Consider the following 57,274-nt stretch of genomic DNA (forward strand, 5'->3'; position numbering starts at 1 on the left):
TCGATGGCTTCCGCGCCGCGCTCGTCGCCAACCGCGCCCAGTTCTACGTCGATGTTCCGACCGGCCCGTTCTATGGCTTCAACCGCGAGGGCGCGAAGGTCTCGCAAGGCGTCATCGACAACTGGTGGCGGCAGGGCATGATGGGCGGCGCCAAGGCGCATTACGACTGCATCAAGGCCTTCTCGGAAACCGATTTCACCGAGGATCTCAAGGCGATCCAGGTGCCGGTGCTGGTGATGCATGGCGACGACGACCAGATCGTCCCCTATGCCGACTCCGCCCCGCTCGCGGTCAAGCTGCTCAAGAACGGCACGCTGAAGACCTATGCCGGTTTCCCGCACGGCATGTGCACCACCCATCCGGACGTGATCAACGCGGACCTGCTCGCCTTCATCAAGGGCTGACGCGACCGATGAGACTGCCGGCACCCCGCTGCTGCGGCCTGCCGGCAGTTTTTTTGCGCGGGACTCGGGTAGCGTGCGGCGAACGGGCTGGCGATGGCGCAGCGGAGCGCTTAACGGGTCTTCGGTCGCAATTCCGAAGTTCGCCTCATGACCTCCCGTACCGCCACCGCGACCGGATTCGTCGCCATCCTACTCTGGTCGACGCTGGCGCTGTTCACCGCCATGTCCGGGCGGGTGCCGCCGTTCCAGCTCGTCGGCATGACCTTCGTCATCGGGGGCATCTTCGTGCTGGCGATCGCGGCGGCGCGGGGGCGCCTGCATCTGGCGAGGCCAACGCCAGCCTCCTTCCTGCTCGGGCTCTATGGTCCGTTCGGCGACACGGCGCTGTACTACGCTGCAGTCAAGACGGCGCCGGCGGCCGAGGCCAACCTGATCCATTATCTCTGGCCCCTGCTGATCGTGCTGTTCGCGGCGCTGCTGCCGGGTGGAGGGCTCAAGGCTCGCCATCTCATCGGAGCACTGATCGGCCTTGTCGCGACGGCGATGCTGATCTCCGGCAGCCTCGGCTCGGGCGGCGCGGGCATCCAGCTCGGCCATGTGCTGGCGGCGCTCGGCGCCTTTGTCTGGGCAAGCTATTCGGTGCTGTCGCGGCGCTTTTCGAGCGTGCCGTCGGAGAGCCTCGGCGTCACCATGCTCGGCTGCGCCGTCCTCGCCTTTGCCTGCCATCTCGCTTTCGAGACGACCTTGTGGGCACCGAGCTTTGTCGAGTGGGGCGGTGTCCTCGGCCTCGGCCTCGGTTCGATCGGGCTTGCCTTCATCTGCTGGGATGTCGGCATGAAGCAGGGCGATGTCGCCTTGCTCGGCGTCGCCTCCTATGCGGCGCCGGTGCTCTCGACGGTGGTCCTGGTCATCGCGGGCTATGCGCCGGCGAGCTGGCTCCTCGCCATTTCCTGCGTGCTGATCGTCGTCGGCGCGCTGGTCGCGAGCTTCGGTCCGGCGGCGAAAGCCGCTGCGCCGAAGGCCGTCGGAGGCTAGGACTCAGACGTCGAGAATACGCGTCTCGTAGGCGTAGACCGTGCGGAAGCCGAGCCTGCGATACATCTCAAGGGCGAGGCCGTTGCTCTGGTCGACCTGGAGATAGGCTTGGGCACAGCCCTGCGCCGCCGCCCAGCCCATCAGCCCCAGCATCATCCGCTTGCCGAGTCCCTTGCCGCGCAAGGCTTCGTCGACGATGACCGCACCGATCTCGGCCATGCCGCGCTCTGCGACGCTCATGGCGTAGGCCGCCGGACGGCCTTCATGCATCAGCGTGGCGAAGGCAGCGGGCAGGCGCACGCCGGAGACGATCGCGGACAGGTGGTCGCGGTTGCGCTTGTTGCCGGTCTGATGGCCGCAGACGCCGTCGATCCAGGCATCGTCTGCCTGTGCGGTCGTGATCATGCCGGGGACTGGCGGGTGCAGGTTTGGATCGAGCTCTGCGACCATGCCGAAGGAGGCGGTCTCGACCCGGTAGCCGCGCTCGGCGAAGCGCCTACGGGCCTCCTCGGCGACCAGCGGGGTGAAGCGGATGCGCGGCGGCAGGCCGACCTGGCGATAGAGGTTCTCGACGAAGGTAAGCGTCGCCTCGTCCATGTCGCCGCCCTCGCGCAGCGAGGAGGCCGAGTTGGCCCGGCCGGAATAGCCATTGGCGAAGCGCACGACCCATTGGTCGACGACGAGCGTCGTCGGCGCCGGCCAGGCATTGACGATACGGGTCTCGCAGGCGCCGACCAGCGCCATATCGGTGACGGGCTTGTCCATAATCAGCCTCCGGCGGGCCTTGGCGTCGGCCGCCAGTCTGGCGGCGCCATCTCGAAGCCGGAGAAGGCAAAGCCCGGCGCGACCGTGCAGCCGACCAGCGTCCAGGCGCCGAGCGAGGTCGCGCTCTGCCAATGCCCGGTCGGCACGACGATCTGCGGCCGCTGGCCGGCGGCGAGGTCCTTGCCGAGATGATGGGCCGAGGCGTCATGCCCGTTCGGCGAGAGCGTGATCACCAGCGGCGCGCCGGCATAATGGTGCCAGATCTCGGCGGCGTCGACGCGATGCCATTCCGAGGTCTCGCCGACATCGAGGAGATAGTAGATCGCGGTCGAAAAACCGCGCCCCTCCGGTCCGGCGGGATCGCGGAAGGTCTCGCGATAATGCCCGCCCTCGGGATGCGGCTTCAGCTCGAGCAGGCGGATGACCTCGGCGGCGCTGAGGCCGTTCAACGTGCTCATCGCGGATCAGAACCTGTTCTTGGCCTCGCGCAGTGCCGTAAAGACCTCGCCCGCCGGCTTACCGACGATGCCGAGCGTCGCGGCGAGCGCCGGTTCGCCAGCGCGGAAGAAGGGATTGGTCGCCTTCTCCTCGGCGACGGTGGTCAGCGCCCAGAAGCGACCTTCAGCTTTTGCGGCCTCGGCCTCGGCGAGGCGGGCGGCGACGGCTGGGTTGCTCGGGTCCATCGCCGCGGCGAAGCGTGCGTTCGACAAGGTGTAATCGTGGCCGGTGATCAGCGTGGTCGCGCCCGGCAGCGCCATGACCCGCGACAGCGAGGTCCACATCGCTTCCATCCGGCCAGGCATCACCCGGCCGCAGCCCATGACGAAGACGACATCGCCGACCAGCGCGAGCTTCGCCTTCTGGCTGACCAGGCTGACATGACCATCGGCATGGCCGGGCGTCGCCCAGGTCTCGAACTCGTAGCCGCCCACAGCGACGCGGTCGCCTTCGCCGAGGACGACGTCGACGGGTGCGCCGGCGCGCGCGGCTTCCGGAGCGAACACCTTGGCGCCGGTCGCCTGCTTCAGCGCAGCGATGCCCTGGACATGGTCGGCATGCTCATGCGTCACCAGCACCTGGCTGATCGTCCAGCCCTTGGCCTTGGCGGCGGCAAGCACCTCGTCTGCATCGGGAACGTCGACGGTGGCGCAGGCACCGGTACCGGGGTCGCGCAGCAGCGCGCCGGCATTGTCGCTGAGCGTGCGGAAGACATGGATGTCGAGCGGCATGGGAAGCTCCGGCAATCAGCAGTCGAGACGCCTGCTTGAAGCAAGCCCGCGCCGGGAGCAAGCCGATCGTGCCATCAAGGGCGGCTCTTGCACTCGCGCTGCGGCTGCGCCATCTCCGTGGGCATGGCCTTGGACGTCGTCGACCTGCGCACCTTCTATGCCAGCCCGCTCGGGCATGTGGCGCGCCGTGTCGTCGGCAAGGTGATGCTGAAGCTCTGGCCCGATTGCCGGCGCCAGCGCCTGCTGGGCCTGGGCTTTGCGACGCCCTATCTGCCGCTGCTCGGCGGCGAGGCGGAGCGGGTTATCGCCTTCATGCCGGCGGCGCAGGGCGTGGTGAACTGGCCTTCTCCCGGGCTTTCCGCGTCGGCCCTGGTCGAGCCGACCTTGCTGCCGCTGCCGACCGCCTCGATCGACCGCGTGCTGATGGTGCACGCGCTGGAGGAGACCGAGAGCCCAGAAGATCTGCTCGAGGAGATTTCGCGGGTGCTCAGCCCCGGCGGGCGCCTGATCGTCGTGGTGCCGAACCGGCGCGGCCTGTGGGCGCGGATGGATACGACGCCCTTCGGCCATGGCAGGCCGTTCAGCCGTTCGCAGATCGAAGCACTGATGCGCCGCGCCATGTTCTCGCCCGAGCATTGGGCCGAGGCACTTTATGTGCCGCCGCTGCGCCGGCGCCTGTTCATGAGCTCGGCGATGGCCTGGGAGAAGGTCGGTGCGGGCTTGTCGCTGCCTTTCGCCGGCGTTCATGTCATCGACGCGACCAAGCAGTTCTACCGGCGCGCGCCCCTGCGCGCGACACGGCGCAGCATCGCCTTCCGGCCGGTGCTGCTGCCGCAGGCACACTCCTCCTCGCACCTGCCGCGGCAGGATGAGGGCAAGCTGCCAGCGGGTTGACAATTTCGCCGGGGCGCGGCCAAGGTCCGCCGCCTTTTTTGACCGTTCCGTCGTCGCGCCCCATGCGCGCGTTTTTCCCCGGGGAAGCGGGACCAGATCTGGATGTCGATGCGAAGCTATCTCGATTTCGAAAAGCCGGTTGCCGAACTCGAGGCGAAGGCGGATGAACTGCGCGCGCTCGACGGCAAGGGCGACGGCTACTCGCTCGCCGAGGAGGTCGGCAAGCTCGAGGCCAAGGCCTCGCAGGCGCTGAGGGACCTCTACGGCACGCTCACGCCCTGGCAGAAGACGCTGGTGGCACGCCATCCGCAGCGCCCGCATTTCCTCGACTACTGCGCGGCGCTGATCGACGAGTTCACGCCGCTCGCCGGCGACCGCACCTTCGGCGAGGACGAGGCGATCGTCGGCGGCTTCGGCCGCTTCCGCGGCGAGCCGGTCTGCGTCATCGGCCAGGAAAAGGGCAACTCGACCGAGACCCGCATCAAGCACAATTTCGGCATGCCCAAGCCGGAGGGCTACCGCAAGGCGGTGCGCCTGATGGAACTGGCCGACCGTTTCGGCCTGCCGGTGCTGAGTTTCATCGACACCGCCGGCGCCTATCCCGGCATCGAGGCCGAGGAGCGTGGCCAGGCCGAGGCGATCGCGCGCTCGACCGAGACCTGCCTTGGGCTACGCACGCCGAGCGTCGCGCTGGTGATCGGCGAGGGCGGTTCGGGCGGGGCGATCGCCATCGCCGCCGCCAGCAAGGTGCTGATGCTGGAGCACGCGATCTATTCGGTGATCTCGCCGGAAGGCGCGGCCTCGATCCTGTGGCGCGACACGGCTCGCGCCCAGGATGCCGCGACCGGCATGAAGATCACCGCCCAGGACCTGCTGCGCTTTGGCGTGATCGACCGTATCGTCACCGAGCCGACCGGCGGCGCCCATCGCGACCCCCAGGCCGCGATCGAGCGAGCGGGCGCCGCGATCGAGGCGGCGCTCTCGGATCTCGCGGGCCTCAGCGCCGACGAGATCGTCGATCGGCGGGCGCAGAAGTATCTGGCGATCGGCCGGACTCTCTAGCCGGACGATTTGTGCGCAACCGTGCATTTGGTCAGGCGGAGGCTTTACCGCGGCTTCACCATATGGCCATCTGCAGCCCCTCTGTGGTAAGGAACGGTCAAGGCTAACGGTCCTACAACCGGGCAACGGGCATAATTTGGCCTTGTTGCGCGGTGAATTGTCGGCTTGACGCGTCCGCGCGAGATGGGATTGACGACGTGGCTGTGAGACATTTCGCGCTGGCGGCGCTCCTCGGCCTCACTTTGGCAGCCTGCGAAGAGGAGCGTTCTCGCGGCTCCGCGCGCCACAACATTCCGATTCCGTCGGCGACCTACACGCTGATGTCCGAGAAGGGCATGAGCAAGAGCCAGCCGATCGTGATTCGCTCCTACAAGAAGGAGTCGGAGCTCGAGGTCTGGAAGAAGCGCGCCGACGGCAAGTACGCCCTGCTCAAGAGCTTCCCGATGTGCCGCTGGTCCGGCCAGCTCGGCCCGAAGGTGCGCGAGGGCGACCGCATGGCGCCGGAGGGCTTCTACGCCATCAGCCCGGCGCAGATGAACCCGAACTCGTCGTTCTACGTCTCGTTCAACATGGGCTATCCGAATGCCTATGACCGGGCGCATGGCCGCACGGGCGCGCATCTGATGGTGCATGGCGCCTGCTCCTCGGCCGGCTGCTATTCGATGACCGACGACCAGATCGGCGAGATCTACGCGCTGGTGCGCGAAGCCCAGAATGGCGGGCAGCGCGCCGTGCAGATGCAGGCTTATCCGTTCCGGATGACGGCGGAGAATCTCGCCAAGCACCGGCTCGACCCGAACATCGCCTTCTGGAAGAACCTGAAGGAAGGTTCGGACTTCTTCGAAGTGGCCAAGGACGAGCCCTCGGTTTCGGTCGCCGGCGGGCGCTATGCCTTCAACCGCGACGGCGCTCAGATCGACCCGTCGGTGACGCAGGCGATCGCGCAGAAGCGCCAGCAGGACGAGATCCAGGTCGCGGCGCTGGTCTCGAAGGGCACGCCGGCGGTCAAGCTGATCTATGATGACGGCGACCAGCATTCCTCGTTCAAGCGCCAGCTGGCCCAGTCCGGCGCCGATTCGATGAACAGGTCGGTGGCCTGGGGTTCACGCGATGTCGGCATCAGCCGCGTCGATTCGCTGATCGGTCCGCGCGTCGTCGTGCTCGACGACAAGGGTCGCACCAAGGCGACCGTCCGGGCCGAATCGGCCGAGAACGACGCCGTACTCGCCGCCGTCAGCAGCGCGCAGGCGGAGGAGGCCAAGCCGGTTGTCGCCGCCGCCCCCGCCAAGCCTGCGGCTGCCCAGCCCGCCGCCAAGCCGGCGAGCGATGCGGCGACGCAGGTCGCCAAGGCGACGGCCGGAGCCGCGACGCCCGCACCGATCCAGACGGCCGCGGCCGAGCCGGCGCAGCCTTCTTTCTACCAGCGGGCGCTGAGCTTCGTGCCGCTGCTCGGCGGCTCGTCCGAGCCGAAGGAGCAGGCCCCGGTCGCCTCGATCGTGCCGGAGACCCCGCAGACGGTGACAGCGCCGCTGCCGCCGCGCCGGGCCTCGACCCTGCGGACCTCGCAGCTGCAGCAGCCCGACGCGGCCTATGCGAGCCAGCCGACGGCACGCTGAACGCCCCGCCATTAGTTGATGCAAGAATATCACGCCCGCGGCCAGCAATGGCCGCGGGCGCTTTTCTAGGCGCGAAACCCGCGAAAATCGGTGCCTTTGCCCAATGGTGCGGCAGGCTGCCAAAAAGCTCATCTTGCCGATTTTGCGGCTGCGAAGGCTTCATCGTGACGAAGGCATGACGCGGTCATGCGGACCTACGATGGAGTTCGTAATGGCTTTCAAGATTTCGGGTTTGCTGGCGGGCCTCGCGCTGTCGACGGCATTCGCGGCCTCGGCGCTCGCCTCCGACCTGCCGAGCCGCAAGGGCGCGCCGCCGGCGCCGGTGGCGCCGAGCATCACCTGGTTCGACATCGCCGTCAGCGTAAAGGGGATGACGGACTATAATTTCCGCGGCATTTCGCAGACCGACCGCAAGCCGGCGATCCAGGGCGGCGCCGAGCTGCAGTTCTACGACAACCTGGTCTATGCCGGCGTCTACGCCTCGAACGTGGATCTGGCGACCAGCCCGCCGGCCGAGATCGACTTCTACGCCGGTATCCGGCCGAAGTTCGGTCCGATCACCGTCGATGTCGGCGTCTGGCAGTACTATTATCCGGGCGAGAAGGCCTATATCGACACCGCCGGCGTGTTCTGGACGCCGAAGAACACCGATTTCACCGAGGTCTACGGCAAGGTCAGCTACAATTTCGAGGACAAGCTGATCCTCGGCGCCAACGTCTTCTACGCCTGGGACTGGCTCGGCACCGGCGCCTCCGGCACCTATGCCGCGGTTACGGCGAAGTACAACCTGCCGTTCCTGGAAGGCCTGTCGGTCTCCGGCGAGTTCGGTCATTACTGGCTCGGCACGACCAATCTCGCGATCTGGTCGACCGTGCCGCCGACCAATCTGCCGGACTACGCCTACTGGAACGCCGGCGTCTCCTATACCTGGAAGAACCTGACGGCGGATCTGCGCTACCACGACACCAACCTGTCGAAGGGCGATTGCTTCCTGCTGACCGCCGATCCGCGCGGCATCACCTCGGGTTCGGGCCGCTCGAAGTGGTGCAACCCGACCGTGGTGGCGACGCTCTCCTTCGACATCACCGCCAGCAGCATCGGTATCTTCGCGCCGAAGTAAGCGCTGCGATCGTACGGATTGTTTTGGGGGCCGCTCGCGAGGGCGGCCCTTTTCCGTTGCCTCGACGATGCGAGAGCAAGCTAACGCGCCAGCGAGGCCCTCATGTAATTGCGCGGCGCTGTGCCCAGCCGCCGTCTGAACATGGTGGTGAACGCCGCGACATTGTCATAGCCCGCGAGCATGGCGACCTGCGTGACCGGCAGGCCTTCCGCCAGCCGGGGAAGGCAGGCGAACAGGCTGGCCTGCTGGCGCCAGGCGACGAAGCTGAGGCCGGTCTCGCGCTGGAAAAGCCGTGTGAAGGTCCGCCGGCTCATCGCCAGCTTCGCGGCCCAGTCGTCGAGGCGCTCGGTGACCGATGGTGCGGCCATATAGGCGCGGCAGAGGGCGGAAAGCCGCCTGTCGGCGGGAAAGGGCAGGCCGAGCGGCTGGATCGGCAGCTCGGCGATCTCGGCCGTCAGCAGTTCCAGGACGAGCTCGAGCTTGCGGGTGCCGGGCGGGGTGTCGCGCAGGCGGATCGCCTCGGCGATCAGCGCATGGGCGAGATCGGTGACGCCGAGCACCTGCAGCATGCGCTCCGCCAGGGCATCATGGCCGGTCAGGAGATAGACCGACTTGATGCTGACATCGCTCAGCATCTCCACCGAATGCTGCAGCCGGGCCGGTATGAGCAGGCCATGGCCCGGCGGGATCATCCAGCAGCCGCGCTCGGTGTTGATCTGTACCACGCCGGAGAACGCGCAGAGGAGCTGGATATGGCGATGGCTGTGCAGCGGTATCGTATAGCCGGCGGGGTTGTCGGAGATGCGGACCAGGACATCGCCATCCGCATCGGCAACCGAGCCGTGATGGCGGCGATGGTCGGCATGGAGGGCATCGACCCGTTGCCGCGGCAGCTTTTTCATCGATTGGCCCAAACGCGAAAGAATTCGACCGAAACACGAAAGAAGGTCACGGACAAGCGCTGTAGAAGGAGCGCCGGTCAAGGTTTGCGCTCAAGGGTACCGCAATGGTTGCGACGATGGAGGGGAGCCGCCCCCGCTTCGAGAAGACGGCGATCTCCGTTCTGCTGGCGGTCAGCTTCTGCCACCTGCTGAACGACGTCATGCAGTCGCTGCTGGCCTCGCTCTATCCGCTGTTCAAGGCCAATTACGCGCTGGATTTCGTCCAGATCGGCCTGCTGACCATGGCCTTCCAGGTCACGGCCTCGCTGCTGCAGCCGGTCGTCGGCCTGGTGACCGATCGCTGGCCGATGCCCTATTCGTTGCCGGCGGGCATGGCCTCGACCTTCGGCGGCCTGATCCTGCTCGGCAATGCCCATAATTTCACGGCGCTGATCCTGGCCGCCTGCCTGATCGGCCTGGGCTCGGCGATCTTCCATCCGGAAGCGTCGCGGGTGGCGCGGCTCGCCTCGGGCGGACGGCACGGCCTGGCACAGTCGCTGTTCCAGGTCGGCGGCAATCTCGGCTCGGCGCTGGGGCCGCTTCTGGCCGCTTTCGTGGTGCTGCCCTTCGGCCAGGGCAGCGTCGCCTGGCTGTCGGTCATCGCCATGGCGGGCGTCATCGTGCTCACCCGGGTCGGATACTGGTATGCAGCCCATCGCCGGGCGCAGGCCGGCCGCCCCGCCGCCAGCCGCGCTCTGCCGCTGCCCGGGCGGCGCGTCGCCTTCGCCCTGTTCGTCCTGGTGCTGCTGACCGCGACCAAGAACGTCTACATGGCGAGCATCTCAAGCTACTTCACCTTCTACGTCATCGAGCAGTTCCAGCTCGGCTTCCGCGATGCGCAGCTGATGCTGTTCCTGTTCCTCGGCGCGGCCGCGGTCGGCACCTTCGCCGGCGGGCCGATCGGCGACCGCTTCGGCGCGCGCTTCGTGATCTGGTTTTCGATCCTCGGCGTGATCCCGTTCGCGCTGCTCCTGCCCTATGCCAACCTGTTCTGGACCGGCGTCCTGAGCGTGATGATCGGGCTGATCTTCGCCTCGGCCTTCTCGGCGATCGTGGTGTTCGCGCAGGAGCTGGTGCCGGGCCGCGTCGGCCTGATCGCCGGCATGTTCTTCGGCTTCGCCTTCGGCGCCGGCGGGCTCGGTGCCGCCTTCCTCGGCGGCTTCGCCGACGCTTATGGCATCACCTTTGTCTACCGCGTCTGTTCCTATCTGCCGCTGCTGGGACTATTGACGATCCTGCTGCCGCGACTGCCGCAGCACAGGCGGAGCTGAGGCAGATCGGCCTGGTGAGGACGTATGTCACCCTTCTATGTCGTGACGGACTGCGAGTTCGACGGGCCGACGCCAGGCATCAACTCGATGCTCTCGTTCGGCTCCGTCGCCGTCTCGGCAAGCGGTGCCATCATCGGAGAATTCGAGGCGGCCCTGGAGCCGCTCGACGGCGCTGTACGCGACAACACCACGATGGCGTTCTGGTTCCGCCATCCGCTGGCCTGGGCTGCCGCGACGGAGAATCCGGAGTCCCCTTCGGTGGTGATGCGGCGGTTCGTGAGCTGGATCGGCTCGATCGAGGGGGAACCGATCTTTGCCGCTCATCCGCTCGCGCTGGATGGGCCGTGGTTCGATTACTATCTGCGACGCTTTATCGGGGGCCCGCTGCTTGAGGGGCCGTGGGTCGCTGACCGTCTCTTCAGGCATCCGCCACTGTGCCTGATGTCCTTCGTCGCCGGTAAGACCGGGCGCGGGCAATGGGAATGCGACGTCGATCGTTATCCTGCCGAATGGCTGGGCTCGGTCGCGCATACACATCGCGCGATCGACGATGCCCGCGGTTACGCGAACCTGCTGCGTTTCTTCACCGTGGAAGGTTGAGCGCTCGGTTCATGGGAGCCGAGATCGCTGGCCAGTGCGTGCCGTGACATGGCAGGCTGGTGGCTTCCATCCCTCGGAGCCTTGCCTTGTCAGAAACTGCCATCGCCGCCGCGGCCGACGAGATCAGCGCTGCTCGGCTGAGCCTGACGCTGCTGGCGCAGCCGCCCGCCGGAACCACGCCACGCGATCTCGCGGAAGCCTATGCGGTGCGTGATGCGGTCCATGGGCGTCTGGCCGGCAGCCGCATCGGTGCGCGCATCGGCTGGAAGATCGGCTGCACCACGCCGGTGATGCAGGACTATCTCGGCATTGCCCACCCCTGCGCGGCCGGGCTCTTCGCCGGCACCACCCATAGAGGCGATACGCGACTCCGGCATGGCGACTTCGTCAGGGTCGGCGTCGAATGCGAGATCGCGGTCAGGCTGGCGCGGGACCTGCCGCAGGGGCCGTTCACGGCTGATAGCGTCCGGAGTGCGGTCGGGGCGGTGATGGCGGCGATCGAGATCGTCGATGACCGCTATCTCGACTGGCAGGGCATCGGCACGCCGATGCTGGTCGCCGATGATTTCTTCGCCGCCGGCGCAGTCCTCGGCCGCGAGCACGATCCGGCCTCGTTGCCCGATCTGGCGACTTTAAGCGGGCGAACCCTGATCGATGGGACCGAAGTCGGCGCCGGCATTGGCGCCGACGTGCTCGGCCATCCCTATGCGGCGCTCGCCTGGCTGGCCGGGCATGCCAGCGAGCGCGGCATGCCGCTGCGAGCGGGCGAGATCATCCTGCTCGGCAGCCTCGTCCGGACGCAATGGCTCACGCCAGGCGCGAGCGTCCGGATCGATATCGACGCGCTCGGCGCGGTGGAAGCCCGCTTCGCCTGAGGTGGGCGCCGGGGAACAGCTCCGGCGCCACGTTCAGACGAACTGGCCGTGGCAGTGCTTGTACTTCTTGCCGGAGCCGCAGGGGCAGAGCTCGTTGCGGCCGACCTTGCCCCAGCTCGCGGGATCGGCCGGATTGCGCTCGGCGAGGGCGACATCGCCATCGGTCGCGGCGAATTGCGGCTGGCTGGCGAAGAAGCCGGCAGGCGGGGGCGGCAGGGTGTCGCTTCCGCCCTGGTCGATGGCCGGGCCGTCTTCCGGCGGCGCGTCGAAGCGGACTTCGACGCGCATCAGGTTGCCGGTGACCTGCTCGCGCAGACGTCCGATCAGGCTGTCGAACAGCTCGAAGGCTTCCTGCTTGTACTCGTTCAGCGGGTCGCGCTGGGCATAGCCGCGCCAGCCGATGACCTGGCGCAGATGGTCGAGCGTGACGAGGTGCTCGCGCCAGAGATGGTCGAGCGTCTGCAGCAGGACCTGCTTCTCGATATAGGTCATCACCTCTTCGGTGTTGCGCTCGATGCGTGCCGTATAATCGTCGTCGGCGGTCTTGCGGATGCGCTCGCGCAATTCGGCGTCGGCGATGCCCTCTTCCTTGGCCCAGTCCTCGATCGGCAATTCGAGGTTGAGATAAGTCGTGACGTCCTCGCGCAGGCCGGCGGCATCCCATTGCTCGGGATAGGCGTCCTCGGGAATCCGGCGCGAGACGGTGTCCTCGACGACGCCGTGACGCATGTCGTCGATGGTCTCGCGCACGCTCTCGGCCCGCATGAACTCGCGGCGCTGCTCGAACACGACCTTGCGCTGGTCGTTCATGACGTCGTCGTATTTCAGAATGTTCTTGCGGATGTCGAAGTTGCGTGCCTCGACCTTGCCTTGCGCCTTCTCGACCGCCTTGTTGATCCAGGGGTGGACGATGGCCTCGTCCTCCTGAAGGCCAAGCTTCTGCAGCATGCCGTCCATCCGGTCGGAGCCGAAGATGCGCATCAGGTCGTCCTGCAGCGACAGGAAGAACTTCGAGCGGCCCGGGTCGCCCTGGCGGCCGCCGCGGCCGCGCAGCTGGTTGTCGATGCGCCGGCTCTCATGGCGCTCGGTGCCGATGATGTAGAGGCCGCCGGGGCGGGTCATGGTCTTGGCCGGGCGCGAGCCCTTGGCCGGCTCGAGCTCGATGGTCTCGGCGGCGTTGAGCACGATCTCGCGGAAGCGCGCGACCTCCTCTTCGATCGCCTTGATCTTCGCCTGCTTCTCCGGCCCGTCCTCCATGCCGGCGGTCTCGTGCGCGACGCGCATCTCGACATTGCCGCCGAGTTTGATGTCGGTGCCGCGGCCGGCCATGTTGGTCGCGATGGTGATCGCGCCGGGCACGCCGGCCTCGGCGACGATGAAGGCCTCCTGCTCGTGGAAGCGGGCGTTCAGCACGGCGAACTGCTTGGCGCTCTTGCCCGAGCGGGCTGCGGCGTAGAGCTTGTCGAGCGCGTCCGGCTGCGAGAAGTCGATCTGCTTGAAGCCTGCGGCGACCAGCATCTCGGCGACGAGCTCGGATTTCTCGATCGAGGCGGTGCCGACCAGCACCGGCTGCAGGCGCTCGCTGGCGCGGTCGAGCTCCTTGATGATCGACTTCACCTTCTCTGGGAAGCTGCGATAAACCTCGTCGTCGTCGTCGATACGGGCGACCGGGACATTGGTCGGGATCTCGACAACTTCGAGCTTGTAGATCTGTTCGAACTCGTCGGCCTCGGTGGCGGCCGTGCCGGTCATGCCGGCGAGCTTCTTGTAGAGGCGAAAATAGTTCTGGAAGGTGATCGAGGCGAGTGTCGCGTTCTCGGGCTGGACGGTGACGTTTTCCTTGGCCTCGAGCGCCTGGTGCAGACCTTCGGAATAGCGCCGGCCCGGCATCATGCGGCCGCTGAACTCGTCGATGATGACGACCTCGTCATTACGGACGATGTAGTCCTTGTCGCGACTGAAGAGGGTGTGCGCCCGCAGTGCCTGGTTGACATGGTGCACCAGGGTGACATTGGCGGAGTCGTAGAGATCGCCTTCCTTGAGCAGCCCGGCTTCCCTCAGCAACTGCTCGATATGGTCGTTGCCGGCCTCGGTCAGAGCAACGGTGCGCTGCTTCTCGTCGACCTCGTAATCGGTCTTGACCAACCCCGGCAGGACCTTGTCGATCGCGAAGTAGAGGTCCGACTTGTCGTCGAGCGGGCCGGAGATGATCAGCGGCGTGCGAGCTTCGTCGATCAGGATCGAGTCGACCTCGTCGACGATCGCGAAATGGTGGCCGCGCTGGCTCATCTGCGCGACCTCGTACTTCATGTTGTCGCGCAGGTAGTCGAAGCCGAACTCGTTGTTGGTGCCGTAGGTGATGTCGCTGGCATAGGCGCGCTGGCGCTCCTCGTCGTCGAGGCCGTGCACGATGATGCCGAAGGTCAGTCCGAGGAAATTGTAGATCTTGCCCATCCACTCGGCGTCGCGGCGGGCGAGGTAGTCGTTGACGGTGACGACATGGACGCCCTTGCCGGCGAGCGCGTTGAGATAGACCGGCAGGGTCGCAACCAGCGTCTTGCCCTCGCCGGTCTTCATCTCGGCGATCGAACCCTCGTGCAGCACCATGCCGCCGACCAGCTGGACGTCGAAATGGCGCTGGCCGAGCACGCGCTTGGCCGCCTCGCGCACGGTGGCGAAGGCCGGCACGAGCAGGTCGTCGAGCTTGGCGCCGTCGGCGATCTGCTGCTTGAAGGTATCAGTGCGGGCGCGGAGAGCCTCATCGGAGAGCTGGGAGACCTCGGCTTCGAGCGCGTTGATCGCGGCGACGCGGGGTTGGTAGCCCTTCACCCGCCGATCGTTCGACGAGCCGAAGAGTTTCTTTGCAAGCGCGCCAAGCATGTCTGGCCTTTCAATGGCGAATCCGGCCGGCGCCAGCAGGCGCGACCGAAAGCGGTAACACTCAGAATTTCACGCGCGTGTTTAGACGGGCGCAAGCGCGTGGTCCAGCACGCGCTCATCCGCGCGCATGTAAGGTCCGGCCAAGCCGGTTCCAAGAGGCTCTGCCCGGCGCCGCGGCGCTTCGGCGCATTGAACCATGCCTGCCGGCTCGCGTTGATGTGCGAAGCCTCGTCTTGCCAACGCCGCGTTCTGCTGGCACTCAGCCGGCGAGATCGATCTCCGCGCCGTCCACTGAAAGGCCGCACCGATGTTGTCCTCCCGTCTCGCCATGCTGTCGCTAGGCTTCGCGCTGGCCGCCGTGCCGGCCCTCGCGCAACAGGACAAGCCCGTCGCCAAGGTCGATGGCATCACCATCACCGAAGGCGACCTCAAGCTGGCCGAAGACGATCTCGGCGAGCGCACCGCGCAGATGCCGGAGGAGCGCAAGCGCGAGGAGCTGATCAACTATCTGGTCGACCTCAAGCTCGGCGCCAAGTCCGCGGCGGCCGCCAAGATCGGCGATGGACCGGAGTTCGCCAAGCGCCTCGCCTACAACCGCGACAAGCTCTTGCTCGACGAATACCTGACGACCGAGGCCAAGAAGGCGGCGACGCCGGAGGCAGCGAAGAAGCTCTTCGAAGATACCGTCAAGGCGATGAAGCCCGAGGAAGAGGTGCACGCGCGCCACATCCTGGTGCCGGAAGAGGCGGAGGCCAAGGCGGCGCTCGAGCGGGTGAAGAAGGGCGAGGACTTCGCCAAGGTCGCGGCCGAGCTCTCCAAGGATCCGGGCTCGGGCAAGGAGGGCGGCGATCTCGGCTGGTTCGCCAAGGACCGGATGGTGCCCGAATTCGCCGAGGCTGCCTTCAAGTTGGAGAAGGGCCAGGTCTCCGAGCCCGTGAAGAGCCAGTTCGGCTGGCACGTGATCAAGCTCGAGGACAAGCGCAGCAAGCCGCTGCCGAGCTTCGACGAGGTCAAGCCGCAGATCGACCAGTACCTGGTCCGCAAGGCGCAGCAGGACATCATCGTCGCGCTGCGCGAGAAGGCCAAGGTCGAGCGCCTCGACAAGCCGGCCACCCCGGCAACGCCTGCGACCCCGGCTCCGGCCGAGCCGAAAAAGCCCTGAGCGGGCCGCATCTTTCACAGGATCGTCGCGATGCGCCCGGGCCATGCCCGGGCGTTTGCTTTTGGAGGGGTTCTGACCCTTGCCTTCCCTCCGCCGCTGCGGCAAATCGAGCGAGCTTTTTCGAGGAGGCGCACGATGGCCGGCAAGGATGTTCCCGTTTCTCCGCTCGCGCCGAAGCGCCAGCCCAAGGTCCCGGCCGTGCCGGGCGTGCGCTTCGCCACCGCCGAGGCGGGCATCCGCTACAAGGGCCGCACCGACGTGGTGCTTGTCCTGCTCGACGAGGGCTCGCAGGCTGCCGGCGTCTTCACCCGCTCGAAATGCCCCTCGGCCCCGGTCGACTGGTGCCGGGAGAATCTGGCGCAGGGCAAGGCGCGCGCCATCGTCGTCAACTCCGGCAACGCCAATGCCTTCACGGGCCTGAAAGGCCGCGACTCGGTCGCGTTGACCGCGAAGATCGCGGCCAAGGCCGCGGGCTGCAAGGCGGAGGAGGTCTTCATCGCCTCGACCGGCGTGATCGGCGAGCCGCTCGACGCGACCAAGTTCGAGGGCGTGCTGGCCGATTGCGCCAAGCGTGCCGCCGATGGCCCCTGGTCGGATGCGGCCAAGGCGATCATGACCACCGACACCTTCCCGAAGGCGGTCTCGCGCAAGGCCAGGATCGACGGGCATGAGGTGGTCATCGCCGGCATCGCCAAGGGCGCTGGCATGATCGCGCCTGATATGGCGACGATGCTCTCCTTCGTCTTCACCGATGCGCCGATCGCGGCGCCCGTGCTGCAGGCGCTGCTGTCGAAGGGCGTCAAGGGCTCGTTCAACGCGATCACCGTCGACAGCGACACCTCGACCTCCGACACGCTGATGTTGTTCTCGACCGGCAAGGCGAAAGCCCGCGGCGTCCCCGAAATTACCGACCCGGCGGACGCCCGGCTCTCCGGCTTCAAGCGGGCGCTGAACGCGCTGCTGCTGGAGCTGTCGCACCTGGTCTGCAAGGACGGCGAGGGTGCCCGCAAATTTGTCGAGGTCCGCGTCGTCGGGGCGAAGTCGGCGCGCTCGGCCAAGAGGGTCGCGTTCTCGATCGCCAATTCGCCGCTGGTCAAGACCGCGGTCGCCGGCGAGGACGCCAATTGGGGCCGCATCGTCATGGCGGTCGGCAAGGCCGGCGAGCCGGCCGATCGCGACAGGCTCGACATCTCCTTCGGCGCGATCAAGGTCGCGGAAGCCGGTGCGCGTGCCGGCTCGTATGACGAGCAGGCCGTCTCCGACTACATGAAGGGCGAGCACATCGTCGTCACCGCCGATCTCGGCCTCGGCCGCGGCAAGGCTACCGTCTGGACCTGCGACCTGACCAAGGCCTATGTCGAGATCAACGGCGACTACCGCTCCTGAGCCCTCGGGGCCGGTAGCCCCGAGCAAGAGCTTCATCGTCGGCAACCTCGCCGCCTGCTCGTTCCTCTGGGGCTCGAGCTACCTGTTCATCAAGCTGATGGCGGGCGACGTCTCGCCCTGGGCGATCGCCGCTGGCCGCGGCCTGCTCGGCGCGGCGACGCTGGCGCTCTTCGTCGCAGCGCGCGGCCAGAGCCCACTGCCGCGTCGCCACGAGATTCGCCATTGGCTGGTGCTTGGCACGGCCAATGGCTGGTTGCCGAACGTGCTCGTCGCCTATGCGCTGATCCAGCTTGCCAGCGGCCCGGCGGCGATGATCCAGGCGGCGGGACCGCTGGTCACGGCGCTGTTCGCGCATCTCCTGTTCGCCGAGGAGCGCCTGAGCCGGCGCCGCCTCATAGGCATCATGGTCGGCATGGCCGGCGTTGCCATCCTGATCGGGCCACGGCTGGTCGAGGGTGGCGGCACAGCGCTGAGCCTTCTCGCCATGATCGGCGCGACGCTCTCCTATGCCTGTGCCAATCTCTATACGCGCGCAGTCCCGCCGCGGGCGGGCGATCCGATCCGCCTCGCGCTCGGCCAACAGATGGTCTCGGGCTCGGGAGCGCTGCTGCTGACGCTGATTTTCTCCGGAGGGGCGGCGCTCACTGCTCTCGCGCCGCACTGGCAGGCGGTGCTGGCGCTCGGCGTGTTCGCGACGGCGCTGCCGGTGACGTTCTTCATGCGGCTGATCCGCGCCGCCGGGCCGACGCGCGCGGCGATGACCGGCTATCTGGTACCGGCGGTCGCTGCCGGCATGGGTGTACTCGTGCTCGGTGAAACGCTGGAGTTGCGGCAGATTATCGGAGGTTGCATCATCCTCGCAGGCGTCTTCCTGGTCTCGACGGCGCCTGCGGGGGGACGAGCCAGATGACGAGGATCGCATGCGTGCTGGGCCTTGCGGCCCTGTTGGGTTCTTGCGTGCAGGGACCGGTGACGACGTCGTCCTTCTCGGCCGAGGAGGCAGCGGTCATCCGCAAGCCCGGAACCGGCACCATCGTCGGCCATGCCTTCAGGACGCGCGCGAAGGGCCAGGTCGTGAATGCCGCCGGTGAGGTCGTCAAGCTGATCCCGGCGACGGCCTATGCCCGCGAACGCTTCAGCAGCATCTTCGAGAAGACCAAGTTCCTGCCGCACTGGCGCTATCCCAACGGCCAGGTCGATCCGCTTTATGCGCAGTTCACCCGGACGACCAAGACGACGGCCAGGGGCCGCTTCAGCTTCGACAAGGTCGCGCCCGGCAGCTACTTCGTCTCGACCCAGGTGATCTGGGGCGAGGAAGATGCGATTTTCCGCGAGGGCGGTACGGTCTATGACGAGGTCACGCTGACCGGCAAGGAAACCGAGCCGGTCGAGGTCATCCTTTCGGGACATTAGTTCTTGCCGTGAAACTTCTACTCGTCGTCGCCTGTGCGCTGATCGATTCCGACAATCGCGTGCTCGTCACCCAACGTCCCGAAGGCAAGTCCCTCGCGGGCCTGTGGGAGTTTCCCGGCGGCAAGCTGGAGGCGGGCGAGCGGCCGGAGCCGGCGCTGATCCGCGAGCTAGCCGAGGAACTCGGCATCGAGGTCAAGGAAGCCTGCCTCGCGCCGCTGACCTTCGCCAGCTACGCCTATCCCGAGTTCCACCTGCTGATGCCGCTCTATATCTGCCGGCGCTGGGAGGGGATGGTCAGCTCGCGCGAGGGACAGGCGCTGAAATGGGTGCGCCCCGGCAAGCTGCGCGACCTCGCCATGCCGCCGGCGGACGAGCCGCTGATCCCGCCGCTGGTCGATCTGCTGGGGGCTTGAGCGAGGCCCGTCATCCTCGGGCGGCGCGAAGCGCAGACCCGAGAATCTCGTGAGACAAAGGCGCCTGAGCCTCTTCCGGCCTGAGATGCTCGGGTCTTCGCCCGAGCATGACACGCGTTGGCCTGCCGCTCAGCGCGGCAGGATGGTCTCGCCCATCAGGTGCTTGTCGATCGAATGCGCCATCTGGCGGCCCTCGCGGATCGCCCAGACCACCAGCGACTGGCCGCGGCGCATGTCGCCGGCGGCGAAGACCTTCTCGACCGAGGTCTTGTAGGCCAGCATGTTGGCCGCGACATTGCCGCGCCCGTCGATGTTGACGCCGAGCTTGGCGAGCAGGCCGTCATGCACCGGCGAGACGAAGCCCATGGCGAGCAGGACGAGATCGGCCTTGAGCTGGAACTCGCTGCCTTCGATCGGCTTGAACTGGGCGTCGACCTTGGCGCAGTGCAGCGTCTTCACCTTGCCGTTCTCGCCGGTGAACTTGACGGTGCCGACGGCGAAGTCGCGCTCGGCGCCTTCCTCATGGCTGGAGGAGGTCCGCAGCTTCAGCGGCCAGTTCGGCCAGGTCAGCTGCTTGTTCTCCTTCTCAGGCGGCTGCGGCATGATCTCGAGCTGGGTGACCGAGAGCGCGCCCTGGCGCACCGAGGTGCCGATGCAGTCGGAGCCGGTGTCGCCGCCGCCGATGACGACGACATGCTTGCCGCCGGCCAGGATCGGGCGGGCATTGCCTGATGTCTCCGGCTCGCCGCCATTGCGGCGGTTCTGCTGCGGCAGGAAGTCCATGGCGAACTGGACGCCGTCGAGGTCACGGCCCTCGATCGGCAGGTCGCGCGGCTTCTCGGCGCCACCGGTCAGGCCGATGGCGTCATATTGCGCGAGCAGCTCCTGCGGATCGATATCGATGCCGACATTGACGCCGTAGTGGAAGACGACGCCTTCGGCCTCCATCTGGATGACCCGCCGGTCGACATGCGACTTCTCCATCTTGAAGTCGGGAATGCCATAGCGCAACAGGCCGCCGGCGCGGGCCTGCCGCTCATAGACATGGACCTCATGGCCGACGCGGGCGAGCTGCTGGGCGGCAGCGAGGCCGGCCGGGCCGGAGCCGATGATCGCGATCTTCTTTCCCGTCCTGACCTCGGCCGGCTCGGGAACGATCCAGCCCTCCTCCCAGCCCTTGTCGACGATCGCGCATTCGATCGACTTGATGGTGACCGGGGTGTCCTCGAGGTTCAGCGTGCAGGAGGCCTCGCAAGGGGCGGGGCAGACACGGCCGGTGAACTCGGGGAAGTTGTTGGTCGAGTGCAGGTTGCCGAGCGCTTCACGCCACTTGTCGTTGTAGACGAGGTCGTTCCAGTCCGGGATCTGGTTGTTGACCGGGCAGCCATTGTGACAATACGGGATGCCGCAATTCATGCAGCGCGCCGCCTGGTCGCGGGTTGCCTCCCGGCCGAGCGGGATCACGAACTCCTTGTAGTTGCGGATCCGATCCGAGGCCGGACGATACTTCCGGTCGCGGCGGTCGATCTCGAGAAAGCCGGTTACCTTGCCCATCGTCTCACTCCGCCGCGACCGAGACGCCGGCCTGGGCCCGCTCGATTTCCAGTAGTGCGCGCCGGTACTCGACCGGCATGACCTTGACGAATTTGGGCAGATAATCCGCCCAGTTCTCCAGGATCGCCTGTGCCCGCGCCGACCCTGTATATTTCAGGTGGTTGGCGATGAGCTGGTGCAGGCGCTCGGCGTCATAGCCGGACATGTTGGCCATGACGTCGATGCGGCCCTTGAACTCGAGGTCGCCGCCATGGTGGTAGAGGCGCTGCGTCAGCTCCTCCTCCTCCGGCACCGGCTCAAGATCGACCATGGAGAGATTGCAGCGCTTGGCGAAGCTCTTGTCCTCGTCGAGGACATAGGCGATGCCGCCCGACATGCCGGCCGCGAAGTTGCGCCCGGTCTGGCCGAGCACGACGACGACGCCGCCGGTCATGTATTCGCAGCCATGGTCGCCGGTGCCCTCGACCACCGCGATCGCGCCGGAGTTGCGCACGGCGAAGCGCTCGCCGGCGACGCCGCGGAAGTAGCATTCGCCGGAGATCGCGCCGTAAAGCACGGTGTTGCCGACGATGATCGCCTCTTCTGCGAGCGTGCGCGACCTGGGGTCGGGCCGGATGATCAACTTACCGCCCGACAGGCCCTTGCCGACATAGTCGTTGGCCTGGCCGGTCAGATCGAGCGTCACGCCGGCCGCGACCCAGGCGCCGAAGCTCTGGCCGGCGGTGCCGGTCAGCTTCACCGTGATTGCATCGTCCGGCAGGCCGAGCCCGCCATGGCGCTTGGCGATCTCGCCGGAGATCATCGCGCCGGTCGAGCGGTCGACATTGCGGATTGCGCTCTCGATCACCACCGGCGCGCCGGTATCGAGCGAGGCGCCGGCCTTGGCGATCAGCGTGCGGTCGAGCACCGATTCGATCGGGTGGACCTGGCGCTCGACATTGCGGATGGCGACGCCCGGACCCGGCTCCGGCTTGTGGAAGATGCGGGCGAAATCGAGCCCCCTGGCCTTCCAGTGGTCGATCGCCTCTTTCTTGTCGAGCCAGTCGGAGCGGCCGACGAGCTCATCGAAGCTCTTCACGCCCATCTCGGCCATGATCTCGCGCACGTCCTCGGCGAGGAAGAAGAAGAAATTGATGACGTGCTCGGGCTGGCCCTTGAAGCGCTTGCGCAGCACCGGATCCTGCGTCGCGACGCCGACCGGGCAGGTGTTGAGATGGCACTTGCGCATCATGATGCAGCCGGCGGCGATCAACGGCGCGGTGGCGAAGCCGAACTCGTCGGCCCCGAGCAGCGCGCCGATGATGATGTCGCGCGCCGTGCGCAGCCCGCCATCGACCTGCAGGGCGATGCGGCCGCGCAGCTTGTTCATCACCAGGATCTGGTGGGTCTCGGCGAGGCCGATCTCCCAGGGCGAGCCGGCATGCTTGATCGAGGTCAGCGGCGAAGCGCCGGTGCCGCCCTCATAGCCGGCGATGGTGATGTGGTCGGCGCGCGCCTTGGCGACGCCGGCGGCGACCGTACCGACGCCGAGCTCGGAGACGAGCTTGACCGAGACGTCGGCCGCCGGATTGACGTTCTTCAGGTCGAAGATCAGCTGGGCGAGATCCTCGATCGAATAAATGTCGTGATGCGGCGGCGGCGAGATCAGGCCGACGCCCGGGGTCGAATGCCGGACCTTGGCGATGCGGGCATCGACCTTGTGACCGGGCAGCTGGCCGCCCTCGCCGGGCTTGGCGCCTTGCGAGACCTTGATCTGCATCATCGCCGAGTTGACGAGGTATTCGGTGGTGACGCCGAAGCGGCCCGAGGCGACCTGCTTGATCGCCGAGCGCATCGAGCGCCCGTCCGGCAGCGGCTTGAAGCGCTCCGGCTCCTCGCCGCCCTCGCCGGTGTTCGACTTGCCGCCGATCGCGTTCATCGCCAGCGCCAGCGTCGAATGCGCCTCATGGCTGATCGAGCCGAAGGACATCGCGCCGGTCGAGAAGCGCTTGACGATCGAGACCGCGCTCTCGACCTCGTCGAGCGGGGTCGGCTCGCGGCCAAGCTCCTGCGCCATCTTGACGTGGAACAGGCCGCGAATGGTCGAGAGCTTTTCGGTCTGGTCATTGACCAGATCCGAGTAGGCCTTGAACTTGTCGCGGGCGTTGCCGCGCACGGCATGCTGGAGCAGGCCGATGTTCTCCGGCGTCCAGGCATGCGCCTCGCCGCGGATGCGGAAGGCGTATTCGCCGCCGATGTCGAGCGAGTCGCGATAGACCGGGGAGTCGCCGAAGGCGTCGCGGTGGCGGCGCACGCTCTCCTCGGCGATCTCGGCCAGGCCGACGCCCTCGATCGAGGAGATGGTGCCGGTGAAATAGGTCTCGATCAGGTCGCTGCGCAGGCCGACGGCGTCGAAGATCTGGGCGCCGCAATAGGACTGGTAGGTCGAGATGCCCATCTTGGACATGACCTTGAGCAGGCCCTTGCCGACCGACTTGATGAAGCGCTTGACCACCTCGTAGCGGTCGACCTCCGGCGGGAACTCGCCGGCCTCGAACAGCGCCTCCAGCGTCTCGAAGGCGAGATAGGGATTGATCGCTTCGGCGCCGAAGCCGGCGAGCAGGGCGAAGTGATGGATCTCGCGCGGCTCGCCGGATTCGACGACGAGGCCGACCGAGGTGCGCAGGCCCTTGCGGATCAGGTGATGGTGGACGGCCGCCGTGGCCAGCAAAGCCGGGATCGGGATGCGGTCGGAGCCGACCTGCCGGTCGGAGAGGATGATGATGTTGTAGCCGCCGTGGACGGCCGCTTCGGCGCGCTCGCACAGGCGGGCGATCGCGCCCTCCATGCCGGCCGCGCCCTCGCGCGTCGGATAGGTGATGTCGAGCGTCTTGGTGTCGAAGCGATCCTCATAGTGACCGATGCAGCGGATCTTCTCGAGATCGTCATTGGTCAGGATCGGCTGGCGCACTTCCAGGCGCTTGCGGCGCGAGGTGCCTTCGAGGTCGAGGATGTTCGGCCGCGGCCCGATGAAGGAGAGGAGGCTCATCACGAGCTCCTCGCGGATCGGGTCGATCGCCGGGTTGGTGACCTGGGCGAAGTTCTGCTTGAAATAGGTGTAGAGCAGCTTCGACTTCGAGGAGAGCGCCGAGATCGGCGTATCCGTGCCCATCGAGCCGACCGCTTCCTGACCGGTCACCGCCATCGGCGCCATCAGGATCTTGGTGTCTTCCTGGGTGTAGCCGAAGGCCTGCTGGCGATCGAGCAAGGCGACGTCGGTGCGCGAGGCGCGGGCCTCGACCGGCGGCAGTTCCTCGAGCACGATCTGGGTGCGCTTCAGCCAATCCTTGTAGGGGTTGGCGAGGCAGAGGGTCTGCTTGATCTCGTCGTCGCCGATGATGCGGCCTTCTTCGAGATCGATCAGCAGCATCTTGCCGGGCTGGAGCCGCCACTTCTGGACGATCTTCTCCTCCGGGATCGGCAGCACGCCGAACTCCGAGGCGAGTACGACGAGCCCGTCATCGGTGACGAGGTAGCGCGCGGGGCGCAGGCCGTTGCGGTCGAGCGTCGCGCCGATCTGGCGGCCATCGGTGAAGGCGATCGCGGCGGGGCCGTCCCACGGCTCCATCAGCGCGGCATGGTATTCGTAGAAGGCGCGCCGGCTGTCGTCCATGAGCGGGTTGCCCGCCCAGGCCTCCGGCACCAGCATCATCATGGCGTGGGCGAGCGAATAGCCGCCCTGGACCAGGAATTCGAGGGCGTTGTCAAAGCAGGCGGTGTCGGACTGGCCCTCATAGGAGATCGGCCAGAGCTTGGAGATGTCGGCGCCGAAGAGCTCGGAATCGACCGAGGCCTGCCGGGCCGCCATCCAGTTGACATTGCCGCGCAGCGTGTTGATCTCGCCGTTATGGGCGACCATCCGGTAGGGGTGGGCGAGGCGCCAGGACGGGAAGGTGTTGGTGGCGAAGCGCTGGTGGACGAGGGCGAGGGCGCTCTCGAAGCGCTCGTCGGTCAGGTCCTTGAAGTAGTCGCCGAGCTGGGTGACCAGCACCATGCCCTTGTAAACGATGGTTCGGCAGGAGAACGAGACCGGATAATAGGTCGCGGTCGCCCGGTCATGGCGCTTGTAGACCTTGTTCGAGACCGACTTTCTGAGGACGTAGACCTGGCGCTCGAACTCGTCCTCATCGGTGATCTCGGCCGGGCGGCCGACGAAGATCTGGCGATGGCAGGGCTCGGTCTCCTTGACGGCCTCGCCGAGATCGCTGTTGTCGACCGGCACGTCGCGCCAGCCGAGGAAGATCAGGCCTTCCTCCTCGACCGTCTGGGCGACGATCTCCTCGCAGACGGCGCGGTTGTCGGCCTCCTGCGGCATGAAGAACTGGCCGATGGCGTAGTGACCGGGCGCGGGCAATTCGATGCCGACCCTGGCGCATTCTTCCTTGAAGAAGCGATGCGGGATCTGGGTGAGGATGCCGCAGCCGTCACCGAGCTTGGGATCGGCGCCGACCGCGCCGCGATGGTCGATATTGTGCAGGATCTGCAGGCCTTGCGCGACGATCGCGTGGCTCTTGCGGTTCTTCATGTCGGCGATGAAGCCGACGCCGCAGGAATCCTTCTCATAGGACGGGTCGTAGAGGCCTTGGCGCGCCGGCATGGCCGGGTCGCGCACCTCCGGGAAACGCTCGAAAGCGGCTGTCGTGGCGGTTTTAGCAGTGCTCTTGGCCATCGCGCTCGCCTTGCTGCCTTCGCTCATCGTCGCCTCCGCCCGCCTTCAGCCCCGGCAGCATCTGCTTGGGAGCCAGCCAAAGTCCGCGCGTTGCCGCGCCGCCGCCGCTCCAGCTTCCACCTTGTCGAGCAAGGATCGGGCCGGTCCGGCTCTATCGTCTGTTTGCGAAGGTTGCTTGCGCTGGTCTGGTCTTGCGCCCGCGTCCTCCGCAGGCGCCTCGGGCCTAAGCCCTGTCGCGCCCGGTCACGCCGCCGTTTTGCGGGCGGCGCGCGTCGTACGGTTGGCTTTGGCTTTGTTGGCCGTACCTTCCGTCATCGTCCGCTCCATCCGCCTGCGCCGGAGCCTCGGCGAGGCCCGCCTTGAAAATGGGACAGTATCGCTGTCCTATTGCCTTGACCTTGCCAGAATTCCAATCTGGGCACAAGCGTCGATTTTGCAGTGCAGCGACATTTTGTTGCTATCTGTGGATGGGTCTCGACATTTTCGCATCACTGCGCCCGGTAAGCCAAGCCGGAAGTTGTCGGCAGCCGAGGCTGCCCTGCGCGAGAGCCGGATCTGATCAGGTTGAGCCAACCTGATCAGTGAAGCCGCCTCTCACTTTAGGCTTGGAGACCGTTTTACCGATCGGCTTGCGTTGCAAGCAGATCGGAACGGGCTCCAGAGCCGATTGCGCAGGAGCAGGAGGCTGCTTATCCGTCAGGATCGTCGCAGCCACCCGCCGGATACCAGCTTGCCATGAACTTCATCAGCGACAACCTGGCCGGAGCGAGCGCGCCGGTGATGCAGGCGATGGCGGCCGCCAATGACGGCTTCTCCACCGCCTATGGCAACGATGCCTGGACGAAGCGGGTCGAGAGCCTGTTCGCGGAGCTGTTCGAACGCGAGGTCGCGGTCTTCCTGGTCACGACAGGCACGGCGGCGAATGCGCTGGCGCTGGCGAGTCTGGTCCAGCCTTGGAGCGCGGTACTCTGCCATCACGAGGCGCATATCGCCGCCGACGAATGCGGCGCGCCCGAATTCTTTACCGGCGGGGCCAAGATCGTCGGCTTGCCGGGCGATGGCTGCAAGCTTGGCCCCGATGTCGTCATCGACCAGCTCGCGCGCATGCGGGCGGGCGCCATGCATCAGGTCCAGCCGCAAATGCTGTCGATCACGCAGGCGACCGAGTGCGGGCTGGTCTACACGCCGGCCGAGATCGCGGCGCTGAAGCAGGCGATCGCGGCCCGCGGGCTGAAGCTCCACATGGACGGCGCCCGCTTCGCCAACGCCGTCGCCGCGCTCGGCTGCTCGCCGGCCGAGATCACCTGGAAGGCCGGTGTCGACGTGCTTTCCTTCGGCGGCACCAAGAACGGTGCCTTCGCCGCCGAGGCGGTCATCGTCTTCGATCCGGCCGACGCCGGGGAGATGCCGTGGCGGCGCAAGCGCGCCGGGCACACGCTGTCCAAGGGCAGGCTGATCGGGGCGCAGTTCGAGGGCCTGCTCGCCAATGGCCACTGGCTCGACCTGGCCCGCCACGCCAATGCGATGGCCAACCGTCTCGCCCGAGCCGTCGAGGCCGAAGGTAAGCTCCGGTTGGCCTGGGCCTGCGAGGCGAACGAGGTCTTCCTGGTGCTGCCGCCGCAGGCGCAAGCGGCGCTTGCGGCGCAAGGCGCGCAGTATTTCGCCTGGTCCGATGCGGCGCTGCCGGACGGGGCAAAGTCGCAGCCCGGCGAAGTCGTCGGGCGCTTCGTCTGCTCCTTCGCGACGCGGGCTGAGGAGGTCGATCGGCTCGCTGCCGTGCTGGCCGCCGCCTGAGCGTAGAAAAGCGCCTGTTTCACAGCGAAATCACGCCGCAAGCGCGCCGCAATCCTTACCGAGAACTGAAGGCTGCGAATTTCGTCTGACAGAGGACAGACCATGGCAGTTTTCGTTTCGCCCGCCGCCGCGCCGCGCGCCCGGCGCCGCCGGCTGGCCGGCTTTGCCGTCCTGGCAGTGATCGCCGGTGCGAGCAGCCCGGCTTTGGCGCAGCTCGACGATTACGGTGGCGGCTACGCTCGCTACGGCTATGGCTACGACTATGATGACGACTACGGCCCTCGCTACGACTATGCGCCACGCCGCGCCGCGCCGATTCCACCGCGGGCAATCGAGCGGACCGCAGTCCAGGAATTCGGCCTGCGCGAGGTGCAGCGCACGGTTCGCACCCGCTCGGCCATCATCGTCGACGGCCTGGCGGCGAACGGGTCGCGGCTGCGGCTCATCATCGACCGGTTCAGCGGCGAGCTGATCGACCGCATTGTCCTGCAACCGCCGCCGCGGACCGTCAGGCTCGATCCGCGCGAGGAGGGACGTCCGGCGCCGAAGAAGCTGACGCCGCGTCCGCCGGAGCGGCCGGCCGCGTTGAAGCCGGCCCAGCCTCCGGCCGAGGCGAGCGCGCCTGCAACCGTCGTTCCGCCGTCGCCGGCTGCCCCCAAGCCCGATGCGCCTGCGGCAAAGCCGGCTGCGGTGCCGTCGGTCGCGCCGAGCGACATCGGCAAGGCGAAGCTGGTCAACCCGCAGGATGTTCGCGGGGCCGACGAGCCCGATCGTCAGCCGCCGCTGGCGCGGGCGCATCCGAGCAGCATTCCGGTGCCTGACACGACGATTCCGCCGGTCACGGTGGTGCCCTGACGGCAAGCCGCCGAACCGGATCCACGGGCGCAAAAAAAACCTCTCCGGTTTCCCGGAGAGGTTCCCGCTCTTTCAAGCTCGCGGCGCGGCTGCGCCGGCGTTGCCGTCAGGCGGCTTTGGTCACGCGGCCTTCCTGGCCTCGATCACCTTGGCACCCTGTGCGCCGATCGGAATCAGGCGCGGCTTCTTGGCCTCGGGAATCTCGCGGACGAGGTCGATGTGGAGCAGCCCGTTCTCGAGGCTGGCGCCGGTGACCTGGACGTAGTCGGCGAGCTGGAAGCGGCGCTCGAAGGCGCGGGCGGCGATGCCCTGATGCAGCACTTCGCGCTTCTCAGCAGCATCGGCGGCTTTCTTCTCGCCGCGGACGGTCAGCGCGTTCTCCTTGCTCTCGATCGAGAGGTCGGACTCGCCGAAGCCGGCGACCGCGATTGAGATGCGATAGGCGTTCTCGGCGGTGCGCTCGATATTGTAGGGCGGATAGCTCGGCGCGTTGTCGACATTGGTGGCCTGGTCGAGCAGCGAGAACAGGCGGTCGAAGCCGACGGTCGAGCGATAAAGCGGGGAAAGATCGTAGGAACGCATGATTGTCCTCCAGGGGAAGCGACATTCGTGGCAGCCCGCCTCCTCATGAGCGCGGGCCAGGTTTGGGTTGCACAGCCGCTTGACGGCCTGCGCCACAATGATCTGGGTGGCATTTCCGGCTTTTCAAGACCGGGTCGGGCTGGGCATAACGAGGTCATGAGTCCGCCGGAGCGCCGATGACCGAGGCCGAATTCTTCCATCAGCCGGATTATCCGGTGCCCGGCCATGGCAAGGTCTGGCTTGCCGCGACCAGCGATGGCGCGCGCCTGCGCCTGGCAAGCTGGCGCCCGAGCGTGCGGCGGGAGAAGGGCACGGTCCTGATCGCGCAGGGGCGGGCCGAGTTCATCGAGCGCTACAGCGAGACGATCGCCGAACTGCGCCGGCGCGGCTTCCATGTCCTTACCTTCGACTGGCGCGGGCAGGGCGGCTCGCAGCGCTTCACCGGCCGGCAGCGTCGCGGCCACGTCGGCCGGCTCGTGCATTATGAGCGCGACCTTGCCCTGGTCGTGGCGCAGATGCAGGAGCGCTTTCCACCACCCTATTTCGCGCTGGCGCATTCCATGGGTGCGGCGCTCTGCCTCGACGCCGCCAGGCGCGAGGCGCTGCCGGTGGCGCGGCTGGTCGCGATCGCGCCGATGCTCGGCATCAGCATGATCGAGAATCCGCGGGGTGCGCGCTGGCTGGCGCGGGTGCTGTACTGGCTCGGCTTCGGCAAGGCCTTCGTGCCCGGCGGCGGCGACACGGCGATCGGCACCAAGCCGTTCGAGGGCAATCGGCTGAGCTCCGATCCCGCCCGCTATGCCCGCAACGCCGCTCTGTCGGCGGCGGCGCGCGATCTCGCCATCGGCGATCCCAGCGTCGGCTGGATCCGTGCCGCCTTCCAGCTGATGGACCGGCTGGCGCAGCCGCGCGCGCCGCTCGAAGTGCGCGTGCCGACATTGGTCGTCGCCGCCGGGCGCGATCCCGTGGTCTCGACGCCGGCGATCGAGCGCTTCGCGGCGCGGCTCAAGACAGGTTCGGCCCTGGTGCTCCCGACGGCCCGCCACGAGATCCTGATGGAGAGCGACGCGATCCGCGCGCAGTTCTGGGCCGCCTTCGACGCCTTCGTGCCGGGCGAGGAATTGCCGGGCGGGAAGCCTGCGGTGCCGGCCTCAGCCGTTGAGCAGGGCGAGAGCGGCCTGGTGCAGGGTCTTGTTGCCGGCGGCGAGGATGGTGCCGCCCTGGGCGGCGCTGCCACCGTCCCATGAGGTGACGATGCCGCCGGCGCCCTCGATGATCGGGATCAACGCGACGATGTCGTAGGGCTTCAGCCCGCTCTCGATGACGAGATCGATGTGGCCGGCGGCGAGCATGCAATAGGCATAGCAATCGCAGCCATAGCGGGCCATGCGCACGGCGCTCTCAACGCGGCCGTAGGCCGCCTTCTGCCCATCGACGAAAAGATGCGGACTGGTGGTCATGAGCGTCGCCACGGCGAGATCGGTCACCTGCCGGGTGTGGAGTGTGCGTGGCCCGTTTGGCCCTTCATAGCGCGCCATGCGGCCGTCGCCGGAGAAGCGCTCGCCGGTGAAAGGCTGGTTCATCATGCCGTAGACCGGCACGCCCTTGCGGGTCAGCCCGATCAGGGTGCCCCAGACCGGGATACCGGATATGAAGGCGCGGGTGCCGTCGATCGGGTCGAGCACCCAGACATAGTCGGCGTCGGCGTTCTCGGAGCCGAATTCCTCGCCGAGGATGCCATGGGCCGGGAAGGTGCGCTTGATCAGGTTGCGCATCACGTCCTCGCCGGCGCGATCGCCCTCGGTGACCGGGTCGAAGACGCCGCCGCCGGACTTGTCCTCGGTCGTATGCCGGGCGCGGAAGAAGGGCAGGATCGCCTGGCCCGACAAGGTCGCCAGCCGGGCGACGAACTCCGTGAAATCGACCGCGCTCATCAGGGTTCCCTTGGCTCCGTCCGGCTACCGCCTTCATGCTGTGCGGCGGGCGGGAAGACAAGCACTGCCGGGCGGAGACCTATCAGGTCAGGACAGTTCAGCTCCATTCAGTCCTGCGAAATCGGACGGCATGCGCTGAATGTGTCGTCCGTCATGCAAATTTCGCATGGCTGGATTTGCGTTTGGACTTGTGTTTTTGCAGCGCAACGCGTTATTGTGCACTGCGAAGGGGAGATGACCTCAAACCTTCGTTGCCCTCCTTGGGCGTTTCCTCCCTAGACTTCGGGCCGCCACGAAAGTGTGCGGCCCTTTTTCTTTGGATTACAGGATGTTGGTGGAGACGGGGCTTACTCCGCCGCTTGCCGCCAGTCGTCGTTCCAGCCGCTCCAGCGTGCGAAGCACTCGGCCATGGCGGCGCTGATCACCTGCTGAAGCGCCGAGAAGCCGCTGCTCGGCTCGAGCGTCGCCTCGTTCATGTAGAGGCCGCGGCTGACCTCGATCTGCAAGGCATGCACGCCGGAGCCCGGCGCACCGTAATGCTCGGTGATGAAGCCGCCGGCATAGGGGCGGTTGCGGGTCACGGTGAGCCCGGCGCGCGTGAACGCCGCTTCCGCCGCATCCACCACGAAGCTCGCGGCGCTGGTGCCGAAGCGGTCACCGAGGATGATGTCGGCCTTGCCGAGGCCGTCGCGGTCGAGTCCGGTCGAGGGCATGGAATGGGCATCGACCAGGATGCAGCTGCCGAAGCTCGCCTGCGTGCGGTTCACCAGATGGCGCAGGCCGGCATGATAGGGCCGGTAGAGCTCCTCGATCCGGCTCAGCGCGCTCTCGACCGGGATGCGGCCCGCATAGATCTCATAGGCCTCGCCGACGATGCGCGGGATCGTGCCGAGCCCGCCGGCGACGCGCAGCGAGCGGGTGTTGGCGAAACCGGGCAGGCGGCCCTCGAACATGCGCGGATCGAGCTCATAGGGTTCGCGATTGGCGTCGAGAAAAGCGCGCGGGAACTCGGCGACGAGCAGCGGCGCGCCGAGCGCGACCGCATGGGAGAACAGCAGGTCGACATAGGCGTCCTCCGACCGGCGCAATGCCCGGAGCGGCAGGCGCGAGCCCTCGACGAAGGCGCGCGGATAGCGCCGCCCGGCATGGGGCACGTCGACGATGACAGGAACGACCTGCAGCGCGGGCTGGTAGAGCGTGAACGGCCGCTCGATCTCGGCGATCACGTCGTCCGGGCGAGGAAAGGAGAATCCGGTTGGCAGCGTCATGTCGCCGGACTCAAGCACAAAGCCGCCCCCGGTTGAAGGGCCTGACCTTTCGTCATTTGGCTAGCCAGCCTTCACTGGTTGTTTACCGTAATGTCGCCAAATAGAACTGGCTGATCCATTCGGGTGTGTGCGAGCGATGAGTTCGCCTGCGCCGGGCTGGACCGGCGAAGCCCGGAATGGCAGGGACGGCCACCCGGTACGAGGGACGACGAGGCGAGCGAATCGGCTTCCGGCCAAACGGGGCGGGTGGCGTAGGCTCGGTGCAACATCACGGACGAAGCAAGGCGCCATGACGAAGATTCTCCTGGCCGAAGACGACAATGACATGCGCCGCTTCCTGGTGAAGGCGCTGCAGAATGCGGGCTATGACGTCGCCTCGTTCGACAACGGGCTATCGGCCTATAACCGGCTGCGCGAGGAGCCGTTCGAGCTGTTGCTGACCGACATCGTCATGCCCGAAATGGACGGCATCGAGCTGGCGCGCCGCGCCACCGAGCTCGATCCCGACATCAAGGTGATGTTCATCACCGGTTTTGCGGCGGTGGCGCTCAACCCGGATTCGCAGACGCCGAAGGACGCCAAGGTGCTGTCGAAGCCCTTCCATCTGCGCGAGCTGGTCAACGAGGTCGAGAAGCTGCTGGCGGCCTGACGGCTTGGTATCGGCTTCTTGCACAGAAGCCGACGAAGCGCCTTGCAAGGCGCGCAAGCCTCCGCTATAGCCCCTCCACCTCGCAGCGATGCCGCCCTCGGGCCGGTGTCGTTCCGGATGCCTTCGGGCAAAACGGGCGCGTAGCTCAGCGGGAGAGCACTACGTTGACATCGTAGGGGTCACAGGTTCGATCCCTGTCGCGCCCACCATTTTCTCCTTGAATCCAAGGACAGACGGCCGCCCCACCGGGCGGCCGTTTTGCTTATGCGCGCCAGGCCATGCTGGGCCGAAGTGCTGGAGGGTGCTATCGATCGTCATCGTGCCGGCGCCGCGATGCGACCCGATTCGCGGCGCAGCCTTCGGGCTGGAGTGCTTCGGAGAATTGGACATGCGCTGGACAGGTCTCGCCGCACTCGGCCTCGCCCTTGCCCTCGGCGGCTGCATGACTGCAGCCGAGCAGCGCAGCGCCGATGAAGCGCGCTGCGGCTCCTATGGCTTTCGCAAGGGGGCTGAGAGCTTCGCCAACTGCCTGATGGAGGTCGATCTCGACCGCTCGGCCTCGCGGCGGGCACGGCTGGAGACATCCGGCTTCTACGGGCCTTATTGGGGGCCGTGGCCTTATCGCCGCTGGTGAAGCCTATTCGGCGTCGGCCTGACGGTCCGGCGCAGCATTGCGGAAGGCCGGGAGCTCGATCGCCGCCGCCTCAGCCTGCAACAGGCGCGGGAATTTGGTGACGTCGACCTTGAAGCGCCTGGCATTGCCGAGCTGCGGCACGAGGCAGATATCGGCGAGACTTGGCCTGTCGCCGAAGCAGAACGGACCGGGATTGTTCGCTGCGAGCTGCTCGCAGGCGGTGAGCCCGTCGACATTGACGTTCGCCGCCCAGGCCAACGCCGCCGCCCCGTCATGGCCGAGTTCGCGCAGCTGGTTCAGCACCTTGAGGTTCTGCACAGGGTGAGTGTCGCAGGCGATCGCCTGGGCGAAGGCTCGGACCTTGGCTCGCACGACCGGATCCTTCGGCAGCAATGCGGGTTCGGGATGCGTCTCCTCGAGCCATTCGATGATGGCGAGCGACTGGGTCAGCACCGTGCCGTCGTCCAGCTCCAGCGTCGGCACCAGCCCCTGCGGGTTGAGCGCGAGATAGGCGGGATCGCGCTGCTCGCCATGGCGCAGATGATGCGAGACGTGCTCGACGTCGAGGCCCTTGAGATTGAGCGCGATACGCACGCGCCAGGCAGCCGAACTGCGGAAATAGCCGTGCAGCTTCATCGTGCCGCCTCCTTACGAGGCCGGCTCAAGCTGGCCGGCTTAGAAGGTATAGCCGAGGCGGGCGCCGAAATTCGAGGGGCCACGCGGATTGCCGGCATTGGCGAGCGGATTGTCGGAGCAGCCGGTCGTGCTGAAATGCTCCAGCGTTGCGATCAGGCTCCAGCGGTCGCTGAGGCGGAAGCCGAGCGCGGCGGCGCCGCGCGCGCCGGTGTTGCAGCCGACGTTCAGACGGTTCTCGGGAACGACGAAGCCCGTCTTGCCGTTGTTGACGGCGGCGCCCAGGCTGGCCTCGAGGAAGATCGACTGCGAGACGTCGAAGGTCCAGGTCGCGCCGGCATAGGCGTATTGGGTGCCGTTGGCGTTGAGGCTGGAGCCGAGATGGAAGCGCGGCACGAAGGCGTTGACGAGGCGGTCGTCCAGCGTGGCGACGCGCGGCGTCAGAATCTCGCCGCCGAAGTTCAGAAGACCGCTCTCGCGTCCGCCGGGATTGGCGGCGCCGAGGCCGAGGCGCGCTTCCCAGGCGGGTGCTGGCGCCTCCGTCGCCGGAGCATAGCCGAGCGCGCGGGTGCCGCTGCGGTCGCCCTGCGCCAGTGCGGGCGCAGACAGGACCGAGAGGGCAACGAACAGCGACGCGACGCGAACCATGGCGGGTGAGTTGGGCTTTCAGCGAAACTTTTAAGGATCAGAAAGGCGCAGAGAGTGGTGGCCGCAATGTGACGATGCCGTCCTTGCCCACCGCGGAACGATCAGCCGGCGCGCCACCAGAGCACGCCGAGGATCACCAGGATCGCGACGAATTGCAGCACAACGCGCAGTCGCATCAGTTTCTGCGAGGTGTTGGCGCTGCCGCCGCGCAGCATGTTGACCAGGCCGAGCAGCAGCACGACGGCGACGGCGCCGATGGCGATCGGAACGATGGCGGAGGAGACGTTCATCGCCGTGCTTTAATCCTCGCTGTGGCGCTTGACCAGCACAGCCGTGGCGGCGAAGCGCCACAGCTTTGGGAAAGCGGCCCGAGAATCTCTTGCAGCCCTCATCCTGAGAGCCGCGGAGCTGCGTCTCGAAGGATGCTTCAGGAGGCTCCGGAACCCGCTGGAGCATCCTTCGAGACGCGATCTGCGATCGCTCCTCAGGATGAGGCTGAAATTGCTAATCAGCTTTCAACGATAGCGCCGCTGCACGATCAGATTGGCGGCGATGGTGAGGAGCAGCGTCGCCGTCATCAGGATGAAGGAGATCGCGCCGCCGAAGGGCCAGTTGTTCTGCTGGGCGAACTGGCCGTAGACCAGCGGGCCCATGGTCTGGAATTTCGGGCCGCCGAGCAGGACCGGCGTGGCATAGGCGTTCATCGCCAGAATGAAGGTCAGGATCGTCCCGGCGAGGATCCCGGGCATGGCGAGCGGCCAGAGCACGCGGCGGAACATCGCCACCGGGCCGGCGCCGAGGCTGAAGGCGGCCTCCTCGACATTGCGGTTGATGCCCTCGATCACGCTCTGCAGCGTCAACACCATGAAGGGCAGGTTGACCGCGATGATGCCGATGATCACCGCGGTCTCGGTGAACATGATCTCGAGCGGCTGGTCGATCAGGCCGAGGCCCACCAGCGAGGCGTTGAGCGCGCCCTTGCTGCCGAAGGCGGTCATCCAGCCGGCGGCGCGCACGGCGTTGCCGACGAAGAGCGGCAGCACCACCAGCATGATCAGAAGGTTCTTGAAACGGCTTTCGGTGCGCGCCAGCACATAGGCGAGCGGGAAGCCCATGATCAGGCAGACGATGGTGCAGATCACCGCGACGCGGACCGTGCGCCAGAGCACGTTGAGATAGAAGCCGTCGGTGAAGAACTTGACGTAGTTCTCGATCGTCAACCCGTCGACCATGAACTGGCCGGGGATGAACTGGTTGAGCGAATAGCGAAACAGGATCGCAATCGGGCCAATCAGCCCGATCGCGACAAAGATCGTCGCCGGGACGACGAGCATCCCGGCAAGACTGGTGCGGGCACCCGCGACGGGTTCGGGGGCGATGCTCACCCCTTGAACACCTTGTCCCACCACTCCTTCATCGCGGAATCGTTCTTGGCGAGGAAGGCGTAGTCGAGATCCTTGATGCGCTTCTCCTCGTCGGGCGTGAAGCCGATGCGCTTTTGCAGGTCGGGCGCGACGGCGAGGCCGGAAACCGTGCCGTTGTAGCCCATGTCGACCGCAAAGGCCTCCTGCGGCTCCTTGGCGAGCATGGCGTTCATATAGGCGTAGGCGTTTTCCTTGTTGGGCGCGTTCTTGGCGATGACGAAGCCGGAGACATAGGCCGGGATGCCCTCGACCGGCGAGACCGCCTCGCAGGGGATGCCGGCGTTCTGCCATTGCACCACGCGCGCCTTCCAGATCGCGCTGATGCCGACTTCCTCGTTCTTCATCGCCTGGGCGAAGGCCTCGTTGGTCGGGTAGACGCGCGCGCCGGCCTTCTTGACCGCGAGCAGGACCTCCTTGGCCTTGTCGATGTCATTCATGCTGGCGCCGTTGGTGGCGGCCATCGAGGCGGCGATCATGATCGCCTGGTACTGGATGTCGATGAAGCCGATCTTGTTGCCCCATTTCGGATCGAGCCAGTCCTTGAAGCCGGTCGGGGCCGGGCTGATCAGCTTGGGATTGTAGATGACGACATTGCCGGAATAGATGTGCCCGATGCCGTACGGGTACTTCATCGTCGGCAAGAGGTTCTTGGCGTTCGGGATCTTCGAGTAGTCGAGCGTCTCCGTGGCGCCGGCCTCGTTCATCTCGAACATGTTGGCCGCCGAGAAGCCCTGGATATCGACGGTGCCGCGCGGCAGGCGGCGTTCGGCCACCATCTTGGCGCGGCGCGGCGCATCGCCGGCCTGGTCCTGCAGCACCTCGAGCCCCTTGGGCTTCAGCAGCGGGTCCTCGATGTTCTTGGTCAGCAGGCGGGCATAGTCGCCGCCCCAGGTGCCGACCACGACCTTGCCGCCTGATTGCGCCTGCACGGCGCTACCGAGGGCAGGAAGCAGGGCAACCGCGCCGGCTGCCTTCAGAAGGTCGCGTCTGTCGATCTTTTTCATGTTCGTTCCCCTGTTGGACGCCCGTCGAGATTTTGGGGCATGACGTGGTCCGAAAACCGGAATCCAGTTTTCGGCGTCATGCCTTGGCCTCGCGCGGATAGACGAGCCCGGCGTCTTCGGCCCAGCCTATCGTGATCATGTCGCCCGGCTTCGGCTCGGCCGCGCCGGGGCGGTTGGGCACCTGCAGCAGGATGCGATCCTGCTCGGTCAGCCGGACGTCGATGTCGAGCAGCGCGCCGAGATAGGAGACGTGCTCGACCCGGGCCCGGAAGCGGTTGGCGCAAGCTTCCGCTTCCGCGCCGATGGCGAGACGCTCGGGCCGGAGCGCCAGCGTCGCCGGGCCGGCGGCATCAGCCTTGCAACGGATGTCGAGGCCGCCGCCGCTACGGAAGTGCCCGGCTTCCGCCATCGCACCGTCGAGGAAGGCGCTGCGACCGATGAAGCCGGCGACGAAGCGGTCGGCCGGCTTCTCGTAGAGCTCGCGCTGGGTGCCGATCTGGCGGACCTTGCCCTTCTCCATCACCACCAGCCGGTCGGCCATGGTGAGAGCCTCCTCCTGGTCGTGCGTGACCATGATCGTGGTCAGGCCGAGCTTGCGCTGCAGGTCGCGGATCTCGACGCGGACCTCCTGGCGCAATTTGGCGTCGAGATTGGAGAGCGGTTCGTCGAGCAGCAGGACATCCGGCTCCACGGCGAGTGCGCGAGCAAGCGCGACGCGCTGCTGCTGGCCGCCGGAAAGCTGGCGCGGATAGCGTTCGTCGAGGCCGGTCAGGCGGACGAGACGCAAGGCTTCGGTGACGCGACTGCCGCGATCGGCCGGCGCGATCTTGCGCATCTCCAGGCCGAAAGCGACGTTCTCGGCGACGGTCATATGCGGGAAGAGTGCATAGGACTGGAAGACCAGGCCGCAATTGCGCTTCCACGGCGGCAGGGTGGTGACGTCACGTTCGCCGATGGTGATCTTGCCCGCAGTCGGCTGGATGAAACCGGCGACCATGCGCAAGGTCGTGGTCTTGCCGCAGCCGGATGGGCCGAGCAGGACAAGGAACTCGCCCTCGGCGATGTCGATGCTGCAATCGTCGACGGCGGTGAACTCGCCATAGACCTTGCGCAGATGCTCGATCGACAATCTGGCCATCAGACCACCCGGCTCAGCTTGACGTAACGGTCGGTGATGATCATCGCCGCTCCGATCAGGACGATCTGGATGACCGAGGCGGCCGCCACCGTCGGATCGATCTTCCATTCGAGGTATTGCAGGATCGCGATCGGCAGCGTCGTCCGGCCGGGTCCGACCAGGAACAGGCTCATCTCGAGATTGCCGAAGGAGGTGACGAAGCCGAACAGCGAGCCGGCGACGAGGCCTGGCCTGATGCTCGGCAGGGTGACGCGGCGAAAGGTCGTCCAGGGCCCGGCGCCGAGATTCTGCGCCGCTTCCTCGATGGTACGGTCGAAGCCGGCGAGGCTCGCGGTGACCAGCTTCACCACCCAGGGGATGACGACGAGGCTATGGGCGGCGACGAGGCCGCCGAGCGAACCCAGGACCGGCAGGCCTGTGTTGATCTCGGTCTCGATCTGGAAGACGTAGAGCGAGGTGCCGAGCACGATGCCGGGCATCACCAGCGGCAGCAGCAACAGCGTGTTGATCGCCGGTCCGAGCGCGATGCGATGGCGCATCAGGGCAAGGCTGGCCGGCACGCCGAGCGCGAGCCCGATCAGGGTCGCGAGCACGCCGACCTGCAGGCTGAGGATGAAGCCGTCGACGAAGGGCTTGTTGTTCGCCGCCGCCTGGAACCACTTCAGTGAATAGCCTTCCGGCGGGAAGGAGGGGATCTCCTGGCGGAAGAAGGCGAGCCAGACGACGAAGAACAGCGGCATCAGGATGAAACCGAGCGAGAGCGTGGCGGCGCCGTTCAGCGCGAGACGTCCCAGGCTGGGTCGCGCGACGCTCAAATTGCTGCCCTCTTCATCACCAGATACTCGCTCTCAGTGGAGCGTATTCTTGTGGAACGCGCCACCCTTCATGATCAGCGGCAGCTTCGCGCCCTGATCCTGGAACAGCTCCAGGCTTTTCAGCGGATCGCCGTCGATCAGGATGATATCGGCGTAAGCCCCTGCACGCAGCGTGCCGAGCTTGCCTTCCATGCGCAACAGCTGCGCGCCGATCGTGGTCGCCGAGCGGATGATCTCAATAGCCGAGAGCACCTCGCGGCGCAGCAGGAACTCGCGCGACTGGTCGACCTGGAGCTGGCCGAGCAGGTCCGAGCCATAGGCGACCGGCACGCCGGCACGCTTGCAGATCTCCAGCGACTTCAGGCCGCCATCGATGACGAGGTCGTTCTTGGCGAGCATATCGGCGTTCATGCCGAATTCGGCGGCGCGCTCCCGCATCGCGTAATAGGCGACGAGGTTGGCGGTCAGGAACATGTTGTTCTCAGCCATCAGCTTGGCGGAGGCTTCGTCGATCAGGTTGCCGTGCTCGATGGCGCGCACGCCGCATTGCGCGGCGCGGGTGATCGCTTCGGGCGTATAGGCGTGGGCGCAGACATAGCGGCCGAAGGCCTTGGCCTCGGTGACGGCTGCGGTGACCTCCTCGACCGTGAACTGCATGGAATCGAGCGGGTCGTAAGGCGAGGCGACGCCGCCGGACATCATGATCTTGATGTGGTCGGCGCCAAGCCGCATCTGCTCGCGCGTCGACTTGATAACGGAGGAGACGCCATCGGAGATGTTCATCGTGAAGGCCATGGCATTGCAGCAATGGCAGCGCGCCCCGAAGTCGGTGCGCCGGCGCGGATCGCTATGGCCGCCGGTCGGGCCGATCGCGGCGCCGGCGATGAACAGGCGCGGACCGGCGATATCGCCCTTCTCGACCGCTTCCTTGATGCCCCAGTCGGCGCCGCCTGTGTCGCGCACCGAAGTGAAGCCGCGGTCGATCATGCCCTTCATCAGGCGGGCGGCGCGGGCGGTGGCCAGCGTCAGCGGCACCTTTTCCAGCAGGGGGATCGAGACTTCCGACAGCATGACGTGGACATGGCTGTCGATCAGGCCGGGCATCAGCGTGCGCCCGCCGCAATCGATCACATCGGCTTTGTCGGCCTTGATCGGCTTGTCCGAGACTTCGCGGATCAGCTCGCCCTCGACGAGCAGCTCGTGGCCCTTGCGCAGCTCGCCGTGATCGGGCTCCAGCATCGCGAAATTGCGGAACAGGACCTGCGTCATGGCGGCGTCTCCGGCAAAGCTCCTGATATATTATGAGCTTCGCCGGCCCTGTCCATCGCGCCTTGCGCGCAATGGTGCGGCGGGGTCGCCTTATGCGATTGGAGCCTGTCCGCGCTTCTCCGAAACGCAGACAGGCTCCAATTCTCCATTCATCGCATTTTCTTCACGCGAACCGGTATCCACTTCGCTCGAAAATGCTCTAGCCGGCGGCCGCGTTCTGCGCCAACGCCCGGCCGCGGACCGGGAGCGAGAGGTCGCTGGCGAGGGCGCGGTTGATCGCCGGCAGGCCGTCGAGCAGGTCCGGCAGGAAGGCCTGCGATGGCGGCATGCGCTTGGGCAGCGCGTGCAGGGCCTTCGCCATCTGCATCGGATCGCGCACGCTCGCGCCGGTCTGGGTCGGGTCGAGCAACACGTCGATCAGGCGCAGGTTGTCGGCGCGCTCGGCCCGGATCGCCTGCTCCAGGCGCGGCCGGACGCGCGGCACGATCAGCGCCGGCTTGTCGAAGGAGAGGATCTCGCAGAAGGTGTTGTAGCCGCCCATGGCGACGACGCAGTGAGCGCGATTCATCAGGAGTTCGAGACGCGGCTCGAAGCCGATGCTCTCCAGTTTCGGCAGCTTCGCGATGCGCTCGGTGAATTCCTTGCGCTTCTCGCGCGACATGAACGGGCCGAAGACGATCAGCGACGGCAATTCGATGGTCGGATCGGCCTCATAGGCGGAAATCACCCAGTCGATTACGCCGGCGCCGTCGCCGCCGCCGCCGGGCGTCACCAGGATGAACGGGCCCTTGGTGATGCGCGGATGCCGGTTCGGCGGCATCGGCGAAGGCACGGCGCGCTTGAGATAGCCGGTATAGCGGATCTTGTCGGCGAAGAGATGCTGGTTCGGCAAGCCGTCGAGCGGCCGGTAGATGCTCTCCAGCCCGTAGACCCAGATGTCGTCGTAGACATTGGCGAGCACGTCGAGCGCGCCGCTCTGGCGCCACTCCTCATGCAGCTTGGCCGGCTCGTCGAGCACGTCGCGCAGGCCGAGCACGATACGGGCGCCGCGGCGGCGCAGGATCTCGAGCGAGGGGATCAGCTCGCCGCGCAGGCCGATCGGCTCCTTGTCGACGATGACGATGTCCGGATCGAAGGAGAGCACCGTCTGCTTGATCAGGTCGGTGCGCAGGCGGATCGTGTCGGCGAGCTCCAGGTTGAGATGATGCGGCAGATAGCGGCCATCGCTCTGCTTCTCGATGCCGGGAATGCGGACATAGTCGACGCCGTCGCCGAACTGGAAACTCGAGATCATCGACGAGCCGGAGACGATGATCACTGATATATGAGGGTAGCTCGCGACCAGCGAATTGGCGATCGCCCGGCAGCGGCGGATATGGCCGAGACCGAAGGTGTCGTGGCTATAGATCAGGACGCGCGGCGCATGCGGACTGCATGGCGGACGGCGCGCCCCGCTATCGTCGATCAGACTGAGGCCCATGCGTGCGTCGCGTCCTCTACTGGAAGGTCAGATGGCCTCCGGGGGACGCAAGAACGCACCCGAACTGGCCAAAACCATAGCGCTGCCGGCGCGTCAATCCAAGTCCATTGCCAAGTAGGTTGCCGCGCCGAAGAGCGCATCGGGACCGGAGAATGCGACGGCCGCGTGACCGGACAGCCGCGCCAGCAGATTCGTGAGGAAGCCCCAGGTCGTATTGTCATGATCGTGATGGTGCAGCAGCAGTCCAAAGGATTGGTTGGGTTCCGGGTCCAAGCGGCGAATGGCGAGCAATCGGACCATCTCGGCCAGGAGGTCGCCGGGCTGCCTGCCGACGCGACCGCTATGCCAGTCGATCAGGTCGAGGTCGGTGTTGACGAGGCGAGGGCCGCCGGCGGGACCAAGCGCGAAATTGCGGAAGCAGGACAGGCCGGCGAAGCCGAGTCCGGGCAGTTCTGCTGCGACATCTGGATGGATGCGGTTCCAGGGGGGCACGAAGACCGAGACGAGGCGGCTGCCGAACAGCTCGCGCAGGCGCTGTTGGCCGGCGGTGATCTCCGCGAGGATGTCCGGAAGCGGCCGGTGCAGGCCGAATTCGCTCTTCTTCTCGCCGGGCGGCGCATGGTTGCGATGCCAGGCGCCATGCTGGCAGGGCCGCAGCAGCGGTGCGGTCTCAAGGCGCTTGGCCAAGGTCTCCTGCGCCAGCAGCGGGATCGAAGCCAGCAGCACCGGAATCGCGAAGCGCTCGGAGAGCGCGGCGAGCCGATCGAGCTGCGTGCTCGGTACGGTCGCGTCGTCGTCGCGCAGCCAGAGATCGAGGCGCTTGCCGGCGGCAGCCCAGCGGCCGAGTTCAGCCAAGAGGGCGGACCAGGCGGCGTCCGTCAAGGTGTGATCTCCGCGGCCCTGCGGCTCTGCCGGGCGATGGCGGCATCCAGCGCCTTGGCGAGGATGACGCGGGCCTCTTCGCCATTGCGTTCCTCGCGGGCGAAGCTTCGGGCGGCTGCGCTCATGCGGGCGCGTAGCGCCGGATCGCCGATCAGCCGGGCGATCGTTGCAGCCAGCCCGGCATCGTCGCCATGGGGGGCGAGGAGAGCGGTGCGGTCGCGCGCCACCACGGCGGGCACGCCGCCGCTGTCCAACGCCGCGACGGGAAGTCCTGCGGCCTGCGCTTCGAGATAGACCACGCCATAGGCCTCGTTCAGGCCGGGCCAGACGAAGAGGTCGTGAGAGGCGAGCTCCGCGTGGATCTCTGCGCGCTCGCAGCGCCCGAGGAAGCGAACACGGCCGGGCGCGAAGTTGGCGAAGGCGGCCTCGATAGCTGCGCGTGCGACGCCGTCACCGATCAGGGTCAGCGTCCAGGGCAGGTCGCTGATGCGGGCGAGCGTGCGGGCGAGGAAGAGGTAGCAGTTGGCCTTGTTGCCTTGGCGCATCATCGCGACGGCGATCAGGCGCACCGGCTCGTCCCCCTCGCGAGGAGCGGCGGAATGCTCCGGGACTTCCTCGACACCGAGCAGGAAGGGCGGCAGGTCGATCAGGCGCTCCGGCTCAGGGATGAGCCGGCTTAGGCCCTCGCGGTCGCGGGCCGTCATGCACAGATGCAGGTCGGCGCGCAGGATCGCGGCGCGGGCGAGCGCCGCTGCCTCCGCCCAGGGTCCGTCGAAGCGCTTTTGCGCATCGCTGGCCTCGGCGACGAGATACGGCAGGTCGAAGTGCTCGGCCAGGATGGGGCCGATCAGGTCGGGCGCCCGGTAATGGCAGTGATAGCTGAAGACGAGGTCGGGTCGGGTCTCCGGCGCCTGCCAGCGTTCCGTCAGCGACGCGATCACGTCCTGTGCCGCATCCTTGTGAGCAGCGAGCAGCGTTGGGTCTGGCTCGCGCATGAAGCTGCGCTCGGCCGGGACGATCGCGACGGCGTGGCCGAGGCTTTCCAGCAGTGTCACCAGCTGGCGCGCCATCAGCCGGTCACCCGAGGGGGCGCCGTCGCCATAGCGGTTCAGCGGCGTGTGGAAGGCGATCTTCACGGCTGGTCTTGCGATGGGCGAGCGGGCTTCAGCGGTACGGATCGGCTGCATCGCGCAGGCCGTCGCCGAGGAAGTTGAAGGCGAGGATGATGACGATCACCGGGACGCAAGGGTAGAGCAGCCAGGGATAGAGCGCGACGACGTTGATGTTCTGCGCCTCGTTCAGCATCACGCCCCAGCTGGTGATCGGCGGCCTGAGGCCGAGGCCGAGGAAGGACAGCGCGGTTTCGCCGAGGATCGTCTTGGGGATGGTGATGGTCGCGGCGGCGATGAGATGGCTCATGAAGCCGGGCACGAGATGCAGGCCGATAATGCGGGCCGGCTTGGCGCCCATCAACTGGGCGGCGACGACATAGTCCTCCTCGCGCAGCGCCAGAAGCTTCGAGCGCACCGCGCGGGCCAACCCGGTCCAGTCCATCAGCCCGAGGATCACGGTGATGCCGAAATAGACCAGCAGGGGGCTCCAGGACGGCGGCATGATCGCGCCGAGCGCAAGCCAGAGCGGGATATGCGGCAGCGACTGCACGATCTCGATGACGCGCTGGACGATCAGGTCGACCTTGCCGCCATAATAGCCGGCGATGCCGCCGATGATGATGCCGAGCACGAAGGAGACGCTGACGCCGAGCAGGCCGATGGTCAGCGAGATCCGCCCGCCATAGAGGATGCGCGAGAACATGTCGCGGCCGAGCCGGTCGGTGCCGAGCAGATAGAGCGTGCCGCCCTCGGGCGGACAGAACAAGTGGAGATTGCCCGGGATGAGCCCCCAGAACTCGTAGCCGTCGCCGCGGCAGAAGAAGCGGATCTTCTGCGGCCTGGTGGTGTCCACGTCGTATTCGCGCTTCAGGTTCTCCATGTTGAGGCGCTGGACATAGGGATAGACGAAGGGGCCGATGAAGCTGCCTTCGTGGAAGAGACGCACTTCCTGGCGCGGGGCGCGGATGAAGTCGGTATTGCGCGTGGTGTAGTGATAGGGCGCCAGGAATTCGGCGAACGCGACCGACAGGTACATCAAGAGGATGACGACGCCGGAGATTACCGCGAGCTTGTGCTTGCGGAACTTCCACCACATCAGCTTCCACTGCGGGGCGAGATAGACCCGCTCCTGCTCGGGCGACATCTTCTCGACCGCATAGGGCTCGAACGGCGCGGTCGACCAGCGATGCGGCAGCGGTTCAGGGACCGGAGAGGGCGAAGGCATCGTCACTTGGTCGCCGTCCCCTGCAGGCGGATGCGCGGATCGAGGAGGGCGAGCGCGATGTCGGAGATCAGCACGCCGATCACCGTCAGGAATGACAGGAACATCAGGAACGAGCCGGCGAGATACATGTCCTGGCTCTGCAGCGCCCGGATCAGCAGCGGGCCGGTGGTCTGCAGCGAGAGCACGATCGCGACGATCTCGGCGCCGGAGACGATCGAGGGCAGGATGTCGCCGATATCCGAGATGAAGAAGTTGAGCGCCATGCGCAGCGGGTATTTGCGCAGCGCCTTGCCCGGCGGCAGGCCCTTGGCGCGGGCGGTGACGTAGTACTGCTTCTGCAACTCGTCGAGCAGGTTGGCGCGCAGCTTGCGGATCATGCCGGCGGTGCCGCCGGCGCCGATGATGATCACCGGAATCCAGAGGTGCTCCAGCACCGATCTGAACTTGGCCCAGCTCATCGGCTGGTTGAGATATTGCGGGTCGACCAGGCCGCCGATCGAGGTGCCGAACCAGATATTGGCGAAATAGAGGAAGATCAGCGCGAGCAGGAAATGCGGTATGGCGAGGCCGAGCATGCCGATGAAGGTGAGGCCGTAATCGCCCCAGCTGTACTGATGCGTCGCCGAGTAGATGCCGATCGGAAAGGCGACGATCCAGGTGAAGATGATGGTGAAGAAGGAGACGATCATCGTCAGGAGCAGGCGGTCACCGACGATATCGCGCACCGGAAGCTGATATTCGAAGGAATAGCCCATGTCGCCGCGCAGCAGGCCGGTGACCCACCAGAAATAGCGCTCGGCCGGCGGCTTGTCGAAGCCGTATTCCTTCTTCAGGAATTCGACGCGGCTCATGTCCGCCTTCTCGCCCTGGGCCTGCATCTCGGCGACCATGGTCTCGAAATAGTCGCCCTCGGGGAGATTGATGACGGTGAAGATCAGGACGCTGGTGACGAACAGCGTCGGTATCATCACCAGGATGCGCTTGAAGATGTACTTCAGCAGCACGGCTACTTCCCCTCGAACCAGAACGTGTCCGGCATGTAGCGGCCGAAGAAGGCGCCCGGCTCGAAGCTGTAGAGGCCATTATCCGGCACGTTGCGCAGTGTTTTCGCGATCACGACCGGCTGCAGCGTGGCATTGACCACGCCGATCGTGAAGAGCTGCTCGGCGTTGATCCTCAGCATCGTCTGCCAGATTTCCCGGCGCTCCTGATGCGTCGTCGAATGCCGCCAGCCCCGGTAGAGCTCGACCAGCTCCTTTGCCTCCTGAATGGTGGGCGCCTCGCCCTCGCGGCCGCCGCTCTCGAAATACTGGCCCCAGCGCGGCCAGTTGAACTGGGCGGGCGAGGTCGGTGCCAGCGCGTCGGGCTCCATCTCGGCTGCGACCAGCGCATTGTCCATGCCGGTCCAGCCGGACATGATCGTCTGGCCGGCAAGGATGCGGCGGCGGAAGACGTCGAGCTGGCTCGAGCGCGGGTGGATCTTGATGCCGATCGCGATGAAGTCCTGCTTGACCAGGTCGAGGATGTCGGTCTCCTCGGTCGAGGCGCCGGCGGTCTCGATGGTGAACTCCAGGCGGCGCCCATCCGGGAACAGGCGTATCTTCTCGCCGTCACGCTTGGCGAGGCCGATCTCGTCGAGCAGGCGGTTGGCCTCGGCGAGGTCCGGCGTCATGTTGAGCTGCGCCAGTGCCGCATCATAGAGCGGGCTCTCGGGCAAAGCGGTGTTGCCGCTCTCCTTGGCGAGCCCGAAATAGATGACGCGGTTGATGTCGCGGCGGTTGATCGCGAGCGAGAGCGCGCGGCGGTAGCGGACATCGCGGTTGAGGTCGCGCCAGATCGGATCGATCGCGTTCAGGTTGGGCATCAGCGCGAACGAGGCGCCCTCGGCCCGCTTCCACAGCCTGACCTCGAAATTCATCCGCTTCGCAGCACCCTTCAGGAAGGTGTAGTCCTCGAAGCGCAGATAGCGGGCCTGCAGGTCGCTCTCTCCGGCGGCGGTCTTGGCGGGGATCAATGCGGCGCTGCCGATGGTCAGCGTGACCTCGTCGACATAGGGCAGTTGCCGGCCGTTTTCGTCGATCCGGTGAAAATAAGGGTTGCGAACGAAGGTGAAGCGCTCGGCCGGGATCGACGTGGTGTTGCGCCAGGGGTCGAGCGTCGGCAGGTCGGGATTCTCCGGCCGGTACTGGCGCGAGAAGCGCTCGTGCAATGAGCCCCAGTCCTTGACGCGGGCGGTCTTGATCTTCTGCTCCAGCTCTTCCTTGCCGGCATAGCGCTGGTGGAACTGCCTGAGATAATGCGCCGGCATGGCGATGTAGAGCGGCTGGGCGCCGGCGAGCGCGGGCAGGAAGACCGGGTTCGGCTCCGTCCAGGTGTAGCGCAGCGTGACGTCGTCGAGGACCTCGAAGCTGCAAGGTTGGCCCGAGATCAGCATCGCCTGTGGTGGCCCACCCGGCGAGAGCCGCTTATTGTTGGCGACGTCCTCCCACCAGTAGCGGAAATCCTCGGCGGTGAAGGGATGGCCGTCCGACCAGCGATGGCCGGCCCGCAGCCGCAGGGTGAAGACGCGGCCGCGCTCGACCTCGAAACTCTCCAGCACATCGGGCGCGAGTTCGAGCTTCTCGTCATAGACGACGAGACGGGTGTAGCCGTAGATCGTCATCATGCGGATGTCGCGCTGATCGCCCATCAGCATCCGCATGGTGCCGCCATGCCGGCCGGGCGCGCGACCCATGGCCGCGACATCGATCAGCCGCGGTGATTTCGGCAGGCGCTCGGAGAGCGACGGCAGCCCACCGGCGGCGACCTTGGCGGCAAGCGCGGGGCTGTCGATCAGAGTCTCGACGCCGGCAAAGCCCAGTCGGGGCGCGATGAGGGCGGCGCCCGTCCCTATGAGGAAGCTCCTGCGCGCGATCCGCATCAGGCGAGCTCCCTGACATCGGCGCCGGGCTTGGCGAGGACGAGATGGCCGGCGCCGAGATCGAGATGCGCCAGCGCCTCCCCATCCGGATCGGGCTTGAAGCCGGCCGGCCAATGGCGGGTGTCGGAGGCGCCGCCGGGGGCAGCCAGCTTGAAGTCGAGCTTGCGGTCGAGGTCGGCGAAGGGCACCGATTTCAGCAGCGCCTTGGTGTAGGGGTGGACCGGCGCAGTGAACAAAGTGTGGCGCGGTGCGAGCTCGACGATGCGGCCGTTCGCCATCACCGCGATGCGGTCGGCCATGTAGTTCACCACCGCCAGATTATGCGAGATGAACAGGAAGGTCAGCCCGCGCTCGGCCTGCAGGTCCTTGAGCAGGTTGAGGATCTGCGCCTGGACGGAGACGTCGAGCGCCGAGACCGGTTCGTCGCAAATGATCAGTTCAGGATCGAGCGCGAGCGCCCGGGCGATGCCGATGCGCTGGCGCTGGCCGCCGGAGAAGGAGTGCGGATAGCGCGAGAGGAAGCGCTGATCGAGGCCGACATCGTCCATCAGGGCCTTGACGCGGGCCTTCTGCTCGGCGCCGTCGCCGCGCTCGTGGATGACGAGCGGCTCGCGCAGGATGTTCATCACGGTCATGCGCGGCGACAGCGACGAGACCGGATCCTGGAAGATCATCTGCAGCTTCGGGCGGAAGCCGCGCAGATCCTCGCCCTGCAACGAGAGGATGTCGAGGCAGTCCTTGCCGTCGTCGAAGCGAATCTCGCCGGAATCGGGCGTCAGCGCCCGCATGATCAGCTTGCTGAGCGTGGTCTTGCCGCAGCCGCTCTCACCGACCAGTCCGAGGCATTCGCCGCGCTCGATATCGAAGCTGACATCGTTGACGGCGGTGACGGTCGAGGTCGTGCCCTTGCCGAAGAACCGGCTCGAATGGGTCGTGTAGGTCTTGGAGACGTGCCGCACGGCGAGGAGCGGAGCCCGCTGCCCGCGGCCTTGCGGTGTTGAGGCCGGGGCCGGCTTTGGCGCTGCGGGCGTACGCGGCCTCGCCTCGCGCAGGGCGACCAGCCGTTCGCCCTCCTGCATGTCGAAATGCGGCGAGGCCTTGAGCAGCGCCTTGAGATAGGGGTGCTGCGGCCGGCGGAAGATGTCCTCGGCCGGGCCGCTCTCCATGATCTCGCCATGGTAGATCACCACGACCTCGTCGGCCATGTTGGCGACGACGCCGAGATCATGGGTGATCAGCAGGATCGCCATGCCCATCTCGGCCTGGAGATCGCGCATCAGGTCGAGCACCTGGGCCTGGATGGTGACGTCGAGCGCCGTGGTCGGCTCGTCGGCGATCAGCAGCGCCGGCTGGCAGATCAGCGCCATGGCGAGCATGGCGCGCTGACGCAGGCCGCCGGAGAGCTCGAAGGAGTAGAAATCGTAGGCACGCGCCGGATCCTTGAAGCCGACGCGCTTCAGCATCGCCTCGATCAGCGCCCGCGCTTCCTGCTTCGGCACCGGCCGGTGCAGTTGCAGTGCCTCCTCGATCTGGTTGCCGATGGTGTGGACCGGCGAGAGCGAGGACATCGGCTCCTGGAAGATCATGCCGATCCGGCCGCCGCGCAGGTCGCGGATCTCCTTGCCCTCGGCGGGCAGGGTGGCGATGTCGATCACCGCATCTGCCGTCTGCGGATCGCGGAACAGGATGCTTCCGCCGGTGACGGCGCCAGCGCGCGGCAGCAGGCCCATGATCGCCTGAGAGATCACCGATTTGCCCGAGCCGGATTCGCCGACGAGTGCAACGGTCTTGCCGGCCGGAATCCGGAAATCGACGCCCTTCACGACATCGCGAGCGAAGCCGTGAATGGTGAAGCCGATCCGCAGGTCGTTGATCTCGAGAATGTTCATCTGCGGCCGCTGCCGTCGTCCCCTGATGTTCGCATTGCCGGACTAACGGCCGATACCGTCATCCGGATCCATTTGCCGCAGAAGCTTCGCTTTTCGCCGCTGCCTGGAGCGTTCGTCGTCCCGTCCCGCCGTCCTTGTCCCGTCTCGATGACGATCTTGCAACAAGGTTGGCGCTCCCGACGCCTCGCCTGCTCCGACCGAACTTGAAATCGCCGGACTTGTCGAGTCCTGCGGCGTGTTGCGCGCCGTCGTGAACTGCCCACATATGAGGGAGCCGGCGGAGTGTCCGCCCCGCCGGATTCGGGATGGGAAAGCCCCTTGGAGAGAAGTCTCTTCCGTTACGTCTGGCAGAAGAGCCGCCGGGAGCAAATCATTGTCCTGCTGGTGATCCTCGTCTCGATCCCATTCAACTGGTTGTCCTTCGACGTCCCCAGGCGCATCGTCAACGACGCGATCCAGGGCGGCGCCTTCAAGGACGGCAGGACGACGGCGACGGTGTTCGACTGGACGCTGCATTGGCCGGATATCCTCGGCGGCGGCAGCGTCCAGCTCTTCGAAGGCGTCAAGGTCGGTCAGCTCGGCCTGCTGCTGACGCTGAGCTTCTATTTCCTCGCCCTCGTCCTGATCAACGGCGGCTTCAAATACGTCGTCAACGTGCAGAAGGGCGTGCTCGGCGAGCGCATGCTCCGGCGCATGCGCTACGACCTGTTCGGCCAGTTGATGCGCTTCCGGCCGGAGGATATCCGCACGGTCAAGCCGGCCGAGGTCGCCAGCATGATCAAGGACGAGGTCGAGCCGATCGGCAGCTTCGTCGGCGACGCCTTCATTCAACCGGCCTTCCTGCTCAGCCAGGCGCTGACCGCGCTCGCCTTCATCATGATGCAGAGCGTCTGGCTCGGCTCGATCGCATTGATCATCGTGCTGATGCAGGCGGTGATCATCCCGATCCTGCGCAAGGAACAGCTCCGCCTCGGCCGCGAGCGCCAGATCGTCTCGCGCCAGCTCGCGGGGCGGATCGGCGAGATCGTCGATGCCGGACCGACCATCCAGGGAAACGGCGCGACCTCCTATATCCAGTCGGATATCGCCGGGCGGCTTGGAACGCTGTTCGACATCCGCTACGCGCTCTACAAGCGCAAATTCGCCGTCAAGTTCCTGAACAACCTGCTGGCGCAGGTCACGCCCTTCTTCTTCTACGCGATCGGCGGCTTCTTCGCCCTGCAGGGCCGGCTCGACATCGGCCAGCTCGTCGCTGTGATCGCGGCCTATCGCGACCTGCCGCCGCCGATCAAGGAACTGATCGACTGGGAGCAGCAGCGCAACGATGTGACCATCAAATACGAGCAGGTGATCGCCCAGTTCAGCCCGAGCGAGTTTGTGACGCTGGAGGAGAAGGGCGAGATCGCGCCGTTGCCGCTGCGCGGCGAGATCAGGCTCGACAAGGTCGAGATGATCGACAATCGCGGCCAGCCGCTGCTGGCTCCGCTGATGACGGCGTTCCAGCGCCCCGGCCAGGTCGCGCTGATCGGGCCGGCCGGCAGCGGGCGCGACACGCTCGGCTGCATCCTCGGCCGGCAGACGATGAGCTATGGCGGGCGCGTCCTGATCGATGGCGAGCCGCTTGCCGCGATCAGCGTCGAGCGCGCCAGCCATATCATCGGCTATGCCGGCTCCGAGATCGAGATCATCAACGGCTCGCTGCGCGACAACATCCTGCTGCCGCTGAAGCGCAGGCGCCCGGTGGTGAAGCCGGACAGGGCCATCGACCAGGAGGAGCATCGCCGTTTCATCGAGGCGCTGCGCGCCGGCAACACGCCCCTGCCGTTCGCGGCCGACTGGAACGACTATGAGGGGGTGGGCCTCGACGGGGAGGAGGCGCTGGAGCAGCGCCTGCTCGCCGTGCTCGACACGCTCGGCTGTGCCGACGAGGTCTATGAACTCGGCCTCGACGCCAAGGTGATCGCCCCCCTGCCGGAAGGGGCCGCCGAGCGCATCATCGAGGCGCGCCAGGTCGTCGCCGCCGAATTGACCAAGGGAAAGCTCGGCGGGCTGATCGAGACCTTCGACCTCGATCGCTACAACGCCAATGCGACGATCGCCGAGAACCTCGTCTTCGGCGCGATGCGCAATGGCCGCCAACCGGCCGATTTCCTGCTCGAGGACGCTTACGCCCGCTCTGTGCTGCAGGCGGAGGCGCTTGAGGAGCCGCTGGCCGAGATCGGCGGGCGGATCGCCTCGACGCTGGTCGAGATCTTCGCCGGCCTGCCGCAGGGCCATGTCCTGTTCGAGCGCTATGCCTTCGGCGGCGAGGTCGATCTGGAGAAGCTCGGCGAGCTCGCCGAGGCGTTGCGGCGGCACGATCGGCGCAGCCCGCTCGACCCGACCGTGCAGCGCGAGCTCGTCGCGCTCGCGCTCGGCTATGTCGAGCCCAAGCACCGGCTCAACCTGCTCGACATCGCCCTGCGCCGCCGGGTGCTGCGGGCGCGGCAAAGCTTCAAGACCTATCTGCCGGGCGAAAAGGCCGATGAGATCGAGTTCTACGATCCCGCCGACGTGATCCACGGCGCGAGCGTGCGCGACAACCTGCTGTTCGGGCGCATCGGCTTCGGCGTTCCCGATGCCGGGCGCAAGGTGGCGGAGATCGCCCGGGCGGGTTTGTCGCGCGCCGGGCTCGATTCCTCGGCCTATCGTCTCGGGCTCAACACCGATGTCGGCCTGCGCGGCCGCTATCTGCCGCTGCGGCTGCGGCTGATGGTGCCGCTGGCGCAGGCGCTGATCAAGCGGCCGGACATCCTGGTGCTCGATCTCGACGCTTTCGCCGTCACCTGTGCCGATCCCGGCGGCCTGGTCCGGCGGATTGCCGGTTATTGCGAGGACAGAACGGCGTTCCTGCTCTTGACCGATCAGGGGCTGGCTGCCGATATCCCTGAGAAGGTCGTATTCAACGGAGCCGTGGCCCGGGTGATCAAGAAGGGCGGATCCGTCGACGAGGCGGACGAGCTGCAGGATGAGCTGCCGGCCCGTGGCGGCGCGGTTCCGATCGAGGCGAGGACATGACGCTCGAGAGCGATATAGGCTGCCTGAAGTCGATCCCCCTGTTCCGCGGATTGCCGGGGCCGCGGCTGAAGCTGCTCGCGCTGATGGGCGAGCGGCTCTATTTCCCGGCGGGCACCGTCATCACCGAAGAAGGCGACAAGCCGGAAGAGGTCTATTGCGTGCTGGAGGGCGAGGTCGAGCTGTCGCACGATTTCTCCGACGGGAGGCGCAAGACCTTCCGGCTCGCGACCGGCAGCATCATCGGCGACGTGCCGCTGCTCTGCAATCAGACCAATGCCGCCCGCTCGACGGCCAAGACCGACGTCGTCGCGCTGCGGCTGCCGCGGACCTTGTTCTTCGAGCTGCTCGACAATATCCCGGAGTTCTCGGTCGCGCTGTCGCGCGATCTCGCCGGGCGGCTCTATCGCCTGGCGGACTCCGTCCTGCATGGCGAGAAGACACATTGAAGCGCCGGGTGCGCCGATGACAGCGATTCCGAGCACGCCAGCGGGAGGCAGGCCTGTGAGCTCCGGCTTCGACCAGATGTCGTCCTGGAGCCGCGACGTTCGCTTCGCCTCCGGCTGCATTCTGATGGTCTTCGCGACCACGCATTTCCTCAACCACGCGCTCGGCATCTTCGGCATCGCGGCGATGGAGGCGGCGCAGGAGTGGCGCTACTGGTTCTGGCACAGCTGGATCGGCACGGTCGCGCTCTACGGCTCGCTGATCGTCCACCCGGTCTTCGCCCTGCTGCGCGTGGCACAGCGGCGCACCTTCCGCATGCCCGGCCGCGAGGTGATCCAGATCTTGCTCGGCGTCGCGATCCCGCTGCTGCTGATCGACCATATCGTCAGCACAAGGGTGCAGGGCGTCCTCTTCGGCCAGGACGAGAGCTATCACGCCGTGCTGCGCCGGCTCTGGCCGGGGCTCGCTCTGTCGCAGACCCTGCTGCTGCTGCTGGTCTGGATGCATGGCGTGATCGGCCTGCATTTCACCTTCCGGGCGCGCGATACCTATGCGCGCTGGCGCGATCCGTTCCTGCTGGCGGCGATCCTGGTGCCGCTGCTGGCGCTGATCGGCTTTTCGGTGGCCGGGCGCGAGGCGCAGATGATGGCGCTGCCGCCCGAACTCTACACCGCCCAACAGGTCGACATGTTCAATTTGAACGTGACTTGGGCCAAGCGCGCCTTTTTCGGCGTGATCGGTGGCTTCGCCGGCTTCGTCGTGCTGCGCGAGCTTCGGGCGCGGGCGCTCGGCGCGATCGCGGTGCGCTTCGTCGGTCATGGCGTGCGCCGCGTCGTCCCGGGCCCGACCCTGCTCGAGATCTTCCGCCGCTTCGGCATTCCCCATGCCGCGCTCTGCGGTGGACGGGCGCGCTGCGCCACTTGCCGCGTGCTGGTGCTCGACGGCGCCGACGACCTGCCGCCGCCCGGTCCGAACGAGGCGCGGCTGCTGCGCCGGATCTCGGCCGGCGACCATGTCCGGCTCGCCTGCCAGATCAGGCCGAAGCGCGACCTCCAGGTCCAGATCCTGCTCGCCGCCAAGCAGCGCGGCGCCGGCCCGAGCGGCGCCATCGACCCCGACGACCGGATCGGCAAGAAGGGCCTGACGGTGATGGTCGCGGATCTCAGAGCCTTCACCGCGCTCTCCGAGCGGCAATTGCCGCATGAGCTGATGAACCTGCTCAACCGCTTCTACGACGAGATGTCCCAGGCGATCGCGGCGCATGGCGGCCGGATCGAGGCGATCTACGGCGACGGGCTGATGGCGGTGTTCGGGCTGGAGACGACGCCGGCGCGGGCAGGCGCCGCGGCGATCGCGGCGGCGGGCGACATGGTGCGCGCCGTCGAGGCGCTCAACCGTGAATACGCCGCATCGTTGCCATTGCCGCTGCGCATCGGCATCGGCATCCATGGCGGCCAGGCGATTGTCGGCGCGGTCGAGAACGAAAGCATGGGGCGGCGCGAGATCACGGTCGGCGAGACGGTGATGATCGCGAGCCAGCTCGAGGCCGCGACGCGGCGCCTGTTGTCCGACATCGTCGTCTCTGCCGAGACGGTGGCCGCGACCGGACGCAGCTATCGCGACACCGCTCCGCACAAGATCTCGGTCAAGGGTCGCGACAAGCCGATGCAGGTCTATGGGTTTGGCAGCACGCCTTCCGGCGAGCCCAGGTCGAACGAGGAGTTGAGCGCCCAGCCTCAGCCGGAGAAAGCCGAGGTTGGCACGCCGGCGGCGAAAGGCAAGGCTCCGACCGCCGCGGATGGCGAGAGCTAGGCCGGGCGCTGGCAATTGCCGATGCGCCTGCCTATGGTCCGGCCGCGTCAAATCCGCCGCTACGATCCAGAGTTTCGATGACCGACGAGATTTCCCGCGAGGCGCTGCACGATATCCTGCGCGGCGTTGCGGCGCTGACCGGGGATGCGATCGTCGCCGATCTCGCCCGGCTGGTCGGCAAGGGCGTGCGCGCCGACATCTCGATTGCCTTCAATCCGAAGCAGATCGCCTCGAAGCGCTGGCTGGTCGAGACACTCGCCGAGGTCCTGCCGAAGCCGGATGGGCCGGTCTGGGTGCTCGGCGCCTGGCACGGCGTGCTGGGGGCGATGTTGCTGGCCGATGAGCGGCTTGCGATCCCGCGCCTGGTGAGCCTCGACATCGACCCGCATTGCGCGCCGATCGCCGAGATCCTCAACCATCGCCATGTCGCGTCCGGGCGCTTCCGGGCGCTGACGGCCGACATGATGAGCCTCGATTTCGATAGCGTCGAAGGCGGGCGGCCCGGGCTGGTGATCAACACCAGCTGCGAGCATCTGGGCGACGTGCCAGGCTGGATCGCCGGCCTGCCCGCCGGACTGCCGCTGCTGCTGCAGTCCAACGACTATGTCCGTGAGCCGGACCACCGCAGCTGCGTGCCGTCGCTCGACGCCTTCAAGGCGCAGGCCGGGCTTTCGGAATTGTGGTTCGCCGGCGCGCTGCCGACCAAGAACTACACCCGCTTCATGCTGATCGGCCGCAGATGAGCAGCGGGCAGTCCGAGGGGCCGGCGGTCGCGATCGCGATGAAGGGCTATCCGCGCCTGTCGGAGACCTTCATCGCCCAGGAACTGCTCGGCCTGCAGCGGCTCGGCCTGTCCTTCGCGATCTGGTCGCTGCGCCACCCGACCGATGGCGCGCGGCATCTGATGCATCGCGAGATCACGGCGCCGCTGCACTATCTGCCGGAATATCTGCACGACGATTGGCCGCGGGTGCTGCGCGGCATGGCGCGGGCCTTCGCGCGGCCCAGCATCATTAGGCTCCTCGGCGTCTTCCTGCGTGATTTCGTCCGCGACCGCACGAGCAACCGCCTGCGTCGCTTTGGCCAGGCCTGTGTGATGGCCCGCGAGTTGCCGGCGGGAACCCGCCATCTCCATGTCCATTACCTGCACACGCCGGCCTCGGTGATCCGCTATGCGGCGCTGAGCCGGGGGCTCTCCTGGTCGTTCTCGGCCCATGCCAAGGACATCTGGACGACACCGGATTGGGAAAAGCGCGAGAAGATCGCCGATGCGCGCTGGGGCGTGACCTGCACCCGCGATGGCCATGCCGAACTCACGCGTCTCGCGGACCGGCAAGACAAGATCGCGCTGCTCTATCACGGGCTCGACCTCGCGCGCTTCCCTGCGCCACCAGCGGCGCGTTCGGAACGCGATGGCTCCGACCCGGCCGAGCCGGTGCGATTCATCACCATCGGGCGTGCGGTGGCGAAGAAGGGCTTCGACGACCTGCTGGCGGCGCTGGCGATTTTGCCCGCCGATCTGAACTGGCAACTCATCCATATCGGCGGCGGCGAGATGCTGGCGGCCTTGAAGGCGCAGGCCGAGAGGCTGGGCCTTGCCGCGCGCATCGAATGGCGCGGGCCGCAGGCGCAGGATGTGGTGATCGCGGCGTTGCGCGAGGCCGATCTCTTCGTGCTGCCCTCGAAGCAGGCGAACAATGGCGACCGGGACGGCCTGCCCAATGTGGTGATGGAAGCAGCGAGCCAGGCCCTGCCGATCGTCGCGACCGATTTCGCCGGCATTCCGGAATTCGTGCGGCATGGGCGCGAAGGGCTGCTGCTGCGGCCCGGCGACGTCACGGCCCTGGCCAAGGCGCTGGATGGCTTAAGCCGCGATCCGCAATGGCGCGCGAAGCTGGGCGCAGCCGCCTTCGACCGGTTGAGGGCGGAGTTCTCGGCGCAGGCCGGGCTGGAGCGCGTCCATCGGGCGCTGCTGGCCGCAGTCGCCGGCAAGGATGGCGGTGGGCCATGAGCGCGCGCATCCTGATCGCGGTCACGCATCTGCTGGGGATCGGCCATCTGGTGCGGGCGCGGCAGCTGGCGCGGGCGCTGGCGGGGGCCGGGCATGAGGTCACGCTCGCCAGCGGCGGCATGCCGGACGGCACTGCCGCGGCGGATTATCGTTTCGTGCAACTGCCGCCGGTGCGCACGCAAGGCACGGATTTCCGCAACCTGCTCGACGAGAGCGGCATTGCCGCAACGCCGGAGCGACTTGCCGCGCGGCGCGAGCAACTGGTCGCGCTCGCAGGCGAGCTTTCGCCCGATGTCGTCGTCACCGAGCATTTCCCCTTCGGCCGGCGCCAGCTCGCGGAAGAGTTCCTGGCGCTGATCGCGGCGGCGCGCGCGGCCAATACGGATGCGCTGGTGCTCGCCTCGATCCGCGACGTGCTGGTCGCGCCGCAACGGCCGGAGCGGCTCGCCGAGACGGCCGAGCGGATC

The 57,274-nt window shown here is 66.8% G+C and carries 50 protein-coding genes and 1 tRNA gene (2 of these 51 running past the window's edge); 26 read left to right on the forward strand and 25 right to left on the reverse strand.

Features of this window, described 5'->3' with window-relative positions:
* Both ASE66_RS11435 and ASE66_RS11440 read left to right on the forward strand, forming a co-directional pair.
* Positions 1–404 carry the 3' end of an alpha/beta fold hydrolase gene (locus ASE66_RS11435; protein ID WP_057189721.1) on the forward strand. The gene continues 427 nt to the left of window position 1, outside the view, so only the last 404 of its 831 coding nucleotides appear in the window; the start codon falls outside the window, past its left edge; it ends in the stop codon at positions 402–404.
* A gap of 147 nt (positions 405–551) precedes the next feature.
* Positions 552–1,439 carry a DMT family transporter gene (locus ASE66_RS11440; RefSeq protein WP_057189722.1) on the forward strand — a complete coding sequence of 296 codons (888 nt, stop codon included), beginning with the start codon at positions 552–554 and terminating at the stop codon, positions 1,437–1,439.
* 3 nt (positions 1,440–1,442) lie between these two features.
* Here the strand turns inward: ASE66_RS11440 and ASE66_RS11445 are convergent, their stop codons facing one another.
* The 3 genes from ASE66_RS11445 to gloB are packed head-to-tail and all read right to left on the reverse strand — an operon-like array spanning position 1,443 to position 3,433.
* A complete protein-coding gene (locus tag ASE66_RS11445; protein WP_057189723.1) occupies positions 1,443–2,204 on the reverse strand; it encodes a GNAT family N-acetyltransferase in 762 nt (253 codons plus the stop codon).
* 2 nt (positions 2,205–2,206) lie between these two features.
* Positions 2,207–2,662 carry a cupin domain-containing protein gene (locus ASE66_RS11450; RefSeq protein ID WP_057189724.1) on the reverse strand — a complete coding sequence of 152 codons (456 nt, stop codon included), beginning with the start codon at positions 2,660–2,662 and terminating at the stop codon, positions 2,207–2,209.
* A gap of 6 nt (positions 2,663–2,668) precedes the next feature.
* On the reverse strand, positions 2,669–3,433 hold the full coding sequence (gloB, locus tag ASE66_RS11455) for a hydroxyacylglutathione hydrolase (RefSeq protein WP_057189725.1): 765 nt from the start codon (positions 3,431–3,433) through the stop codon (positions 2,669–2,671).
* Between the two features lie 123 nt (positions 3,434–3,556).
* On the opposite strand from gloB, the gene ASE66_RS11460 reads away from it, so the two are divergent.
* From ASE66_RS11460 to ASE66_RS11475, 4 genes are all read left to right on the forward strand, one after another.
* Positions 3,557–4,327, forward strand: coding sequence for a class I SAM-dependent methyltransferase (locus ASE66_RS11460; protein ID WP_057189919.1), 771 nt, complete (start codon positions 3,557–3,559; stop codon positions 4,325–4,327).
* 108 nt (positions 4,328–4,435) lie between these two features.
* Positions 4,436–5,389, forward strand: coding sequence for an acetyl-CoA carboxylase carboxyltransferase subunit alpha (locus ASE66_RS11465; protein ID WP_200964585.1), 954 nt, complete (start codon positions 4,436–4,438; stop codon positions 5,387–5,389).
* A 197-nt stretch (positions 5,390–5,586) separates the two neighbouring features.
* Positions 5,587–7,005, forward strand: a complete 1,419-nt coding sequence (locus ASE66_RS11470) for a L,D-transpeptidase family protein (protein ID WP_156412107.1) — start codon at positions 5,587–5,589, stop codon at positions 7,003–7,005.
* Positions 7,006–7,216: 211 nt separating this feature from the next.
* Positions 7,217–8,125, forward strand: coding sequence for a TorF family putative porin (locus ASE66_RS11475; RefSeq protein WP_057189727.1), 909 nt, complete (start codon positions 7,217–7,219; stop codon positions 8,123–8,125).
* 80 nt (positions 8,126–8,205) lie between these two features.
* Here ASE66_RS11475 and ASE66_RS11480 read toward each other — a convergent pair whose 3' ends face one another.
* Complete coding sequence (locus ASE66_RS11480) at positions 8,206–9,027, reverse strand: AraC family transcriptional regulator (protein ID WP_057189728.1); 822 nt, start codon at positions 9,025–9,027, stop codon at positions 8,206–8,208.
* 104 nt (positions 9,028–9,131) lie between these two features.
* Here ASE66_RS11480 and ASE66_RS11485 point away from each other — a divergent pair, with 104 nt between their 5' ends.
* From ASE66_RS11485 to ASE66_RS11495, 3 genes are all read left to right on the forward strand, one after another.
* Positions 9,132–10,337 (forward strand): MFS transporter, encoded by a 1,206-nt coding sequence (locus ASE66_RS11485; RefSeq protein WP_057189729.1) that lies wholly within the window; start codon positions 9,132–9,134, stop codon positions 10,335–10,337.
* Between the two features lie 24 nt (positions 10,338–10,361).
* Positions 10,362–10,937, forward strand: coding sequence for a hypothetical protein (locus tag ASE66_RS11490; protein WP_057189730.1), 576 nt, complete (start codon positions 10,362–10,364; stop codon positions 10,935–10,937).
* A gap of 86 nt (positions 10,938–11,023) precedes the next feature.
* Complete coding sequence (locus ASE66_RS11495) at positions 11,024–11,812, forward strand: 2-keto-4-pentenoate hydratase (protein ID WP_057189731.1); 789 nt, start codon at positions 11,024–11,026, stop codon at positions 11,810–11,812.
* Positions 11,813–11,845: 33 nt separating this feature from the next.
* Here the strand turns inward: ASE66_RS11495 and secA are convergent, their stop codons facing one another.
* Entirely contained in the window at positions 11,846–14,692 is a 2,847-nt protein-coding gene (gene secA, locus ASE66_RS11500; RefSeq protein WP_057189732.1) for a preprotein translocase subunit SecA, read from the reverse strand.
* Positions 14,693–14,999: 307 nt separating this feature from the next.
* Between secA and ASE66_RS11505 the strand changes: the two genes are divergently transcribed.
* The 5 genes from ASE66_RS11505 (at position 15,000) to mutT (ending at position 19,066) form a co-directional block, all read left to right on the forward strand.
* Positions 15,000–15,854, forward strand: a complete 855-nt coding sequence (locus ASE66_RS11505) for a peptidylprolyl isomerase (RefSeq protein ID WP_057189733.1) — start codon at positions 15,000–15,002, stop codon at positions 15,852–15,854.
* Positions 15,855–15,989: 135 nt separating this feature from the next.
* Complete coding sequence (gene argJ, locus ASE66_RS11510) at positions 15,990–17,240, forward strand: bifunctional glutamate N-acetyltransferase/amino-acid acetyltransferase ArgJ (protein ID WP_057189734.1); 1,251 nt, start codon at positions 15,990–15,992, stop codon at positions 17,238–17,240.
* On the forward strand, positions 17,209–18,150 hold the full coding sequence (locus tag ASE66_RS11515; protein WP_057189735.1) for a DMT family transporter: 942 nt from the start codon (positions 17,209–17,211) through the stop codon (positions 18,148–18,150). The genes argJ and ASE66_RS11515 overlap by 32 nt, the downstream gene beginning before the upstream one ends.
* A complete protein-coding gene (locus tag ASE66_RS11520; protein WP_082613362.1) occupies positions 18,147–18,653 on the forward strand; it encodes a hypothetical protein in 507 nt (168 codons plus the stop codon). The genes ASE66_RS11515 and ASE66_RS11520 overlap by 4 nt, the downstream gene beginning before the upstream one ends.
* A gap of 8 nt (positions 18,654–18,661) precedes the next feature.
* Positions 18,662–19,066, forward strand: a complete 405-nt coding sequence (gene mutT / locus ASE66_RS11525) for an 8-oxo-dGTP diphosphatase MutT (RefSeq protein ID WP_057189737.1) — start codon at positions 18,662–18,664, stop codon at positions 19,064–19,066.
* Between the two features lie 129 nt (positions 19,067–19,195).
* Here mutT and ASE66_RS11530 read toward each other — a convergent pair whose 3' ends face one another.
* Positions 19,196–20,620 (reverse strand): glutamate synthase subunit beta, encoded by a 1,425-nt coding sequence (locus ASE66_RS11530; protein WP_057189738.1) that lies wholly within the window; start codon positions 20,618–20,620, stop codon positions 19,196–19,198.
* 4 nt (positions 20,621–20,624) lie between these two features.
* The gene (gene gltB / locus ASE66_RS11535) at positions 20,625–25,355 is read right to left on the reverse strand and encodes a glutamate synthase large subunit (RefSeq protein ID WP_082613363.1); all 4,731 of its coding nucleotides are present in this window, start codon (positions 25,353–25,355) and stop codon (positions 20,625–20,627) included.
* Between the two features lie 708 nt (positions 25,356–26,063).
* On the opposite strand from gltB, the gene ASE66_RS11540 reads away from it, so the two are divergent.
* Positions 26,064–27,122, forward strand: coding sequence for a threonine aldolase family protein (locus ASE66_RS11540; RefSeq protein ID WP_057189739.1), 1,059 nt, complete (start codon positions 26,064–26,066; stop codon positions 27,120–27,122).
* Positions 27,123–27,224: 102 nt separating this feature from the next.
* The gene (locus ASE66_RS33685) at positions 27,225–27,977 is read left to right on the forward strand and encodes a hypothetical protein (protein WP_057189740.1); all 753 of its coding nucleotides are present in this window, start codon (positions 27,225–27,227) and stop codon (positions 27,975–27,977) included.
* A gap of 120 nt (positions 27,978–28,097) precedes the next feature.
* Here the strand turns inward: ASE66_RS33685 and ASE66_RS11550 are convergent, their stop codons facing one another.
* Positions 28,098–28,559, reverse strand: coding sequence for an Hsp20 family protein (locus ASE66_RS11550; RefSeq protein WP_057189741.1), 462 nt, complete (start codon positions 28,557–28,559; stop codon positions 28,098–28,100).
* 176 nt (positions 28,560–28,735) lie between these two features.
* Here ASE66_RS11550 and ASE66_RS11555 point away from each other — a divergent pair, with 176 nt between their 5' ends.
* A complete protein-coding gene (locus ASE66_RS11555) occupies positions 28,736–29,806 on the forward strand; it encodes an alpha/beta fold hydrolase (protein ID WP_057189742.1) in 1,071 nt (356 codons plus the stop codon).
* On the opposite strand, the gene hisN is transcribed toward ASE66_RS11555, so the two are convergent.
* Both hisN and ASE66_RS11565 read right to left on the reverse strand, forming a co-directional pair.
* Positions 29,711–30,493 (reverse strand): histidinol-phosphatase, encoded by a 783-nt coding sequence (gene hisN / locus ASE66_RS11560; RefSeq protein ID WP_057189743.1) that lies wholly within the window; start codon positions 30,491–30,493, stop codon positions 29,711–29,713. The genes ASE66_RS11555 and hisN overlap by 96 nt on opposite strands.
* 347 nt (positions 30,494–30,840) lie before the next feature.
* Complete coding sequence (locus ASE66_RS11565; protein ID WP_057189744.1) at positions 30,841–31,761, reverse strand: N-formylglutamate amidohydrolase; 921 nt, start codon at positions 31,759–31,761, stop codon at positions 30,841–30,843.
* Positions 31,762–32,050: 289 nt separating this feature from the next.
* Between ASE66_RS11565 and cpdR the strand changes: the two genes are divergently transcribed.
* The 3 genes from cpdR to ASE66_RS11580 all read left to right on the forward strand — a co-directional run bounded on the left by cpdR (position 32,051) and on the right by ASE66_RS11580 (position 33,044).
* Positions 32,051–32,410 (forward strand): cell cycle two-component system response regulator CpdR, encoded by a 360-nt coding sequence (gene cpdR / locus ASE66_RS11570; RefSeq protein ID WP_038363805.1) that lies wholly within the window; start codon positions 32,051–32,053, stop codon positions 32,408–32,410.
* A 134-nt stretch (positions 32,411–32,544) separates the two neighbouring features.
* A tRNA-Val gene (locus tag ASE66_RS11575) sits at positions 32,545–32,619 on the forward strand.
* A gap of 179 nt (positions 32,620–32,798) precedes the next feature.
* The gene (locus tag ASE66_RS11580; protein ID WP_057189745.1) at positions 32,799–33,044 is read left to right on the forward strand and encodes a hypothetical protein; all 246 of its coding nucleotides are present in this window, start codon (positions 32,799–32,801) and stop codon (positions 33,042–33,044) included.
* Positions 33,045–33,047: 3 nt separating this feature from the next.
* Here ASE66_RS11580 and maiA read toward each other — a convergent pair whose 3' ends face one another.
* From maiA to ASE66_RS11655, 15 genes are all read right to left on the reverse strand, one after another.
* Positions 33,048–33,680 carry a maleylacetoacetate isomerase gene (maiA, locus tag ASE66_RS11585; RefSeq protein ID WP_057189746.1) on the reverse strand — a complete coding sequence of 211 codons (633 nt, stop codon included), beginning with the start codon at positions 33,678–33,680 and terminating at the stop codon, positions 33,048–33,050.
* Between the two features lie 39 nt (positions 33,681–33,719).
* The gene (locus ASE66_RS11590) at positions 33,720–34,325 is read right to left on the reverse strand and encodes a hypothetical protein (protein ID WP_057189747.1); all 606 of its coding nucleotides are present in this window, start codon (positions 34,323–34,325) and stop codon (positions 33,720–33,722) included.
* Positions 34,326–34,426: 101 nt separating this feature from the next.
* Positions 34,427–34,615 carry a twin transmembrane helix small protein gene (locus ASE66_RS11595; RefSeq protein WP_057189748.1) on the reverse strand — a complete coding sequence of 63 codons (189 nt, stop codon included), beginning with the start codon at positions 34,613–34,615 and terminating at the stop codon, positions 34,427–34,429.
* A gap of 225 nt (positions 34,616–34,840) precedes the next feature.
* On the reverse strand, positions 34,841–35,710 hold the full coding sequence (locus ASE66_RS11600; protein ID WP_244494874.1) for an ABC transporter permease: 870 nt from the start codon (positions 35,708–35,710) through the stop codon (positions 34,841–34,843).
* Positions 35,707–36,753, reverse strand: a complete 1,047-nt coding sequence (locus ASE66_RS11605) for an ABC transporter substrate-binding protein (RefSeq protein WP_057189750.1) — start codon at positions 36,751–36,753, stop codon at positions 35,707–35,709. Before ASE66_RS11605 ends, ASE66_RS11600 begins: the two co-directional genes overlap by 4 nt.
* Before the next feature lie 76 nt (positions 36,754–36,829).
* Positions 36,830–37,891, reverse strand: coding sequence for an ABC transporter ATP-binding protein (locus tag ASE66_RS11610; RefSeq protein WP_057189751.1), 1,062 nt, complete (start codon positions 37,889–37,891; stop codon positions 36,830–36,832).
* Complete coding sequence (locus ASE66_RS11615; RefSeq protein ID WP_244494875.1) at positions 37,891–38,706, reverse strand: ABC transporter permease; 816 nt, start codon at positions 38,704–38,706, stop codon at positions 37,891–37,893. The genes ASE66_RS11610 and ASE66_RS11615 overlap by 1 nt, the downstream gene beginning before the upstream one ends.
* 33 nt (positions 38,707–38,739) lie before the next feature.
* Positions 38,740–39,975, reverse strand: a complete 1,236-nt coding sequence (locus ASE66_RS11620) for a metal-dependent hydrolase family protein (RefSeq protein ID WP_057189752.1) — start codon at positions 39,973–39,975, stop codon at positions 38,740–38,742.
* A 199-nt stretch (positions 39,976–40,174) separates the two neighbouring features.
* Positions 40,175–41,455 (reverse strand): glycosyltransferase family protein, encoded by a 1,281-nt coding sequence (locus ASE66_RS11625; protein WP_057189753.1) that lies wholly within the window; start codon positions 41,453–41,455, stop codon positions 40,175–40,177.
* A gap of 93 nt (positions 41,456–41,548) precedes the next feature.
* Entirely contained in the window at positions 41,549–42,337 is a 789-nt protein-coding gene (locus tag ASE66_RS11630) for a polysaccharide deacetylase family protein (protein WP_057189754.1), read from the reverse strand.
* Positions 42,334–43,473 carry a glycosyltransferase family 4 protein gene (locus ASE66_RS11635; RefSeq protein ID WP_057189755.1) on the reverse strand — a complete coding sequence of 380 codons (1,140 nt, stop codon included), beginning with the start codon at positions 43,471–43,473 and terminating at the stop codon, positions 42,334–42,336. Before ASE66_RS11635 ends, ASE66_RS11630 begins: the two co-directional genes overlap by 4 nt.
* Positions 43,474–43,501: 28 nt before the next feature.
* Positions 43,502–44,674 (reverse strand): ABC transporter permease, encoded by a 1,173-nt coding sequence (locus ASE66_RS11640; RefSeq protein ID WP_057189756.1) that lies wholly within the window; start codon positions 44,672–44,674, stop codon positions 43,502–43,504.
* 2 nt (positions 44,675–44,676) lie between these two features.
* Positions 44,677–45,675: an ABC transporter permease gene (locus tag ASE66_RS11645; protein ID WP_057189923.1), complete on the reverse strand. Its 999-nt coding sequence runs from the start codon at positions 45,673–45,675 to the stop codon at positions 44,677–44,679.
* A gap of 5 nt (positions 45,676–45,680) precedes the next feature.
* On the reverse strand, positions 45,681–47,594 hold the full coding sequence (locus ASE66_RS11650; protein ID WP_057189757.1) for an ABC transporter substrate-binding protein: 1,914 nt from the start codon (positions 47,592–47,594) through the stop codon (positions 45,681–45,683).
* Positions 47,594–49,483 carry an ABC transporter ATP-binding protein gene (locus ASE66_RS11655; RefSeq protein ID WP_057189758.1) on the reverse strand — a complete coding sequence of 630 codons (1,890 nt, stop codon included), beginning with the start codon at positions 49,481–49,483 and terminating at the stop codon, positions 47,594–47,596. The genes ASE66_RS11650 and ASE66_RS11655 overlap by 1 nt, the downstream gene beginning before the upstream one ends.
* 318 nt (positions 49,484–49,801) lie before the next feature.
* Here ASE66_RS11655 and ASE66_RS11660 point away from each other — a divergent pair, with 318 nt between their 5' ends.
* From ASE66_RS11660 to ASE66_RS11685, 6 genes are all read left to right on the forward strand, one after another.
* A complete protein-coding gene (locus ASE66_RS11660) occupies positions 49,802–52,540 on the forward strand; it encodes an ABC transporter ATP-binding protein/permease (protein ID WP_057189759.1) in 2,739 nt (912 codons plus the stop codon).
* Positions 52,537–52,986, forward strand: coding sequence for a cyclic nucleotide-binding domain-containing protein (locus ASE66_RS11665; protein ID WP_057189760.1), 450 nt, complete (start codon positions 52,537–52,539; stop codon positions 52,984–52,986). The genes ASE66_RS11660 and ASE66_RS11665 overlap by 4 nt, the downstream gene beginning before the upstream one ends.
* A 55-nt stretch (positions 52,987–53,041) precedes the next feature.
* Complete coding sequence (locus ASE66_RS11670; RefSeq protein WP_057189761.1) at positions 53,042–54,796, forward strand: adenylate/guanylate cyclase domain-containing protein; 1,755 nt, start codon at positions 53,042–53,044, stop codon at positions 54,794–54,796.
* A gap of 77 nt (positions 54,797–54,873) precedes the next feature.
* Entirely contained in the window at positions 54,874–55,539 is a 666-nt protein-coding gene (locus tag ASE66_RS11675; protein WP_057189762.1) for a hypothetical protein, read from the forward strand.
* On the forward strand, positions 55,536–56,807 hold the full coding sequence (locus tag ASE66_RS11680) for a glycosyltransferase family 4 protein (RefSeq protein ID WP_057189763.1): 1,272 nt from the start codon (positions 55,536–55,538) through the stop codon (positions 56,805–56,807). Before ASE66_RS11675 ends, ASE66_RS11680 begins: the two co-directional genes overlap by 4 nt.
* Positions 56,804–57,274, forward strand: the 5' end (the start) of a protein-coding gene (locus tag ASE66_RS11685) for a glycosyltransferase family protein (protein WP_057189764.1). Its footprint extends 669 nt past the window's final position; the window shows 471 of its 1,140 coding nt (coding positions 1–471); the start codon lies at positions 56,804–56,806; its stop codon lies beyond the right edge, outside the window. The genes ASE66_RS11680 and ASE66_RS11685 overlap by 4 nt, the downstream gene beginning before the upstream one ends.

Source organism: Allobosea sp. Root483D1, assembly GCF_001429505.1.
Taxonomy (GTDB): domain Bacteria; phylum Pseudomonadota; class Alphaproteobacteria; order Rhizobiales; family Beijerinckiaceae; genus Allobosea.

Bases quoted from the DNA above. Each gene is read 5' to 3' on its own strand.
- ASE66_RS11440 (WP_057189722.1), top strand. From the start codon at position 552: ATGACCTCCCGTACCGCCACCGCGACCGGATTCGTCGCCATCCTACTC.
- ASE66_RS11445 (WP_057189723.1), bottom strand. From the start codon at position 2,204: ATGGACAAGCCCGTCACCGATATGGCGCTGGTCGGCGCCTGCGAGACC.
- ASE66_RS11450 (WP_057189724.1), bottom strand. From the start codon at position 2,662: ATGAGCACGTTGAACGGCCTCAGCGCCGCCGAGGTCATCCGCCTGCTC.
- gloB (WP_057189725.1), bottom strand. From the start codon at position 3,433: ATGCCGCTCGACATCCATGTCTTCCGCACGCTCAGCGACAATGCCGGC.
- ASE66_RS11460 (WP_057189919.1), top strand. From the start codon at position 3,557: ATGGCCTTGGACGTCGTCGACCTGCGCACCTTCTATGCCAGCCCGCTC.
- ASE66_RS11465 (WP_200964585.1), top strand. From the start codon at position 4,436: ATGCGAAGCTATCTCGATTTCGAAAAGCCGGTTGCCGAACTCGAGGCG.
- ASE66_RS11475 (WP_057189727.1), top strand. From the start codon at position 7,217: ATGGCTTTCAAGATTTCGGGTTTGCTGGCGGGCCTCGCGCTGTCGACG.
- ASE66_RS11480 (WP_057189728.1), bottom strand. From the start codon at position 9,027: ATGAAAAAGCTGCCGCGGCAACGGGTCGATGCCCTCCATGCCGACCAT.
- ASE66_RS11485 (WP_057189729.1), top strand. From the start codon at position 9,132: ATGGTTGCGACGATGGAGGGGAGCCGCCCCCGCTTCGAGAAGACGGCG.
- ASE66_RS11490 (WP_057189730.1), top strand. From the start codon at position 10,362: ATGTCACCCTTCTATGTCGTGACGGACTGCGAGTTCGACGGGCCGACG.
- secA (WP_057189732.1), bottom strand. From the start codon at position 14,692: ATGCTTGGCGCGCTTGCAAAGAAACTCTTCGGCTCGTCGAACGATCGG.
- ASE66_RS11505 (WP_057189733.1), top strand. From the start codon at position 15,000: ATGTTGTCCTCCCGTCTCGCCATGCTGTCGCTAGGCTTCGCGCTGGCC.
- argJ (WP_057189734.1), top strand. From the start codon at position 15,990: ATGGCCGGCAAGGATGTTCCCGTTTCTCCGCTCGCGCCGAAGCGCCAG.
- ASE66_RS11515 (WP_057189735.1), top strand. From the start codon at position 17,209: ATGTCGAGATCAACGGCGACTACCGCTCCTGAGCCCTCGGGGCCGGTA.
- ASE66_RS11520 (WP_082613362.1), top strand. From the start codon at position 18,147: ATGACGAGGATCGCATGCGTGCTGGGCCTTGCGGCCCTGTTGGGTTCT.
- ASE66_RS11530 (WP_057189738.1), bottom strand. From the start codon at position 20,620: ATGGGCAAGGTAACCGGCTTTCTCGAGATCGACCGCCGCGACCGGAAG.
- gltB (WP_082613363.1), bottom strand. From the start codon at position 25,355: ATGAGCGAAGGCAGCAAGGCGAGCGCGATGGCCAAGAGCACTGCTAAA.
- ASE66_RS11540 (WP_057189739.1), top strand. From the start codon at position 26,064: ATGAACTTCATCAGCGACAACCTGGCCGGAGCGAGCGCGCCGGTGATG.
- ASE66_RS33685 (WP_057189740.1), top strand. From the start codon at position 27,225: ATGGCAGTTTTCGTTTCGCCCGCCGCCGCGCCGCGCGCCCGGCGCCGC.
- ASE66_RS11550 (WP_057189741.1), bottom strand. From the start codon at position 28,559: ATGCGTTCCTACGATCTTTCCCCGCTTTATCGCTCGACCGTCGGCTTC.
- ASE66_RS11555 (WP_057189742.1), top strand. From the start codon at position 28,736: ATGACCGAGGCCGAATTCTTCCATCAGCCGGATTATCCGGTGCCCGGC.
- hisN (WP_057189743.1), bottom strand. From the start codon at position 30,493: ATGAGCGCGGTCGATTTCACGGAGTTCGTCGCCCGGCTGGCGACCTTG.
- ASE66_RS11565 (WP_057189744.1), bottom strand. From the start codon at position 31,761: ATGACGCTGCCAACCGGATTCTCCTTTCCTCGCCCGGACGACGTGATC.
- cpdR (WP_038363805.1), top strand. From the start codon at position 32,051: ATGACGAAGATTCTCCTGGCCGAAGACGACAATGACATGCGCCGCTTC.
- ASE66_RS11580 (WP_057189745.1), top strand. From the start codon at position 32,799: ATGCGCTGGACAGGTCTCGCCGCACTCGGCCTCGCCCTTGCCCTCGGC.
- maiA (WP_057189746.1), bottom strand. From the start codon at position 33,680: ATGAAGCTGCACGGCTATTTCCGCAGTTCGGCTGCCTGGCGCGTGCGT.
- ASE66_RS11590 (WP_057189747.1), bottom strand. From the start codon at position 34,325: ATGGTTCGCGTCGCGTCGCTGTTCGTTGCCCTCTCGGTCCTGTCTGCG.
- ASE66_RS11595 (WP_057189748.1), bottom strand. From the start codon at position 34,615: ATGAACGTCTCCTCCGCCATCGTTCCGATCGCCATCGGCGCCGTCGCC.
- ASE66_RS11605 (WP_057189750.1), bottom strand. From the start codon at position 36,753: ATGAAAAAGATCGACAGACGCGACCTTCTGAAGGCAGCCGGCGCGGTT.
- ASE66_RS11610 (WP_057189751.1), bottom strand. From the start codon at position 37,891: ATGGCCAGATTGTCGATCGAGCATCTGCGCAAGGTCTATGGCGAGTTC.
- ASE66_RS11620 (WP_057189752.1), bottom strand. From the start codon at position 39,975: ATGACGCAGGTCCTGTTCCGCAATTTCGCGATGCTGGAGCCCGATCAC.
- ASE66_RS11625 (WP_057189753.1), bottom strand. From the start codon at position 41,455: ATGGGCCTCAGTCTGATCGACGATAGCGGGGCGCGCCGTCCGCCATGC.
- ASE66_RS11640 (WP_057189756.1), bottom strand. From the start codon at position 44,674: ATGCCTTCGCCCTCTCCGGTCCCTGAACCGCTGCCGCATCGCTGGTCG.
- ASE66_RS11650 (WP_057189757.1), bottom strand. From the start codon at position 47,594: ATGCGGATCGCGCGCAGGAGCTTCCTCATAGGGACGGGCGCCGCCCTC.
- ASE66_RS11655 (WP_057189758.1), bottom strand. From the start codon at position 49,483: ATGAACATTCTCGAGATCAACGACCTGCGGATCGGCTTCACCATTCAC.
- ASE66_RS11665 (WP_057189760.1), top strand. From the start codon at position 52,537: ATGACGCTCGAGAGCGATATAGGCTGCCTGAAGTCGATCCCCCTGTTC.
- ASE66_RS11675 (WP_057189762.1), top strand. From the start codon at position 54,874: ATGACCGACGAGATTTCCCGCGAGGCGCTGCACGATATCCTGCGCGGC.
- ASE66_RS11680 (WP_057189763.1), top strand. From the start codon at position 55,536: ATGAGCAGCGGGCAGTCCGAGGGGCCGGCGGTCGCGATCGCGATGAAG.